Source organism: Bacillus sp. JHAA, assembly GCF_036961585.1.
In the GTDB taxonomy this organism is placed as follows: Bacteria; Bacillota; Bacilli; order Bacillales; family Bacillaceae; genus Bacillus; species Bacillus velezensis.
In genome coordinates, this window is the sequence record NZ_JBAMDE010000003.1 from 403,701 (window position 1) to 461,371 (window position 57,671).

The 57,671-nt window shown below is 48.9% G+C and carries 18 protein-coding genes (2 of these 18 cut by a window edge); 17 read left to right on the plus strand and 1 reads right to left on the minus strand.

Annotated features, from left to right (window positions below; translation table 11 throughout):
• From miaB to mutL, 5 genes are all read left to right on the plus strand, one after another.
• A protein-coding gene (gene miaB / locus V7728_RS09390; protein WP_012117585.1) for a tRNA (N6-isopentenyl adenosine(37)-C2)-methylthiotransferase MiaB crosses the window boundary here: on the plus strand, nucleotides 1-790 show its 3' portion. Its footprint begins 740 nt before the window's first position; 790 of the gene's 1,530 nt are visible here — the last part of the coding sequence; its start codon lies off the left edge, out of view; the stop codon is at nucleotides 788-790.
• Nucleotides 791-792: 2 nt separating this feature from the next.
• On the plus strand, nucleotides 793-1,224 hold the full coding sequence (locus tag V7728_RS09395) for a RicAFT regulatory complex protein RicA family protein (RefSeq protein ID WP_003154113.1): 432 nt from the start codon (nucleotides 793-795) through the stop codon (nucleotides 1,222-1,224).
• 251 nt (nucleotides 1,225-1,475) lie between these two features.
• Complete coding sequence (cotE, locus tag V7728_RS09400) at nucleotides 1,476-2,021, plus strand: outer spore coat protein CotE (protein WP_003154111.1); 546 nt, start codon at nucleotides 1,476-1,478, stop codon at nucleotides 2,019-2,021.
• A 118-nt stretch (nucleotides 2,022-2,139) separates the two neighbouring features.
• Nucleotides 2,140-4,725, plus strand: a complete 2,586-nt coding sequence (gene mutS / locus V7728_RS09405) for a DNA mismatch repair protein MutS (RefSeq protein ID WP_099567273.1) — start codon at nucleotides 2,140-2,142, stop codon at nucleotides 4,723-4,725.
• A gap of 15 nt (nucleotides 4,726-4,740) precedes the next feature.
• Nucleotides 4,741-6,615 (plus strand): DNA mismatch repair endonuclease MutL, encoded by a 1,875-nt coding sequence (mutL, locus tag V7728_RS09410; protein WP_043021105.1) that lies wholly within the window; start codon nucleotides 4,741-4,743, stop codon nucleotides 6,613-6,615.
• A gap of 402 nt (nucleotides 6,616-7,017) precedes the next feature.
• Here the strand turns inward: mutL and V7728_RS09415 are convergent, their stop codons facing one another.
• Complete coding sequence (locus tag V7728_RS09415) at nucleotides 7,018-7,227, minus strand: hypothetical protein (RefSeq protein ID WP_099566746.1); 210 nt, start codon at nucleotides 7,225-7,227, stop codon at nucleotides 7,018-7,020.
• Between the two features lie 939 nt (nucleotides 7,228-8,166).
• Here V7728_RS09415 and V7728_RS09420 point away from each other — a divergent pair.
• The 12 genes from V7728_RS09420 to V7728_RS09475 all read left to right on the plus strand — a co-directional run.
• Nucleotides 8,167-8,844: an MBL fold metallo-hydrolase gene (locus tag V7728_RS09420; RefSeq protein ID WP_099566747.1), complete on the plus strand. Its 678-nt coding sequence runs from the start codon at nucleotides 8,167-8,169 to the stop codon at nucleotides 8,842-8,844.
• 314 nt (nucleotides 8,845-9,158) lie between these two features.
• Nucleotides 9,159-10,028: an ACP S-malonyltransferase gene (gene fabD, locus V7728_RS09425; protein ID WP_069007012.1), complete on the plus strand. Its 870-nt coding sequence runs from the start codon at nucleotides 9,159-9,161 to the stop codon at nucleotides 10,026-10,028.
• Nucleotides 10,029-10,164: 136 nt separating this feature from the next.
• On the plus strand, nucleotides 10,165-11,139 hold the full coding sequence (locus tag V7728_RS09430; protein WP_060561672.1) for an acyltransferase domain-containing protein: 975 nt from the start codon (nucleotides 10,165-10,167) through the stop codon (nucleotides 11,137-11,139).
• Nucleotide 11,140: 1 nt separating this feature from the next.
• Entirely contained in the window at nucleotides 11,141-13,381 is a 2,241-nt protein-coding gene (gene fabD, locus V7728_RS09435) for an ACP S-malonyltransferase (RefSeq protein ID WP_099566748.1), read from the plus strand.
• Nucleotides 13,382-13,446: 65 nt separating this feature from the next.
• On the plus strand, nucleotides 13,447-13,695 hold the full coding sequence (locus V7728_RS09440) for an acyl carrier protein (RefSeq protein WP_012117592.1): 249 nt from the start codon (nucleotides 13,447-13,449) through the stop codon (nucleotides 13,693-13,695).
• 51 nt (nucleotides 13,696-13,746) lie between these two features.
• Nucleotides 13,747-15,009: a hydroxymethylglutaryl-CoA synthase family protein gene (locus tag V7728_RS09445; protein ID WP_099566749.1), complete on the plus strand. Its 1,263-nt coding sequence runs from the start codon at nucleotides 13,747-13,749 to the stop codon at nucleotides 15,007-15,009.
• The gene (locus tag V7728_RS09450; RefSeq protein WP_015239888.1) at nucleotides 15,006-15,779 is read left to right on the plus strand and encodes an enoyl-CoA hydratase/isomerase; all 774 of its coding nucleotides are present in this window, start codon (nucleotides 15,006-15,008) and stop codon (nucleotides 15,777-15,779) included. The genes V7728_RS09445 and V7728_RS09450 overlap by 4 nt, the downstream gene beginning before the upstream one ends.
• 9 nt (nucleotides 15,780-15,788) lie before the next feature.
• Nucleotides 15,789-16,538 carry a polyketide synthase gene (locus V7728_RS09455; protein ID WP_003154094.1) on the plus strand — a complete coding sequence of 250 codons (750 nt, stop codon included), beginning with the start codon at nucleotides 15,789-15,791 and terminating at the stop codon, nucleotides 16,536-16,538.
• Nucleotides 16,539-16,577: 39 nt separating this feature from the next.
• Nucleotides 16,578-31,529, plus strand: a complete 14,952-nt coding sequence (locus V7728_RS09460) for a non-ribosomal peptide synthetase (protein ID WP_099566750.1) — start codon at nucleotides 16,578-16,580, stop codon at nucleotides 31,527-31,529.
• Nucleotide 31,530: 1 nt separating this feature from the next.
• Nucleotides 31,531-44,958, plus strand: coding sequence for a type I polyketide synthase (locus V7728_RS09465; protein WP_099566751.1), 13,428 nt, complete (start codon nucleotides 31,531-31,533; stop codon nucleotides 44,956-44,958).
• A gap of 17 nt (nucleotides 44,959-44,975) precedes the next feature.
• A complete protein-coding gene (locus tag V7728_RS09470) occupies nucleotides 44,976-55,511 on the plus strand; it encodes an SDR family NAD(P)-dependent oxidoreductase (RefSeq protein WP_099566752.1) in 10,536 nt (3,511 codons plus the stop codon).
• On the plus strand, nucleotides 55,501-57,671 hold the beginning of the coding sequence (locus V7728_RS09475; protein ID WP_099566753.1) for a non-ribosomal peptide synthetase. Its footprint extends 14,131 nt past the window's final position; 2,171 of the gene's 16,302 nt are visible here — the first part of the coding sequence; it begins with the start codon at nucleotides 55,501-55,503; its stop codon lies off the right edge, out of view. The genes V7728_RS09470 and V7728_RS09475 overlap by 11 nt, the downstream gene beginning before the upstream one ends.

Sequence of the window (57,671 nt, forward strand, 5' to 3'; positions counted from 1 at the left end):
GGAAGTCAGAAGACTTGCAAGTGAAGGCTATAAAGAAATCACACTGCTCGGTCAAAACGTGAATGCGTACGGAAAAGATTTTGAGGATATGACGTACGGACTCGGTGATTTAATGGACGAACTGCGCAAAATTGATATTCCGAGAATCCGATTCACGACGAGTCATCCGCGTGACTTTGATGATCATCTGATCGAAGTGCTCGCCAAAGGCGGCAACCTTCTTGACCATATCCATCTTCCGGTTCAATCAGGAAGCTCAGCGATGTTAAAAATGATGGCGCGCAAATATGACAGAGAACGCTATCTGGAGCTTGTCGGAAAAATTAAAGCGGCGATGCCGAACGCTTCACTGACGACCGATATTATTGTCGGTTTTCCGAATGAAACCGATGAACAATTTGAAGAAACGCTTTCGTTATATCGCGAAGTGGAATTTGACAGCGCATATACGTTTATTTACTCTCCTCGTGAAGGCACGCCGGCAGCGAAGATGAAAGACAATGTTCCGATGAGGGTCAAGAAAGAACGTCTTCAGCGCCTCAATGATTTGGTGAAAGAAATTTCAGCCAAAAAAATGAAGGAATATGAAGGCAGGACTGTCGAAGTATTAGTTGAGGGAGAAAGCAAAAATAACCCTGACATTCTTGCCGGCTATACGGAAAAAAGCAAGCTCGTCAACTTCAAAGGGCCGAAAGACGCCATCGGCAAGATTGTACGCGTCAAAATCGAACAGGCGAAAACATGGTCGCTTGACGGTGTGATGGCAGGAGAAGCAATCGAGGTGAAATAATAATGACGCTTTACTCAAAGAAAGACATTGTACAGCAGGCTAGGAACCTTGCGAAAATGATTTCTGAAACAGAAGAAGTTGATTTTTTCAAACGCGCCGAGGCGCAGATTAACGAAAATGAAAAAGTCTCTGCAATTATTAATCAGATTAAAACCCTGCAAAAGCAAGCCGTTAACCTGAAGCACTACGAAAAGCTTGAAGCGCTGAAACAAGTGGAAAGTAAAATTGACGCCCTGCAGGAAGAGCTTGAAGGGATTCCGATCATTCAGGAATTCAGAGATTCCCAGATTGAGGTCAATGACCTTCTTCAGCTTGTCGCACATACGATCTCAAATCAGGTGACAAACGAAATCATTACATCTACCGGAGGCAACCTGCTGACGGGAGAAACCGGTTCAAAAGTAAAACATTCGAATAACAGCTGTTCTATTTAAACACGGGGCCTTCATCGGCCCGTGTTTTTTTGCTTTTGAGAACTAATTGTAATATGTACTAAATTTTCATTAACTCACCGTTTTGTCCCATTTTACTGGAAAGTTTTATCATACTTAAAAGTAAAGTTTCTGGGCAGGGCTGCATACAATGAAACAGAAACTTTGTATTTTTATATTTTTATTATAAAAATGCACATGAGACAAATGCCCAGCATAAGATAACACGAAGAAGAACAAGGAGGCCTGCCGGAATGTCTGAATACAGGGAAATTATTACGAAAGCGGTAGTTGCGAAAGGAAGAAAATTCACCCAATGCACCAACACGATCTCACCTGGAGAAAAACCGTCAAGTATATTGGGCGGCTGGATTATCAACCACAAGTACGATGCCGAAAAGATCGGGAAGACTGTAGAAATTGAAGGGTATTATGATATAAACGTCTGGTACTCTTACGCCGATAATACAAAAACGGAAGTTGTAACCGAGAGAGTAAAGTATGTCGATGTGATTAAACTCAGATACAGAGACACAAATTACTTAGATGACGAACACGAAGTCATTGCCAAAGTGCTGCAGCAGCCGAATTGTCTTGAAGTCACCATTTCTCCTAACGGAAATAAAATCGTGGTTCAGGCAGAGAGAGAATTTTTAGCAGAAGTGGTCGGTGAAACGAAAGTCGTCGTCGAAGTCAATCCTGACTGGGAAGAAGACGATGATGATGATTGGGAAGACGATCTTGATGAAGAATTAGAGGACATTAACCCTGAATTTTTAGTCGGAGATCCTGAAGAATAAGTTGAGGCTAGGGGAGTTTAACACCCCAAGTCTCTTTTTTATATATAAAGATATCACTCTTTTGTTTATGTTATAATGGGATTCGGATAAGAGAAGATACATAGTGAGGGATTAAATGATGGCTAGTTACACGCCTATGATACAGCAATACTTGAAGATAAAGGCAGAGCACCAAGATGCCTTTTTATTTTTTCGGCTTGGTGACTTTTATGAAATGTTTTTTGAAGATGCAAAAAAAGCGTCACAAGAGCTTGAAATTACACTGACAAGCAGAGACGGAGGTTCGGCTGATAAAATTCCGATGTGCGGCGTGCCGTATCATTCCGCGGCGGCTTATATTGAACAGCTGATTAAAAAGGGCTATAAAGTGGCGATCTGTGAGCAGACGGAAGATCCGAAGGCGGCTAAAGGCGTTGTAAAAAGAGAAGTCGTCCAGCTGATCACACCGGGAACCGTGATGGATGGAAAAGGCATTCATGAATCGGAAAACAACTTTATCGCTTCCGTTTCCGAATTCCGTGACGGATACGGTCTCGCTTTATCGGACTTAACGACCGGAGAAAACCTGGCCGTATTTATTGAGCGGATTGAAGATGTCATGTCAGAAATTTACTCAGTCGGCGCAAAGGAAATTGTCGTATCAAGCAAGTTTAACGAACATACAGCTGCTCAGCTGAAAGAACGGTGCGGCGCCACGATTTCCATCGAAGACGGGGAAATAACAGAACGCATTGAAATCGCAAATCACTTGCCGGGCGAAGAGCTGACAGAGACGTTTATGCGTTTATATACGTATTTGCAGAAAACGCAAAAACGGAGCCTGGATCATCTGCAGCCGGTTCAAGTATATGAATTGGAAGAAGCGATGAAAATTGACCTGTATTCAAAACGGAATCTTGAGCTGACGGAAACGATCCGTTCGAAAAGCAAAAAAGGGTCATTGCTTTGGCTTTTAGACGAGACGAAAACAGCGATGGGCGGCCGGCTTCTCAAACAATGGATTGACCGCCCGCTGATCAGGGCATCCCAAATCGAGGAACGCCAGGAAATGGTCGAGACGCTGATCAATCATCTGTTTGAGCGTGAAGATCTGCGAGAGCGCCTGAAGGAAGTATACGATTTAGAACGTCTGGCGGGCCGGGTCGCATTCGGAAACGTCAACGCAAGGGATTTAATCCAGCTGAAAGAATCTTTAAAACAAGTGCCGAGCATCAAAGAGCTTGTAGGGTCTCTTAACCATAAAAAAGCAAAAGAACGCGCCGGCTTGATTGATCCGTGCGGAGATTTGCTTGACCTGTTAGAAGAAGCCCTTCATGAAAACCCGCCGTTATCGTTAAAAGAAGGCAATTTAATTAAAGACGGCTATCATCAGAAGCTCGATGAGTACCGTGACGCCAGCAAAAACGGTAAAGACTGGATTGCCAGACTGGAGCAGCAGGAACGCGCTTATACGGGCATCCGTTCATTAAAGGTCGGTTTCAATAAAGTGTTCGGCTATTATATTGAAGTCACAAAAGCAAACCTTCATCTGCTTGAAGACGGACGGTATGAGCGGAAGCAGACCCTCACAAACGCCGAACGGTACATTACGCCGGAATTGAAGGAAAAAGAAGCGCTTATTTTAGAAGCGGAAAACAACATCTGCGAGCTGGAATATGAGCTTTTTGCCGGACTGCGTGAAAAGGTGAAACAATTTATTCCGCGCTTGCAGCGTCTTGCCAAACAAATGAGTGAGCTGGACGCACTGCAATGCTTTGCTACGATCAGTGAAAACAGGCATTACACAAAGCCCGTCTTTTCTGATAATGAAGTAAAAGTCATTGAAGGGAGACACCCCGTCGTTGAAAAGGTGATGGACAGTCAAGAATACGTCCCGAACAACTGCCTGATGGGCGATTCGCGGGAAATGCTCCTGATTACAGGTCCGAATATGTCAGGTAAAAGCACGTACATGAGACAGATCGCACTTCTATCGATCATGGCCCAGATCGGCTGCTTTGTGCCCGCAAAAGAAGCGGTTCTGCCGATTTTTGATCAAATCTTCACGAGAATCGGGGCAGCGGATGATTTGATTTCCGGACAAAGCACCTTTATGGTGGAAATGCTTGAAGCGAAAAACGCGATTGTGAACGCCACAAAAGACAGCCTGATCCTGTTTGATGAAATCGGCCGCGGGACATCAACGTACGACGGAATGGCGCTGGCACAGGCGATTATTGAGTATGTCCATGATCATATCGGCGCTAAAACACTGTTCAGCACGCATTATCATGAGCTGACGGTGCTTGAAGATAAGCTTCCTCAGCTGAAAAACGTTCATGTGCGCGCAGAGGAATATAACGGAACGGTCGTGTTTCTCCATCAAATCAAAGAAGGAGCCGCAGATAAAAGTTACGGCATTCATGTCGCCCAGCTTGCCGAGCTCCCGGACGATCTGATCAGCCGCGCGCAGGAGATTTTGAAACAGCTTGAGCAGACGGGAGATAAGCCGGAGCTTCCGGCGGTATCTGAGAAAAAGTCCGCCGTCAGAGAAGAACCGGCACAGCTGTCCTTTTTTGCTGACGGTGAAAAAGAACAGAAGGCACCGGCTGTTTCTAATAAAGAAAAACAAGTGCTTGAAGCCTTTAAGTCAATCAATATTCTCGATATGACGCCGCTTGAAGCGTTGAACGAAATGTACAAGCTGCAAAAAAAATTAAAATAGAAAGAGGTGACGGACTTGGCAAAAGTCATCCAGCTGTCAGATGAACTTTCAAATAAAATAGCGGCCGGCGAGGTGGTCGAACGGCCTGCCTCAGTCGTTAAAGAATTGGTGGAAAACGCCATCGACGCAAACAGCACAGTCATTGAAATCGACATAGAGGAAGCGGGGCTTTCGTCGATTCGGGTGCTCGATAACGGCGAAGGGATGGAAACCGATGATTGCAAGCGGGCTTTCCGCCGCCACGCGACCAGTAAAATCAAAGATGAAAACGACCTGTTCCGGGTGAGAACACTCGGTTTCCGCGGAGAAGCTTTGCCAAGTATCGCGTCTGTTTCTCATCTGGAAATCAAAACGAGCATCGGCGAGGGAGCGGGAACCCATCTCATTCTTCAGGGCGGGAATATCATTTCTGAGCAGAAATCCTCCAGCAGAAAAGGAACGGAGATTATCGTTACCAACCTGTTTTTCAATACACCCGCCAGATTGAAATATATGAAAACCGTGCATACGGAGCTCGGCAATATTACGGATGTTGTCAACCGGATCGCTCTTGCGCATCCGGAAGTATCGATCCGTCTCCGCCATCAGGGGAAAAATCTGCTGCAGACAAACGGTAACGGGGATGTGCGCCATGTGCTGGCCGCAATTTACGGGACGGCGGTTGCGAAAAAAATGATACCGCTCCATGTCAGCTCGCTTGATTTTGAAGTCAAGGGCTACATTGCGCTTCCGGAAATCACGCGTGCATCCAGAAACTACATGTCATCTGTCATTAACGGAAGATACATTAAGAATTTCCCGCTTGTAAAAGCGGTGCATGAGGGCTATCACACACTTCTGCCGATCGGCCGCCATCCGATTACGTTTATCGAAATTACGATGGACCCGATTTTGGTTGATGTCAATGTCCATCCGTCGAAGCTTGAAGTCCGCCTCAGCAAAGAGACGGAGCTGCATGAGCTGATCCGTGACGGGATAAAGGAAGTGTTTCAAAAGCAGCGGCTTATTCCGAGCGCCCAGCTCCCGAAAAAATCAGCGCCGGCGCCGGCCAAAAACGAACAGCAATTTATGACATTCGAGGAAAGCGCGCCTGAGCGGAAACTTCCTGAAAAAACGCCGGAGCCGTCTTACTCACCAATGAAGCTGAGTTCGGTCGTAAAAGAGCCTGAGCCGGTAATAATAGAAGAAGAGATCCTCCCGAATGAAGCGGATCACGATGTGCCGCCGAAGATCGGTATGCCCGAAACGGCAGCGCCTGTTTCCGATACTCCGGAACCGGAAGCTGTCTCTGAAGAAATACGGGAAGAAAGAGTTCCGGTGATGTATCCGATCGGCCAAATGCACGGGACATATATTTTAGCCCAAAACGAAAACGGCTTGTATATCATTGACCAGCATGCGGCCCAAGAACGGATTAAATACGAATATTTCCGGGAGAAAGTCGGGCAGGTCGAGCCTGAAGTGCAGGATATGATCGTGCCGCTCACCTTTCATTACGCGGCAAATGAAGCGCTGATTATTGACCAGCATCAGCATGAGCTTGAAAGCGTCGGAGTATTTTTAGAAGCATTCGGCACGAACAGCTACATCGTCCGCTGCCATCCGGCCTGGTTTCCAAAAGGGGAAGAAGCTGAACTGATTGAAGAAATCATTCAGCAGGTGCTTGACGCCAAACAGATCGATATTAAAAAACTGCGGGAGGAAGCGGCCATTATGATGAGCTGCAAAGGCTCAATCAAAGCGAACCGCCATTTGCGAAACGACGAAATCAAAGCGCTCTTGGACGACCTGCGCCGAACGACAGACCCGTTCACATGCCCGCACGGCCGGCCGATCATTATCCACCACAGTACGTATGAGATGGAGAAGATGTTTAAGCGTGTGATGTAATAACAACGTTTATGTGAGACTAAACCGTTATTTGCCTACAAGCAGCCTTACTAGTTTGAATGACCCAGCCTTTCAGAGATAACTTTTGAGTTTTTTAATTTCTGGCATAATTGGTGCATCGGTATGCCGTCAATCATGAAAATGATTTGTTTAACATCCAGCTGCTTTTCCGTCATATAAAAATTGTTTTTGGAGAGTATTTGGGATTGGCGATGTAGTATCCTGTGTTTGGTGTAACCGTCTATATCGTCCATTGACTGCATTAATAGTGAAATAATTGGAGAAAACGGTTCCTGAAAAATCTCATGTTATTTGTGAAGAATTTAAATAAAATTGGAATTTGGCGGGTTATACTATCCGCAAGTCAGTCAAGGGGGACTAGTAATTAGCCCCCCCTTACATTTAGTTCTTCCTGCGGTATTTTCTATTTTTGATCAAACTGAAAACCACTAAGAGAACCACACCGATAGCAACAATATAAAATGAAAGTTCTGCTGCTGCGGTATTAATATTCTTAAGAACAAGGATAAGCCCTATTAAAACTATAGGAATAATGTAAGTTAGAATTTTTATAGCTTTTGGGCTCGGTTCAGCATTACTTTTATGTTCCATAGTTACCTCCGATCTTAGCACTTTAGAAAATAATCACTTTAAAGCTTAACACAGGATAAATTTGTTAAACACCAACAATAGCCCCGTTTAAATGAAAAGCCTAAGAGTTTTAGTAATCCGCCAAGCGGCTGTTGGGTTGCCAGTTCTTTTAGAGCACCCGCATAGCACGCATCTTCCACTGCACCAGTAAAATTGTCGATCGTATTAAGAATTATTTCAAAACGCCGATTCTACCCATAGGCAGCTTTAGCAGGTATTGCATCCCAGGGCAATTTACCTTGAGCAGTAAACTCCGACCCATATAACATAGTCTATTTGTCTAATGTTTAATATTTTATATTTACTTTTTACACTTAATGATTTTATGTTAGTTTTGTTTTTGCACAGTAAAAAGCTGCGCGACGCTTTCGTGAATTGTTGCAGCTAGGGCTGATTTGAAAAGAGTGTAAATTACGCCGTACTTTTCTAAGTTCAATTATGTTAATGTCAACATAACGTTGAATTCGGTGTAAGAACTAAGGTATTCTGATATATTTCGAGAGCCCGTATGGTTTAGTTTATCTTGAAGAAAAGGATTGAAATAATAGTCTTGATTGCGGGTCATTTCTAAAAACTGATTATCCCCTTCGGCCGCTTCGGCAATTGCTTTTCAAAACAAAAGCTCAATTTGTTTTCTTTTTATCCGAAACTCATATTCATCCTTCATTTTCTGAATAAAATTCCCTAAAGAATTCATCTAAATTAATATTCTGATTTACTTATATATCAGCATAGCAATTTGTAAAAAAGGTCCAGACTGGTGCTTTTGGCGGGAGCAGAAAGTTTTTTTAACTTTACCGGAAAATCCATGGAAAAACGTGGTGTCATCTGGTAAAGTGGTTACAGTCGGCTGGGCGGCGGCAGCAGTCTGCCCGGATCTTTTAAATGGGAATGGTGACAATGGATCATACATATGAAGTGCATCAAATCAAAACTTATCACCAGATGTGGTCCAACTATTGTTATATTATCGCAGACCGCTCAAAAAAATCTGCGATAGCGGTGGACCCGTCCTGGGAAATCGATAAAATAACCGATAAACTGCATGAATTGGATGTTGATTTATCAGCTATTTTATTAACACATTCGCATTATGACCATGTAAACTTGGCGAAGCCGCTTCAGCAAATCTATCATTCTGATATATACATGTCGTCGGCGGAAATCGATTTCTATCAATTCCGGTGCAGAAACTTAATAGCGCTTGAAGACGGCCAAACCTTTGCGGCCGGAGGGTTTATCATCAGAAGTATACTGACCCCGGGACATACGGCCGGGGGAATGTGCTATTTGCTATCTGATCATCTTTTTACCGGTGACACCGTGTTTACAGAAGGGTGCGGTATATGTGGGGACAGGGGCAGCTCAGCTGAAGATATGTTTCACAGTATACAGAGGATCAAAGCCTCCATTCCGCCGCATGTGCGTGTGTATCCGGGGCACTCCTTCGGGGAGAAGCCGGGTCAAAAAATGGAGAGTCTTTTGAAAAACAATATTTACTTTCAGATTGAAAAAAAAGAACATTTTGTGAATTTCCGCAACAGAAAAAATCAAAAAGGGCTGTTTCATTTTAAGTAATGTGTAATTTAGTTCTATCTAACTAGCTTTTCTTTTGAGGCAAGGAACTTCTGAAATGGAATGGAAGTTATTACTAGATTTCTGGTGATGAATGGCTGAGTAACGGGAGTTTGCGGAAGAGAACGCCGGGCAGGCCGGATGGGACATTCTGCTTACGCCTGTTCCGAAAGCCCTGAGTCCGCCTTTCGACAGGGAAAAATAGGCATTATTCAGGAGTTCGCATAGGATAAATTAACTTGACATGGTATTTTTGTGAAGTTACTATCAACTTGAACATGCTTCTTATCTGAATCCGAGAAAGGATGGCTGAGAAAATGATCACATACTTATTCCCCGGACAAGGTTCTCAAAAGCAGGGAATGGGGAGCTCATTGTTTGATGAATTTAAAGACTTAACGGAGCAGGCTGATGAAACACTCGGATATTCTATGAAACGGCTTTGTCTTGAGAATCCGTATTCCAACCTTCACAAGACGCAGTTCACCCAGCCTGCTTTATATGTTGTAAACGCGTTAAGCTATTTGAAAAAAATCCAAGACAATGACATAAAGCCGGATTATGTGGCCGGCCACAGTTTGGGAGAATATAATGCGCTGTTTGCAGCAGGTGCTTTTGATTTTATTACCGGTCTGCAGCTTGTCCGTAAAAGAGGCGAATTAATGAGTATGGCCACTGACGGAAAAATGGCCGCTGTTATGGGGTTAACTGCAGCTCAAGTGTCAGACGCCCTTCAAACGCACGGATTACATACGATTGATATTGCCAATATGAATTCTCCTTACCAAGTTGTCATATCCGGACGCAAAGAAGACATTGAAAGAGCCAAAAGCGTATTCGAAGGATTAAAAGACGTTACGATGTTTCATCCGTTAAACGTAAGCGGCGCTTTTCACTCGAGATATATGAGTGAAGCAAAACAAGAGTTCGAAAAATTTTTACAGTCATTTCATTTTTCTGCTATATCAATTCCTGTCATTTCTAATGTTCATGCCAGACCTTATGAGCAAGACGGAATCCACTCCGTTCTGGCCGATCAGATCGACCATTCAGTGCGATGGAACGACAGCATCCGCTATCTGCTGGACAAAGGGCGGATGGAATTTGAAGAAGTCGGCCCAGGCCATGTGCTGACAGGACTTATTCACCGCATCAAAAAAGAAACTGAAGCTTCACCCGCCATGTAGCGGAATGCAAGTCAAAATTCTTATCTCACACAATAGTGCCAGCCATACAACATCACGACCACTTCACCTGCACACGACATCACGAAAAACTCACAAATCAATATTTTGAAAAAATAAAGAGCAAAAAGGAGAACAAATGAACCAGCCAATTGTTTTCATGTTTTCTGGACAGGGTTCCCAATACTATCAAATGGGGAAAGAGCTGTTTGCACATAACGCCGCTTTTCGGCAGAAAATGCTTGACTTGGACGATTTTGCAGTCAGCCGTTTCGGTTACTCTGTCCTTAAAGAGATGTATCATACAGGCAATCGTCTGTCTGATCCATTTGACCGCCTTCTTTTCAGCCATCCTGCCATTTTTATGGCTGAGTACGCACTTGCATATGCTTTGGAGCAAAGAGGCATACGTCCCGATTATGTGATCGGAGCAAGCCTCGGAGAGTATGCAGCGGCCGCTGTGTCGGGGGTGCTGAGCGCCGAGGATGCTTTAGATTGCGTGCTGGAACAGGCCCGAATCGTTACGGAAACTTGCCGTAACGGCAGCATGCTTGCGATACTGGGTGATCCGGCTTTATATCAAGATGATCCGCTGCTCGGCGAACATAGTGAATTGGCATCTGTAAACTATCATTCTCACTTTGTCATCTCGGGAGAGCGGGAACATATCAAAAAGATCATGGACGATCTGAGAGAAAAGCAGATTCCTCATCAGCTATTGCCGGTATCTTACGGGTTTCACTCAGCGCTGGTTGATCAGGCGGAACAGCCGTACAAGCGCTTTTTAGCTCAGAAATCAATCCGGACTCCGTTTATACCGTACATCTCCAGTGCGACCGGAGGGGCTGAGACCGATATACAAGCGGACTTTTTCTGGGATATCGTAAGAAAGCCGATTCGATTCCGCGAAGCGCTTCAATTCGCAGACAGCCGCCAAAAAGGATTGTATATTGATGCCGGGCCTTCCGGAACATTGGCCGCATTTGCCAAACAGATTCTTCCTGCAGGATCGGCTGAACGCATCCGTGCCATTATGACGCCGTTTCATAAAGAACAAACACATTTGCAGCAAATAGAAGACAGCATTTTATCACCGCCCGGAAGGAGACTGTAAGATGATCAGCTTTGTTTTTCCAGGCCAAGGCTCGCAAAGAATAGGGATGGGGGAGGACCTGTTCGGCCGCTATCCTGAATTAACCGCAAAGGCCGATCACATTCTCGGATATTCCATTCAGGAGCTGTGCCGGGACGGAGAACGTCTCAATCAGACTCAATTCACTCAGCCGGCGCTCTATGTCGTCAATGCCCTCAGTTATTTGAAAAAAACAGAAGAAACCGGCTTGAAACCGGATTTTACCGCTGGACACAGTTTGGGCGAATATAACGCGTTATACGCTTCGGGCGCCTTTGATTTTGAAGAAGGCTTACAGTTGGTCAAAAAAAGGGGCGAACTGATGAGCCGCGCCAAAGGAGGCGGCATGGCAGCGGTGATCGGCCTGACTCATGAGCAGGTGACGGATGTTTTAAGAGAAAATCACTTGGATATGATTGATATCGCCAACATGAACACACCGCAGCAAATTGTCATTTCCGGATATAAAGAAGATATTGAAAAAGCAGCATCCGTTTTTGAAGCCGTAAACGGCGTAAAAATGGTTCACCGCTTAAATGTCAGCGGCGCCTTTCACTCCAGATACATGCTGGAAGCGAAGGAAGAGTTTTCACGGTTTATTGAATCTTTCCATTTTAAGCCGCTGTCCATCCCGGTCATTTCAAATGTGACGGCAAGACCCTATGAGCAGAGAGAGCTGAAAGAGACACTCGCCGGACAAATAACGGGATCGGTGAACTGGACAGACAGCATCCGTTACTTAATGGGAAGAAAGAACATGAGCTTTGAGGAAATCGGTCCCGGAAAAGTGCTGACGGGGCTGATACAAAGAATTACGGCTGAAGCGGAGCCGATAACAGATGAAATCAAAGTCCCGGCTGAGGCTGGAAAAAGCTCAATTACGGCAGCGTCTTTAGGAAATGAAGAGTTTAAGCGCGATTATCAATTGAAATACGCCTACTTGGCCGGCGGCATGTACCGCGGAATTTCTTCGAAGGAAATGGTTGTCAAACTGGCTGAAAAAGGAATGATGGGCTTTTTCGGAACGGGCGGTTTGAACATCGCGCACGTTGAGGACGCCATTTTGTCAATTCAGCATGAGCTTCGTGACGGCGGTTCCTTCGGCATAAATGTTGTACATAATATGAAGCATACAGATTCAGAAGAAAAAATGATTGATCTTTTACTGAAGCATGGGATTCAGAACTTGGAAGCATCAGCGTTTTTAACGGTTACTCCCGCTTTAGTAAGGTTTCGCGCTAAGGGGTTAAAACGCGGTGCCGGCGGACAAATAATAGCGCGTCAGCGGATTATCGCCAAGCTGTCCCGTCCGGAAGTAGCGGAAGCGTTTCTCAGCCCGGCGCCTGATCACATTCTGCAGAAACTTGCAGCCGAAAACAAAATTACCGCTGAAGAAGCAAGTCTGATGAGAGAAATACCCGTTGCGCATGACATCTGCGTAGAGGCTGATTCAGGCGGCCACACTGACGGCGGAGTTGCTTACAGTCTCATGCCGGCGATCATCCGTTTACGAGATGACATGATGAAAAAATACCGATACGGCAAAACCGTCCGCATCGGAGCCGCAGGGGGAATCGGAACGCCCGAGGCTGCCATGGCTGCATTTATGCTCGGCGCTGATTTTATTGTGACCGGATCTATTAACCAATGCACCGTTGAGGCAGCGACGAGCGGCCTCGTAAAGGACCTCCTGCAGCAGATGAATGTGCAGGACACGGCCTACGCGCCGGCCGGCGATATGTTTGAATCAGGCAGCAAGGTGCAGGTATTAAAGAAAGGGCTGTTCTTTCCGACCCGCGCCTCTAAGCTGCATGAACTGTATCAGCGTCACCGCTCAATTGAAGAAATTGATGAAAAGACACTCAGACAAATAGAAGAGAAGTATTTTAAGGCAAGTGTAAGCAGTATTTATGACAAAGTGAAGGCTCATTATTCGAATGAAGACATTTCAAAAGCCGAACGGAATCCGAAACAGAAAATGGCGCTCATATTCAAATGGTATTTCAGGCAAAGTTCTGCTTCGGCGATTAAAGGAGACCCGGATGCCAAGGTAGACTTCCAGATTCATTGCGGCCCGGCATTAGGCGCCTTTAATCAATGGGTGAAAGGTACGGAGCTGGAGTCCTGGAAAAACCGCCATGCCGATGGTATCGGCATGCGGCTTATGGAAGAGACGGCCACGCTTTTGAATCAGAAGTTAGGTTCATTTTTGCAAACGTGTTGACAAGACGAAATGATAGATTGAAAACATGGAATATTCATAAAAGATGAAACAGGGAGGAACTGACAATGAGTAAAGAAAGAATCTTTGAATTGCTGCAGAACACAATCTACGAGGTTTTACCTGATTTAGAAGGCGAACAGCTTTCACAGGAAGACCGGTTAGTTGATCTGGGGGCGGATTCAGTGGACCGCGCCGAAATTATCACGATGATGCTTGAAGAATTATCACTGCAGATCCCGCGTGTTGAGCTGACGGGAGTGTCAAACATCGGCGAATTGGCGGAAAAGCTTTATGAAAAGGTACAGGCTGTCTGATAAAACGGTGGAAAAATCGGAAACTCAAAATTCATATTGGAGGCGAAGTTCATGGCGGCTGCCGGAATAGAAGCGATAAATGTGTTTGGCGGGACAGCATACCTTGATGTCATGCAGCTGGCGGAGTACAGAAACTTAGACCCTGCCAGATTTGAGAATTTACTGATGAAAGAAAAAGCGGTGGCGCTTCCGTACGAAGACCCTGTTACATTCGGCGTTAACGCGGCAAAGCCGATTATCGACCGATTGACAGAGGCTGAAAAAGACAGAATCGAGCTGCTGATTACCTGCTCGGAGTCCGGCATTGACTTCGGAAAATCACTCAGTACATATATTCATGATTACTTAGGCCTCAACCGGAACTGCCGTTTATTTGAACTGAAACAAGCCTGTTATTCAGGAACGGCGGGTTTGCAGATGGCGCTTAACTTTATTTTGTCGCAGACATCCCCCGGAGCGAAGGCGCTTGTCGTCGCGACGGATATTTCCCGGTTTTTAATTGCCGAAGGCGGCGATGCGTTAAGCGAGGATTGGTCTTACGCAGAACCGAGCGCCGGAGCGGGTGCCGTCGCCTTATTGATCGGTGAAAATCCAATTGTATTTCAGGCGGATGCGGGCGCTAACGGCTACTACGGCTATGAGGTGATGGATACATGCCGTCCGATCCCGGACAGTGAAGCCGGTGACGCCGATTTGTCATTGATGTCTTACCTCGATTGCTGTGAACAGACATTTCGCGAGTACAAAAACCGTGTGCCGGGCGCTGACTACAAAGAGACGTTTCACTATCTTGCCTTCCATACACCGTTTGGCGGCATGGTCAAAGGGGCCCACCGGACGATGATGCGCAAGCTTGCAAAAGCGAAAAACGCTGAAATCGAACAGGATTTTCAAACCAGAGTAGAGCCGGGGCTCCGCTATTGCCAAAGAGTCGGAAATATTATGGGAGCAGCCTCTTTACTGGCTCTTGCAAGCACGATTGACCAAGGGGGATTCGACACTTCTAAGCGGATCGGCTGTTTTTCCTACGGCTCCGGATGCTGTTCAGAATTTTACAGCGGCGTTGTGACGCCTGAAGGGCAAGCGCGGCAGCATTCTTTCAATATAGAAGAGCATCTGAACAACAGATACAGGCTGTCCATGGAAGAGTATGAAGAACTGTTTAAAGGCAGCGGTCTGGTGAAGTTCGGAACCCGGAATGTCAAATTGGATATTAATATGATTCCGAACATTTTAGACCATCATGCCGGGAGCCCTCGTTTATATTTGGAAGAAATCACGGAATTTCATCGGAAATACAGGTGGATATCGTGACCTATGAAACGATAAACGTCCGTTTTCAGCAAAATGTCTGCTTCATCACCTTTGATCGGCCTGAAGCCAACAATACGATTAATGAGCGTTTAGTGGAGGAATGCCTGCATATTCTTTCTGAATGTGAAGACTCCGTGACCTCCGTAGTGCTTGAAGGGCAGCCGGAGGTATTTTGTTTCGGGGCGGATTTTGATGAGATGTACCGGAAAATGAGGCAGGGAATGCAGCATGCGGAATCGCAGGAGCCGCTTTACCGTTTGTGGCTGGCATTAAAATCCGGGCCGTACATCACAATCGCCCGCGTCCGCGGACAAGTAAATGCGGGAGGTGTCGGTTTTGCCGCCGCGTGCGATATCGTCATTGCAGAGGAGAATGCTTCGTTCAGTTTATCTGAACTGTTATTCGGACTTTATCCGGCCTGCGTTCTGCCGTTTTTAATTCAAAGAATCGGATTTCAAAAGGCGCATTATATGACGATTATGACAAAGCCCGTGCCGGCACGCCAGGCGCTTGAATGGGGACTTTGTGACGTATGCGTCCCGGACTCAGCAACAGAGCTGAGAAAGCATTTGCTGCGTCTTCGCCCTCTGTCGAAAAAAGCAGTCATCCGCTATAAACAATACATGGATTCCTTAAACGACCTTGTTCATCGTTCGAAATCCATTGCTCTAGCCGAAAATCAAGCGATGTTTTCAGATCCGGATAACCAATCAGCCATCTTCCGTTATGCAGAAACGGGGCGGCTTCCTTGGGAAACGGAGAACAGTTAGGAGGATATCATGCCGAACGCCGCAGTTGAACTGCTCGAAATTGAACCGGATATTATCCAAGTGACAATGCAGGATAAAGCCCATAAAAACGCCTTCTCCAAAGAACTGACGGATGGATTGATGGAAGCATTCACCCGTATAAAAAAATCGTCAGTCTATAAAGCTGTGATTTTAACAGGATACGGCCATTACTTTGCTTCCGGAGGCACACAGGAAGGCCTGCTCAGGATTCAGCAGGGCATCACGAAGTTTACGGAAGACCGCATGTACTCTTTGGCGCTGGAATGTGATATTCCCGTCATTTCCGCCATGCAGGGCCACGGAATCGGAGGCGGGTTTGTCATGGGGCTTTTCAGTGATTTTGTCATTTTAAGCAAAGAAAGCGTGTATACCGCAAACTTTATGAAATACGGTTTCACCCCCGGAATGGGCGCTACCTTTATCGTTCCGGAGAAGCTTGGGGCAAGCCTCGGCCATGAAATGCTGTTAAACGGCGGCCACTACCGCGGCGGTGACCTGGAGAAAAGAGGGGTGCCTTTTCCGGTGCTTCCTCGGCAGGAAGTACTAGACTATGCGCAGGAATTGGCCCGTGAGCTTGCGGAAAAACCGAGAAACTCTTTAATTACATTGAAAAGGCACTTGGTGACGCCGTTTCGCGAGCAGCTTCCGGCCGTCATTGAGAAGGAGTTAATCATGCACGATGAGACGTTTCATGATGATGAAGTGAAAAAACGAATCACGACGATGTACGGAGTATAAGACATACATCTTACATACAGATGAAATGGAGGCAGCTCTATGAAAAGTGATATGAAGGCAAGCGGGTTACTCAAGCCATCTGTCAGCTATGGAAAATCATTGCGGCTTTCAGCGGATCAGCCGATGACGATTCCTGAAGTCCTGCACAAAACCGCCGCGGCAGCGGGAGATCAAAAGGGCATCACATATATACAGCCTGACGGCACCAAAGTGTACCAGACTTACAGCGGCCTGAAAAAGATCGCTCTTTCGATTGTGAAAGGGCTCCGCCAATCAGGAGTGAAGGCTCAGGATGAAGTCATATTACAGCTCAGTGACAATTCCCAGCTGATTCCTGCTTTTTGGGGCTGTGTTTTTTTAGGAGCGATCCCGGTTCCGCTTGCGGCCGCTCCGGCTTATACAGAAATGAACAGCGGGACGCAAAAACTGAAAGACGCCTGGACGCTTTTGAATCGGCCGTATGTCATCACAAGCCGTGACGTGCTGCCGGAGATGACTGAATGGGCGGAGGAGCAGGAGCTTTCCGGGTTTTGCGCTTTGGCGGCAGAAGATCTCAGTGCGCACGAAATGGATACGGACTGTCATCATCCCCGTCCCGAAGATTTGGCGATGCTGCTTTTGACCTCGGGAAGCACGGGCACGCCGAAAGCCGTGATGCTCAGCCATGAAAACATCGTCTGCATGGTCAAAGGAAATATTCAGATGCAGGGCTATACAAGTGAGGATGTCACGTTTAACTGGATGCCTTTTGACCATGTCGGCGGCATCGGAATGCTTCATCTGCGTGATGTTTATCTCGGATGTGAGGAAATCAACATACCGAGCGAATCCATTTTGATGGACCCTTTAAAATGGCTCGATCTGATTGATCATTACCGCGCTTCGGTCACGTGGGCCCCCAATTTTGCCTTTGGGCTGCTTGCCGATTTTGCAGAAGAGATTCAAACGCGGAAATGGGACTTATCTTCCATGCGTTACATGCTGAACGGCGGGGAGGCCGCGGTTGCGAAAGTCGGACGCAGAATTATGGAGCTTTTAGAGCCGCACGGTCTGCCGGCTAATGCCATCCGACCCGCATGGGGAATGTCCGAAACGTCTTCAGGCGTTATTTTCTCAGATGAGTTTACACTGGAAAACACGAATGACGACGATCGTTTCGTCGAGATCGGTCTGCCGATCCCGGGATTTAATATGAGAATTACGGATGACCGCAATCAAGTGGTGGAAGAAGGAGAAATCGGCCGCTTCCAAGTGTCGGGTCTGACTGTAACGAGCGGATATTATGAGCGCCCGGACTTAAATGAGAGTGTCTTTACAGAAGACGGCTGGTTTGAAACGGGAGATCTCGGATTTCTGCGTGAAGGCCGCCTGACGATAACGGGGCGCACAAAAGATGCCATCATTATCAACGGTGTGAATTATTACAGCCATGCCATTGAATCAGCCGTTGAGGAATTGCCGGAAATTGAAACGTCATATACAGCGGCATGCGCCGTCCGGCCGAATCAAAGCACGACAGATGAGCTGGCGATTTTCTTTGTGACATCTGTTCCGTTGGATGAGAACCGCATGACGAAGCTTCTTCATCACATTCACCAGCACGTGACACAGAGAATCGGCGTTACCCCTGATTATCTGCTTCCGGTCGCAAAAGAAGACATTCCTAAGACGGCGATCGGGAAAATCCAGCGCACTCAGCTGAAACATTCATTTGAACAAGGGCAATTTGATTCATTACATAATAACAGACAAGAAGGCGGCAATTCAGACACGGCTTCTGCAGAGAAAGAAATTGAACGGGATTTTATCCGTTTTCTGAAAGAGGAACTTTCCATCGCGGATGAGCTCGTTGATCCAAATACACCGTTTCAAAGTCTTGGCGTCAATTCCATCAAGATGATGAAACTCGCCAGATCAATTGAAAAAACGTATCACATCCGGCTGACGGCAAGAGAGCTGCACAAAAACCCGACGATTGGCGCTTTAGCGGCTTATACTGCTGAAAAAGCGGCAAACATGTCAGCGGACCATCATCCCCAAAAAGCCGAACCGCCGGCAGAACGGGAGAGACGGCAAACGGCACCAGCGCTTTCAGAAGTCCAAAAAGGGCTGTGGACATTGCAGAAAATGTCGCCTGAAACGACTGCATACCATGTCCCGCTCTGTTTCCGATTCACATCCGGAATCGACAAAGAGAAACTGAAACAGGCGTTTCAGCTCGTATTAAAGCAGCATCCGATGCTCAAAAGCGCCGTGAATGAAACAGAAGGCGGGTTTTATTTCATAGAAGCGGCAGATCCTTTTGTATTCTCGGAAGAAGATATTTCTGACGTCAATGAATCACAAATATCCGCTCTGATACGGAAAAAAGTGAAAGAGCCGTTTGTCAAAGAAGGCGGACCTTTACTGCGCGTGCAGCTGCTTTCAAAATCCGCCGAGGAACATTATCTTTTGACGGTCATTCACCACATCGTGTTTGACGGCATTTCATCCATTACATTTATTCACAGTCTGCTGGAACATTATCAGGCGCTGCTGGAGGGAAAAGAAGAGTTTACGGCTGCCGCTCCCGGTATTCATCCCGATTTCGCGGCTTGGGAAAAGCGGTATTTAGCGGGTGACGAAAGCAAAGCTGCCCGCGCTTACTGGATGAAACAGCTCGAGGGCGATCTGCCTGATCTTCAGCTTCCGCCGATGCGCACGGACAGCAGTGTTCCGGAGTTTACAGAAGATACGCTGACACGCCGTCTTCCCGAACGGCTGCTGAATAATATAACGGCGTTTGCCGCATCCCGTTCGATTCATTTGTCTACCGTCATGCTGAGCTGCTATATGGTGCTTTTAAGCAAATATACGGATAAGGAAGATATTGTGACAGGCATGCCTGCAATGGTCAGACCCGAAGAACGCTTTGACGGAGTGGTCGGCCATTTCCTCAACATGCTTCCCATACGGAGCAGAGCCGGACGAAAAGAAACATTTGCTGACTTTGTTCAAAAGGTGCAGGATGCCGTTCTGGACGGACTGGATCACTCCTTTTATCCGTTTCCGAAAATGGTGCGTGATGTGCATGCGAAACCCCTGCAGAACGGTTCGCCTGTTTTCAGCAATGCCTTTTTCTATCAGAACTTTCTGCAGCATTCAAGCTATCAATCGATGCTTGATGAATACAAGGAATTCTCCTGTGAGTTTGTAAAAGACATTCATCAGGAGGGGGAATATGATCTTGTATTTGAAATGTGGGAAGAAGCATCAGGCATGGATCTTACGATTAAATACAGCACCGAATTATTCGACGAAGCAGGGGCGGCCAGACTTTTCAGCCAATTTGTACAAGCTGCTGAAGCTTTGACGGCGAATCCGGATATGCCGCTTGAGAACGTTTCTCTCATGACAAAAAGAGAGGAGCACATGATTCTTAAGACTTGGAATGAAACAAGCCGTGAATATCCGAATGCCTGCTTCCATGAATTATTCGAACGTCAGGCGGCAGAAACGCCGGACGCTTGTGCGGTCGTGTATGAACAGCAACAGCTGACGTACCGTGAGCTTGATGAAAAAAGCACGAAGCTGGCGCTCTATTTGCAGGCGCACGGTGCAGGCCCTGATGATCTCATCGGCATTTATACAGACCGTTCATTGCATATGGCTGTCGGACTTCTCGGCATTTTAAAAGCCGGAGGAGCGTATGTGCCGCTTGATCCTTCTTATCCCGCTGACAGATTGGAATATATGATCGCCGACAGCAGGATTTCAATGTGCCTGACGACAGCTGATTTAGAGCACTCTTTGAACTGGGGAGGCGTGCAGACAACTGCCATTGACCGCGAGTGGTCTCATATTGAAAGTACAGCCGCGGAAAGAACGTCGCTGAAGCGGTTAGTGACACCTGACGATCTGGCGTATGTCATTTACACGTCGGGCAGCACGGGCAAACCGAAAGGCGTCATGATTCCGCACCGGGCGCTGACCAATTTCTTAATCTCGATGGCGAATGAACCGGGGCTTTCGTCCGAAGACAAACTGCTTGCCGTCACGACATATTGCTTTGACATCGCGGCACTGGAGCTTTACCTTCCTTTAATCAAAGGAGCGGAGTGCAACATCTGTAAGACAGAAGTCACAAAAGACGCACGGAAGCTGAAAGAGCTGATTCAAGAGTACAAACCGACGATCATGCAGGCGACGCCGTTTACGTGGAAAATGCTCTTTCATTCCGGATGGTCAAATGAAGAAAATGTGAAAATCCTTTGCGGCGGTGAGGCCCTTAGCGAACAATTGAAGCAGCAGTTTCTCGATACGAAAAGTGAGGCTTGGAATATGTTCGGGCCGACAGAGACGACAATCTGGTCCGCGGTGCAGCGGATAACGAAAAATGAGAGCGCGCTTACGATCGGGCGCCCGATCGCCAATACCCGCGTGTATATTATGGATTCCGGTCTCAACCCTGTTTTAGAAGGGGTGCCGGGAGAACTTTGTATTGCGGGAGACGGATTGGCAAGAGGGTATTTCAACAAGCCTGAGCTGACAGATAAAGCTTTCGTCAGCCATCGGCTCGAACTGGGATCAAAGCTTTATAAAACAGGCGATATGGCGCGTTTTCTTCCCGGCGGCCGCATTGAATACATGGGACGGATGGATACCCAAGTCAAAATCCGCGGCTACCGGATTGAACCCGGAGATATTGAGAGCAGGCTGAATGCCCATCCGGCCGTACAGGAAAGTGTAGTTGTTGTGAACAATCACTCCGGAAATGAGAAGCTTTGCGCGTTTTATATCCGGAAAAACGGAGAGCCGCTTCCGTCTGCAAAGGAATTGCGCAATCATATGAAACAAGCGCTGCCGGCCTATATGGCGCCAGCTTCGTTTGTCCGTCTTGAAGAGCTGCCGCTTACGCCGAACGGAAAAGTGGACCGCAAGCTTCTTGCTGCCCGCGATCTGACGGAAAAGCAGCCGGACACACAAACATTTTCATCATCTCATATCCAGCAGGCCGTACTGGCGATTTGGCAGGATGTATTGAAAAGCAAAGATATAGAGCTTGATGACCGCTTTTTTGATGCGGGGGGAGATTCGCTTCTTGCCGTGACTGTCACTGACCGGATGACGCAGGAACTGGATTGTGAATTCAGTGTAACGGAGCTGTTTGAATACGCGACGGTAAAAGACATCAGCCGGTATATCGCTGAGCAAAAACCGAAAGAAGCCGTTTTGGCTCCTGTACCGCAAAAGAAAGTGAATGCAGAAGACCGGGAACATCCGGCGGAAGAATTTCCCGATTATTACGAGGACAGCCTTGCGGTTATCGGTATATCCTGTGAGTTTCCGGGAGCGAAAGATCATTATGAATTTTGGAATAACATCAAAGAAGGCAAAGAAAGCATCACCTTCTTTTCAAAAGAGGAGCTCCGCCGATTCGGTATTTCTGAAGAACTGGCTGATCATCCCGGCTTCGTTCCGGCTAAATCAGTTTTAGAGGGGAAAGAAATGTTTGATCCCGGTTTCTTCGGCTTTTCACCGAAAGATGCGGAATATATGGATCCTCAGCTGAGAATGCTTTTGCTCCATTCATGGAAGGCAATCGAGGATGCGGGATATATCTCCAAAGAAATTCCGGAAACAAGCGTGTATATGTCTGCCAGCACGAACTCTTACCGCAGCCTGCTGCCGGAGGAGACGACAGCACAGCTGGAAACGCCGGATGGCTACGTGTCATGGGTGCTTGCCCAAAGCGGTACGATTCCGACGATGATTTCTCATAAACTCGGGTTGAAAGGGCCGAGCTATTTTGTCCATGCCAACTGTTCATCTTCGTTAATCGGCCTGCATTCGGCTTTTCAAAGCCTGCAGTCCGGCGAAGCCAAGTACGCCCTTGTCGGCGGTGCGACCCTTCATACGGAATCAAGCGCCGGATATGTTCATCAGCCGGGGCTGAATTTTTCGAGCGACGGGCATATTAAAGCGTTTGACGCGGATGCTGACGGAATGATCGGCGGTGAAGGAGCCGGCGCCGTGCTCTTGAAAAAAGCGTCTGATGCCGTTAAGGACGGCGACCATATTTATGCGCTGCTGCGCGGAATCGGCGTCAATAACGACGGAGCGGATAAGGTCGGATTTTATGCGCCGAGCGTCAAAGGACAGGCTGAGGTCATTCAGAAGGTCATTGATCAGACGGGCATACATCCCGAAACGATCGCGTACGTCGAAGCTCACGGCACAGGAACAAAACTCGGCGATCCGATCGAACTGTCCGCACTTCAATCGGTGTACGGCCGATATACAGATAAAAAACAATACTGCGGCATCGGTTCAGTCAAAACAAATCTTGGGCATTTGGATACAGCGGCAGGAATGGCGGGCTGCATCAAGGTTGTCATGAGCTTATATCATCAGGAAATCGCGCCGAGCATCAATTACAAAGAGCCGAACCCGAATCTTCATTTAGAAGACTCTCCGTTTTACGTAGCGGAAGAAAAGAAAGAGTTAACCCGTGAGAACAGAGCGCACCGCATGGCTTTAAGCTCTTTCGGTCTTGGCGGAACAAACACACACGCGATTTTTGAACAATATCCGGATGCATCTAAAGCAGCAGACGCTGCCGGTCCGTTCATCATTCCGTTGTCTGCCAGAAAAAAAGATCGTCTGAAGGAGTACGCAAAACAGCTGCTGGCTTTTCTGGAAAGAAAAACGGACACAGACCTCGCTGATCTTGCCTACACGTTCCAAGTCGGAAGGGAAGCGATGGAAGAGCGCGCGGCCTTTATCACAAGCGGCACTGCGGAGCTGAAGCGGCAGCTTGCCGATTTTATCAATGATAAGCCGGCTGTAACAGGCTGCTTCAGAGGAGAAAAACAGCAGGCGAAAGATATTGCCTGGCTTTCTGATGATGATGACAGCGCTGAACTCATTGAGAAATGGCTTGCGAAAGGAAAAGGACCGAAGCTCTGTGAAATGTGGAGTAAAGGCGTCGCCATTAATTGGCACAAGCTTTACAAAGACAAGCATCCGAAACGAATCAGCGTGCCGGTCTACCCGTTTGCAAAGGAGCCGTACTGGCCGAAAAAAGCAGAAAAGAACACATCTGCCGCACACACCGGAGTCTCAGTTTTACACCCGCTCGTGCAGCAAAACACGTCGGATTTGGCCGTTCAGCGGTTCAGCTCACGGTTTACAGGCTCAGAATTTTTCCTGAAGGATCATGTGGTCAGGGAAAAAGCGGTGCTGCCGGGAGCGGCATATTTGGAAATGTCTTATGAAGCGGTAAAACGGGCGCTTGGCGGCTTATTAAAAGACCAAGACAGAATAACGCTCCATCATACGGTCTGGATGAAACCGATCGTCGTTCACGAACAAGAGCGCCAAGTCCATATTGCGCTGTTCCCTGAAGAGGACGGCATCATCTCATATGACATTTACAGCGTCAACGCTGACGGCGAAGAAGTGCTGCACAGCCAAGGGCGTGCCGAGATCATAAAGGCTGAACGAGAGCCTGAGGCCGACCTTTCTGCCATACAAAACAGGTGCAAAGCGGACATTCTTGATCCGGCGGCCTTTTATCGGGAAGGCCGGAGCAGGGGGATGTTCCACGGAAAAGCCTTCCAAGGCATTAAGTCCGCCTTTATCGGCGAGAAAGAAGTGTTTTCGGACATACAGCTTCCGGATTCTGTTTCTCATACGAACGGACAATTTACGCTTCATCCGAGCATCATTGATTCGGCTATTCAGACGGCGACGATCTGTATTATGCAGGAGTTTTCCGGACAAAAGCTGATTCTGCCGTTTGCGTTGGAATATCTTGAAGTCATCAAAGCATGCACGCCGACTATGCGGGCGCATGCACGCTTCAGCGATGGATATCAAACCGGTGATTCCGTGCAGAAAGCCGACATTGACCTGTTCGACGAAACAGGAGCGCTTTGCGTGAAGGTGAGAGGATTCTCTACGAGAGTGCTTGAAGGCGATGCAGAATCGGCTCAGCCGCCATCAGGATCGGAAAAGGTCTTGTTTGCACCGGTCTGGAAAGAAGCCGCCGCATCCGAGAAAGCTTCTGTCCGTGCTGATGAGCATTTGATCATACTTTGTGAAGATGCCTGCCGTATAAAAGATGAAACGGCATTCGGCCTGAAAGACGCCGAACTGCTGATTGCAGAAGGTGAGGGTGAAACAGCCGCTGAACGCTTCCAAAGCTATGCGCAGACAATCGCCGAACACATCCGGCGGATCATCAGCGAAAAAAGGCAGGGCCGCATTCTGATTCAGACCGTTATTTCAGCAGACGGCAGCCAGCAATTGTTTGCGGGGTTAACAGGTTTGTTAAAAACAGCCGAGCTGGAATACGGAAAACTTGACTGTCAGCTCATCGAAATGGAATCAATCGGCGAAATGCCGGCTGTCGCTCAAAAACTGAAAAACGACAGTCATCGGCCGCATGATAAACATATCCGTTATAAAGGAGAAAAACGGTATGTGAAGGCTTGGGAAGAAATGCATCCTGCAGGAGGCGGCACCGTCTGGAAGGACGAAGGTGTATATCTGATTACCGGAGGGGCAGGAAGCCTGGGCTTGATGTTCGCAAAAGAAATCGCAGGTCGCGTAAAACACCCGAAAATCATTCTGACGGGCCGCTCAAATCTGGCAGAAGCCAAACAGCGTGAGCTTGCTATGCTTCAGCACTCAGGCGCAAATGTCGTCTACAAAAAGCTGAATGCGGCAGATCGGCGGGAAAATGAAGCGCTGATCAAAGAGATTACGGAGAAATTCGGAAAGCTTAACGGAATTATTCACGCTGCGGGAGTGATACAAGACCGCTTCCTGCTGCAAAAAACGAAGGAAGAGTTCAGGGAAGTGCTTGATCCGAAAGTGATCGGAACCGCTTATTTAGATGAAGCCAGCAAAGACTGCAATCTTGACTTTTTCGTATTGTTCTCCAGTGTTTCCGGCGTTCTCGGCAATGTCGGGCAGGCTGATTATGCCGCCGGCAACGCGTTTATGGATGCATACGCCGCTTACAGGCAATCCCTTACGGAGAATGGCCTGCGGCACGGAAAAACGGTCGCCTTTAACTGGACGCTGTGGAAAGATGGCGGTATGCAGGCGGGAGACGAGACGGAGAGAATGATGAAAAAAGTTTTCGGCATGGTTCCGCTTCAAAAGGCGTCAGGCCTGGCTGCATTTTATGAAGGAATGGCTCAGGAAAAGCCGCAGCTTTTAGCAGCCGAAGGACACGCAGCGAAATTAAAACAGTCGTTCCTGTCCGTTTCTGAAACTGAAAAGCCGCAGGTGCAGAAAATAGAGCCTGTATCCGCCGTTTCGGGAGACAAATGGCACGGTGCGCTTATCAGATTGGTCAGTTCAATTTTAAAAGTCGGCCAAGACGAGATTGATATTGATACGGAACTGAGTGAATACGGTTTTGATTCTGTATCGTTTACCGTCTTTACGAATCAATTAAATGAAGCGTATCAGCTGGAACTGGCGCCGACGATCTTCTTCGAACACGGGACGATCCGCAGTTTAGCGGAGTATTTGACGGATGAGGCAGAAGCCGGGCTTCCTTCTCAGCCGGAAGAAAAACACGATGCAGAAGAATCTCTTCAAACGCTTCACACCGCTTTGACAGCCATGGTAAGCGGCATTTTAAAAGTTGACCGTGAAGACATAGATACAGATACGGAATTGAGTGAATACGGTTTTGATTCCGTATCGTTTACCGTCTTTACGAATCAATTAAATGAAGCGTATCAGCTGGAGCTGGCGCCGACGATTTTCTTTGAGCACGGAACGATCAGCGGTCTCGCCGGATATTTGGCAAAAGAGCATCCGGGCCGTTTCGGCGAAAAGAAGAAAGAGTCTCCGAAAAAAGCGCAGCCAAAAGCCCAAAAACCGAAAATGCAGCGGAAAAAGCGCTTCGCAACGGTAATGAACGCTGCGGCAGCGACACAAGAGCCGCGCCGCTTTGACCCGGTTGCCATTGTCGGAATCAGCGGCCGATTCCCGGGCGCGAAGGATATAGAGGAATTTTGGCGCAATTTGAAAGAAGGAAAGGATTCGATCACAACCATTCCGAAAGAACGCTGGGATTGGCAAGCGTTTGATGGCGACCCGAATCTTGAAGGGAACAAAACGAATATCAAGTGGGGCGGCTTTATCGACGGAATAGCTGAATTTGATCCGCTGTTCTTTGGGATTTCACCGCGGGAAGCCCAATATTTAGATCCGCAGCAGCGGCTGTTATTGACTTATGCATGGCGGGCGATAGAAGATGCGGGCTGTAAGCCGGAAAGCCTTTCCGGTACAAATACGGGCGTCTTTATCGGCACCGGAAATACCGGTTATAAAGATTTGTTCACAAGGGCAGGTCTTGCGCCGGAAGGACATGCGGCGACAGGCAGCATGATTCCTTCCATTGGTCCGAACCGTTTGAGCTATTTGTTAAATCTTCACGGGCCGAGCGAGCCGATTGAAACGGCATGTTCAAGCTCGCTTGTGGCGATTCACCGGGCGGTATCCGCTATAGAAAACGGAGAATGCGACATGGCGATTGCCGGGGGAATCAACACGATTCTGACGGAAGAAGCGCATATCAGCTACAGCAAAGCAGGCATGCTCAGCAAAGACGGAAAATGCAAAACCTTCTCCAAAGATGCCAACGGGTATGTCAGAGGAGAAGGCGCGGGAATTCTGATGCTGAAGAAACTGACAGATGCAGAACGTGACGGCAATCCGATTTACGGTGTGATCCGAGGTACGGCTGAAAACCACGGCGGCCGGGCGAATACGTTAACCTCGCCGAATCCGAAACTGCAGGCTGATTTATTGGTGAAAGCATACCGGAAAGCGGGAGTGGACCCGAGCACCGTCACGTATATTGAAGCGCACGGTACAGGAACCGAATTGGGCGACCCGATTGAAATAAACGGTTTGAAAGCGGCGTTTCACGAGCTGGCGAAAACACATCAAGAGCCTGAAGTCTCCGGTCACCGCTGCGGCATCGGTTCGGTCAAAAGCAATATCGGCCATTTAGAGCTTGCCGCGGGAGTATCAGGCGTCATGAAAGTGCTTTTGCAAATGAAGCACAAAACGCTGGTGAAAAGCCTGCATTGCGAAACGATCAATCCGTACATTCAGCTCGATGACAGTCCTTTCTACATCGTGCGGGAAAATCAGGAATGGACGGCAGCAAAAGATAGAAACGGAAATGCCATTCCGCGCCGGGCCGGGGTCAGCTCATTTGGCATCGGCGGGGTCAACGCCCATATCGTTATTGAAGAGTATGTCCCGAAAGCAGCCGCTCAGCCTGAGCACAGCCCGGAAAATCCGGCAATCATCCTTTTGTCCGCCAAATCAAAAGAAAAACTGTTTGAACAGGCGCAGCAGCTGCAAAAAGCGATCCGTCAAACGCCGTATACAGATCAAGACTTGGCGGGCGTCGCTTATACGCTGCAAACCGGAAGGGACGAAATGGAAGAGCGCTTGGCCATTCTTGCAGCGACGATGGCGGAATTGGAAACAAAGCTGGAAGCATTTACGAAAAATGAGAAAAACATTGCCGGGCTGTATACCGGCCAGTCTCACCGCAATAAAGATACGTTTGCCTTGTTCACGGCAGATGAAGATATGGACATCGTCATTGACGCCTGGATTAAAAAAGGAAAATTCGCCAAGCTGGCAGAGGTATGGGTGAAAGGCGGCGTATTGAATTGGAACCGGCTGTATGAAAAGGGTACGCCGCGTTTACTCAGTCTTCCGTCTTATCCGTTCGCAAAAGACACGTATTGGGTGCCTGAGAATCCTGACAAAAAGAAGGTCCATACAGAGGAACGGATGAAACGTATTCTGACGAAACAATGGGAACTGAGCCCGCTCGAACTGGGTGAACCGTGCGCACGTTCCGTTGCGATTTTGACAGGCGGGGACACGATCAATCTCGCAGAAGAGATCGCAGCGCACATGCCGAATCACCGTATCATCACCGCATCAGACCTTACCGGTGAATATGACTGGCAGGCGTTTGACGGAGTCATCGACCTCTTCGGCGCAGCGAAAGAAGATTCTCAAGACATGGCCGGAATCAAATGGCTTCAGCAATTGATTGAGCATGGGCATAAAGAAGGGATGACACTGCTTTGTGTCACGAAAGACCTTGAGTCATTAAATAAAGAGGCCAATCAAACAACAGGAGCAAAACGGGCTGGTCTGTACAGAATGCTGGCATACGAGTACGGTCACCTGTCTTCAAGGCATCTCGACCTTGAAGGAGCGCTTTCGGATGACAAACTGGCGAAGCAGATTGCCGATGAGTTTCATGCCCGCACTGATGACGCGGAAGTTTGCCGGAGGGATGGCTTGCGCTACCGCGCCGTATTGAGCGGATCAGAAAATATGAATATGAAAGGCGAGAGAATTGATTTTCCGGCCAACCATGTGCTTCTGATCACCGGAGGGACGAGGGGGATCGGTCTTTTATGCGCACGCCATTTTGCCGAACATTACGGAGTGAAAAAACTGGTGCTTACAGGCCGCGAGACCCTTCCGCCGCGAAGTGAGTGGACGGGCGGACTGAATGGGGTGACGGCTTCTGTAAAAGCGAAAATTGAAGCTGTTCTCGACTTGGAATCCAAAGGTGTACAAGTGAAGGTTTTGTCAGTCCCGTTAGCTGATGAAGCTGGGCTGAGACAGGAACTGAGTCAGATAAAACAGACGCTCGGACCTATCGGCGGCGTGATTCACTGCGCGGGTGTGACCGATAAAGAGACGCTCGCATTCATCAGAAAAACCGATGAAGACATACAGCGCGTGCTCGAGCCGAAAGTAGACGGGCTTCAGGCGTTATACAGTGTGCTCAGCGAAGAGCCGCTGAAGTTTTTCGTCTTGTTCTCTTCCGTGTCAGCTGCGATACCGGCACTTTCGGCAGGACAGGCCGACTATGCCATGGCCAATGCGTATATGGACTATTTTGCAAACTCATACAAAGAGCAGCTGCCGATCGTAAGCATTCAGTGGCCGAACTGGAAAGAAACCGGAATGGGCGAGGTAACGAACAAAGCTTATAAAGAGAGCGGGCTATACAGCATCACGAATGCAGAAGGATTACAGCTCCTTGACAGCATACTTCTTGAATCAGCAAGGGGCCCGGTGCTGCCGGCCGTTCTGAATCCTAAACTGTGGAAGCCGGAGCGACTCCTGCGGCGGAGCAGGCAGGATCAGCCAATGAGTCCGGCTATGGTAAAACCGGCGGAAAAAACCGCTTATACTGCCGCAGACAACGCTCAATTAACAAAGAAAACAGAAGAATGGCTGAAAGAATTATTTTCTGAAGAGCTGCGGATTGACCAGGACCAGCTTGAGACAGACGTATTATTCCAAGATTACGGAGTGGATTCCATTATTCTTGCTCAGCTTCTGCAGCGGATCAATCGGAATCTCTCGGCATCGCTTGACCCGTCCATTCTGTATGAATATCCGACGATTCAATCTTTCGCAAATTGGCTTCTCGAAGGATATACAGAAGTTTTGTCGGAACGGTTTGATTTGGCGGCGGCGGAGCCTGTTAAGAAAAAGCCGGCTGAGCCGGTAATTGAAACACAAGCCGTTAAGGTGCAAGAAGAGCCGGCCGGAAAACAGATTCACCGGGAAGATATCGCGGTTGTCGGCATGTCCTGTCGGTTTCCGGGAGCGGCTTCCTTAGAGGCGTACTGGTCGCTTTTGGCTGAAGGCCGTTCGGCCATCCGTCCTGTTCCGGCTGAACGATGGGGTTTGAAGACGCCTTATTACGCGGGGATGCTCGATGGAATCAATCAATTTGATCCGGACTTCTTTTTACTGGCTGAAGAAGATGTAAAGGCAATGGACCCTCAAGCTTTGGCCGCTCTGGAAGAATGCCTTAACCTGTGGTATCACGCTGGCTATACGCCGGATGAGATAAAGGGAGAAGCAATAGGTGTGTATCTCGGCGGACGCAGCCGTCACAGACCGGGTGAAGAGAAACTGCTGGATGCGAAAAACCCGATCGTCGCGCTGGGTCAGAATTATTTGGCCGCAAATCTCTCTCAATATTTTGATATGCGCGGCCCGAGCGTTGTCCTCGATACGGCTTGTTCTTCTGCTTTAGTCGGAATGAATATGGCCGTGCAGGCTCTTGTAACAGGAGAAATAAAAGCGGCCGTCGTCGGCGGGGTGAGCCTGTTTGAATCAGAAGAAACCCATAAATTATTTGAACAGCGCGGCATATTAAGTAAAGCGCAGTCGTTCCATGTATTTGACGAACGCGCCGATGGAGTCGTGCTGGGCGAGGGTGTCGGAATGGTTCTTTTAAAAACCGTGTCTCAGGCGATTGAAGACGGAGATTCTATTTATGCCGTAGTGAAGGCGGCATCCGTCAATAATGACGGAAGAACGGCAGGCCCGGCTACGCCGAGTCTGGAAGCGCAAAAATCCGTCATGAAGACGGCTCTTGAAAAAAGCGGAAAACAGCCGGAAGACATTACTCATATTGAGGCGAACGGTTCAGGCACGGTCGTGACGGATCTGTTAGAACTGAAGGCCATTCAATCCGTCTACCGTTCAAAAGACGCCGGCCCGCTCGGAATCGGATCTGTGAAACCGAACATCGGGCACCCGCTTTGCGCGGAAGGAATTGCAAGTTTCATAAAAGTTGTTCTCATGCTGAAAGAAAAGAGCTTTATCCCGTTTTTATCAGGCGAGCATGAAAATACACATTTTGATAGAGAAAAGGCCAATATTCAGTTCAGCCGCACTCTGGCAGACTGGCCGTCACCAATACCGGCGGCAGGAATTAACTGCTTTGCCGACGGCGGAACAAACGCCCACGTCATTGTGGAAGCGTGGCAGGAAGACGAAGGGCGCCGAATCAAGCGCCATCCTTTAACACCGCCTGCATTAAATAAGCGGCTGATTTCGCCGGACAGCAAAGAAGAAACGAACGAAAAAGCTGCGGCAAACATCTGGGATACCTATGAAGTGGAGGTTTAACGTGAAGAACTTCAATAAGCAAATCACTTTATCGCTGAAAAATCCGTTTATTTTACATCATGACGTTTACGGACAAAAAGTCCTTCCGGGATTGGCTTATATTGATATGTTTTATCAGATTTTCAAAGAGCGCGGCTATTCATACGACGGGCTTCAGCTGCGCCATTTATCCATATATCAGCCGCTTATTGCGAAAGAAGACAGCGCCGTCAAGCTTACGGTTGAATGTACAAAGGTAAAAGAAGGGCGCTGGAAACTTACCGCAAAAGGGGCTGAGGTCAGCGGCGGACGAGTACAGCCGGAAGAACGTATTTACGTCAAAGCGGAAATGCACGAGACGGCACCCGCAATTTTCAGTGACACGCTTGATCTTGACTCTGTCAAACGCGGGGCGGAACGCACCATCGATTTAAATGAGCTTTATGCACAATGCAGAAGCCAGGAATTGGTTCACAGCGGATATATGAAAGCAGAAGGAGAAGTGTTTTCCGAGCGAGACGGCGTCACCTTTGATGTATCGCTCGGAAAAGACGCGATGGGACAGGCCGGAGGGTTTTTGTTCCATCCGACTCTTCTTGACGGAAGCGGCGTCGGCGCAAACCTATTGATCTCATCGCTGTTAAACGGGGAAAAGAGGCTGTTTCTGCCTCTTTTCTACGAATCTTTTACAGCTTCCGAACCTTTGCAGGCCGGCTGCATCACGAGAATCAAACGTTCGTCGCTTCGGCAGGAAAAGGAGCTCATTTACATTACACTGGAGTTTTTTAACGCATCCGGCCGGAAAGTAGCCGAGCTGAAAGATTTCACAAGCAAGCTCGTGCGGGATGCCGAGCTGATCAATACAGAACGAAAGACTGCTGAGAAGTCTCCTGAAAAAGCCGGTTTACCGGAAGTTGCGGCATCGCTTGAAGGCGGACACCCGCATGAGGAAGCAGAGAGGTATGTCATGAATTTGATGGCGGAAAAAATCGGCAAGCCGCTTGAACAGATTGATTCTCAAGTCGGCTACTATGAAATGGGGCTGACATCGTCCGGACTGCTTGACGTCGTCGAAACGATCAGCGAAAAAATCGGCGAAACCCTTTCTCCGACTTTGCTGTTTGAATATACGACGGCAGCAGAGCTGGCGGCTTTCCTGACTGAGCAGTACGGGAGCCATTTCAGCGCGCCTCCGGCAAAAATGGCGAAGCCGGTTGAGCCGCAAACAGAAAACAGGCGGAAAAGCAGTGTTCCGCAAGATGAAGATATCGCGATTATCGGCATGGCCGGCCGCTATCCGCAGGCCGAAAATATTCATGAATTCTGGGAAAACCTGAAAGAAGGAAAAAACTGTGTCACCGAAATTCCGGAGTCTCGCTGGGACTGGCGCCGGTTTGAAAATGTAAAGTCGCCTTCCGGAAAGAGCATTTCAAAATGGGGCGGATTTATTGATGATACGGATTGCTTTGATCCCCAATTTTTCCGGATTACGCCGCGGGAAGCTGAAACAATGGACCCTCAGGAACGGCTGTTTTTACAAACATGCTGGGAAACGATTGAGGATGCCGGATATACGCCGAAGTCGCTCGCAGAGGCGCGCGGACGGAATAAGAGACAGCGCGTCGGCGTCTTCGCAGGGGTGATGCATAAGGATTATACGTTGGTCGGGGCTGAAGCTTCTTCTGAAGATCATGTATTCCCGCTTTCTCTTAATTATGCGCAAATCGCAAACAGAGTTTCATATTTTTGCAATTTTCACGGGCCGAGCATGGCGGTCGATACGGTCTGTTCATCTTCGCTGACTGCGGTTCACCTTGCTGCGGAAAGCATTCGGCGCGGGGAATGTGAATCGGCGGTTGCCGGAGGCGTCAACTTGTCGCTGCATCCGAATAAATATCTGACATACGGTTTATGGGACATGTTTTCAACAGACGGGGTTTGTCATACATTCGGGAAAGACGGAGACGGCTATGTACCGGCTGAAGGAATCGGTGCCGTGTTATTAAAACCGCTGCGAGAGGCGGTAAAAGACGGCGACCGGATTTATGCGGTGATAAAGGGCAGTGCCGTCAATCACGTGGGGACAGTGAGCGGAATTTCCGTGCCGAGTCCTGTCGCGCAGGCTGATTTGATTGAAGAATGCCTGGACAAAGCGGGCATCGATCCGCGCACGGTCAGTTATATTGAGGCGCACGGGACGGGAACTTCTCTCGGCGATCCGATTGAGGTTCAAGGCCTTGTCAAGGCGTTCCGCCAGTACACACAGGACAAACAGTTCTGTTCGATCGGATCAGTGAAGTCCAATATCGGCCATGCGGAATCGGCTGCGGGCATCAGCGGCTTAAGCAAGGTTGCCCTGCAGCTTCACCATAAAACTTTGGTGCCGTCTCTTCATTCGGAGGAGCTGAATCCGTATTTAGATTTTGAACAATCACCGTTTTACGTCCAGCATCATACCGAAGCATGGCAGCAGCCATCAGTGACCGAAAACGGAAATGAGACCGTATATCCCCGGCGTGCGGGCATCAGCTCTTTCGGGGCGACAGGTTCAAACGTGCATCTCATTCTGGAGGAATTTATCCCTGAAGAATCACACGGAACAAATGCTGAACCGGCAGAAGAACAGACATTCATTTTTCCGGTTTCAGCCCGGAATGAAGAACGGCTAAAAGAGTATGTTGCGAAGCTGTCTGCATTTATTCATCCCGGCCTGCCGCTTGAGGATGCGGCGTATACACTTCAGATCGGCCGTGAACAGATGGAGGAGCGGGTTGCGTTCACCGCTCAGAATATGACACAGCTCAAAGAGCGGCTGGAAGGCTTTCTGGCGGGTAAAACGGTCAGCGGGTGCTGGCGGAACCGAGCTGATAAAAGCAAACAGGCAGAGCTTGCTCCGGACTTGATACATAAATGGCTTTCTTCCGGGAGTCTGGAGATGATTGCCGAAAAGTGGGCCGGCGGAGGAACGATGGATTGGAATCTCTTATACGGAGAAAACAACCCGAATCGGATCAGCCTGCCGACGTATCCGTTTGAAAAAATCCGGTATTGGGTGCCGAAGGCGGAGAAAAGAGAATCGCTGCCGCAAAAAAATGCAGGCATGCTGCATCCGCTCCTGCATGAAAATGTATCAAACATGTCAGGCGTCCGTTTTCGGTCCTCGTTTAGCGGCGGAGAGTTTTTCCTGAAAGATCACGTCGTCAAAAACGAGCGGACGTTACCGGGCGCGGCTTATCTGGAAATGGTCCGGGCGGCCGTTGAACATGCGGCAGAAACGAAGGAAGAAGGAACAGTCCGTCTGAAACATGTCGTATGGATACGTCCGTTTACAGCGGCGGATGAGTCCGCAGAACTGTATCTCCGCCTTTATGACGAAGAAAATGGAGAGATGGGATTTACGGTTTACAGTGAATCGGCTTCCTCGGAAGAAGAACCCGTACTCTATGCGCAAGGAAGCGCAGCGTTTGTCCGAGCGGGCGAACCGGTCAAAATCGAGATTGACAAATTAAGAGAGTCACGCCGTCTGATCACACCTGACGCTTGCTATCAGGCATACAAACAGATGGGGATTGAATACGGGGATGCTCACAAAGCGGTCACGGAAATCTATGCAAAAGACAGCGAAGTGCTCGCGAAGCTCTCACTCCCGTCATCTATTTCTCATACAAAAGATCAGTTTGTCCTCCATCCGAGCCTTTTGGATGCGGCCTTCCACGCGACAATCGGGTTAATGCTTGACAGAGACGGGACTGACATACGGCCGATGCTGCCGTTTGCTCTCGAACAGATTGATGTGTTGAAAAGCTGTAAAAGCGATATGTGGGTTTCCATTGCGTACAGCGGCGAAAGTAAGCCTGAAGATGCCGTGCAGAAGCTGGATATTGATGTATGTGACGAACAAGGCAATGTATGTGTGAAAATGACTGGTTATTCCGCACGGGAAATTGAAACGGATAAAACAGATACACTATTTTTTGAACACGTATGGGAAGAGAAGGCCGCTGTACATGAAGAAGCGCCGATCCATTTCAAAGCCCGTCACGTGATGATATCTGACCGGTTTACGGATCAAATGAACAGCATACAGACAGACTTCAGCTGTCATGTGCTCCGTGATCAGCATAAGAGTGAAGACGAACGGTTTGAAGCTTGTGCGCTTCAGGCGTTCGAAGAAGTGAAGAAAATCCTCGCTTCAAATTCCGGCGGGCGCGAGCTCATTCAGATTGTCGTGCCTCAAGAAGCGGATACGCAGCTCCTTTGCGGCTTAACGGGGCTTTTGAAAACAGCGGCGCTTGAAAACCCGAACTTGACCGGCCAGCTGATTGAATTGGAGCCGGACGTCAAGGCAGACACGCTGTCCCGATATGTAAAAGAATGCAGCGCTCAACCTGATGACAAGCATATTCGCTATGAAAACGGCAAGCGCTATACGGCACAATGGCAGGAAACAGGGCTTGAACAGTTCGGCGCCGAAAAGCCGTGGAAGGATAAAGGTGTTTATCTGATCACAGGCGGTGCGGGCGGACTCGGATTTTTATTCGCCAAAGAAATCGCCCGGCATGCAAAAGACGCCGTTCTTATTTTAACGGGGCGTTCTCTGTTGGATAACCGTAAAAAAGCCCAGCTTCAAGAACTGTCCGATCTCGGCGCGCAAGCCGTGTACAAACAAACGGACATAACGGAAAAACAAGAAGTTCAATCGCTCACAGCGGACATCTGTCGGCAGTACGGCGGATTAAACGGTATCATACACAGCGCCGGAACGATAAAAGACAACTATATTCTGAAAAAACACAAAGATGAAGTCCGTGATGTACTGGCGCCGAAAGTCTCCGGACTGGTTCATCTTGATGAAGCGGCAAAGGACATTGAGCTTGATTTTCTGATTCTTTTCTCTTCCGGAGCCGGAAGCGCCGGAAGCGCGGGCCAGGCTGATTATGCGATGGCCAATGCGTTTATGAACGCCTTCAGTGAAAAAAGAAACCGTAAAAAAGCCCGAAATGAACGCTATGGACATACCCTTTCAATCTGCTGGCCGCTTTGGAAAGACGGCGGCATGACGGTTGATGCTGAAACGGAAGCCATGCTGACAAAAGAAAGCGGCATGGTCCCTATGCAAACAGAAAACGGCATTCAGGCTTTATACCGCGGGTGGGCGGCAAACACATCCCAAGTCATGGTGACGGAAGGCTACGCCGCAAAAATCCGGGCGTTTCTGAAAAAATCAGCGGATGATCAGCCGGATAAGGGCAGCGAAACGGAAGAAACGGCAGGTCTTACAGCAGGCGGAGAGAACATGCTTGCAGAAAAAACGGAGCATTTCTTGAAACAAGTGCTTTCGGAAGTGACCAAACTTCCTGTCGGCAAAATTGATGCCAAGGCGCCTATGGAAGATTACGGAATTGATTCGATTATGATTATGCATTTGACGGGCCGGCTGGAAAAGAGCTTCGGCTCATTATCAAAAACATTGTTTTTCGAGTACCAGAATATCGAATCGCTGGCGCAGTATTTTATGAAAGCACACCGGGACACGCTGCTGGAAGTGACCGGGGTGAAAACAGAAGAAACCCCAGCAGCCAAACCAGCGCTGTCTGAGAAAGCGAAAGTAAAGCCCGTTTTCAAACGGAATGAAGGCAAAAAAGGCTTTGCGCAAGTCCGTCCGGACACGCGGAAAAATCAGCAGCTGACAGAGCGTGAAGATATCGCGATTATCGGTATATCAGGACGATATCCGCAGGCCGAAAATCTTCAGGAATTTTGGAAGAATTTGAGTGAAGGCACTGACTGCATAACCGAAATTCCAAACGATCGTTGGGATCACAGTCTTTATTACGACGCTGATAAAGATAAAGAAGGCAAGACGTACGGAAAATGGGGAGGATTTTTGAAAGACGTGGACAAATTTGATCCGCAATTCTTCTCTATTTCGCCCCGGGATGCAAAATTGATGGACCCGCAGGAGCGGTTATTCCTGCAATGTGTCTACGAAACGATGGAAGATGCCGGTTACACGCGCAAAAAGCTCACGGAAAAATCGGGTGATTTGCTTGGCGCCAATGTCGGTGTTTACGTCGGCGTCATGTACGAGGAATATCAGCTTTACGGAGCCGAAGAACAGGCGCGCGGTAAATCGCTTGCGCTGACCGGAAATCCGTCATCAATTGCGAACAGGGCTTCCTATGTATTCGGTTTTAACGGCCCGAGCATGGCTCTGGATACGATGTGCTCTTCTTCTTTAACAGCCATTCATCTGGCATGCCAAAGCTTGCGGATCGGGGAATGCGAAGCAGCATTTGCCGGGGGCGTCAATGTATCCGTTCATCCGAATAAATATTTGATGCTCGGCCAGAACAGATTTTTATCAAGCAAAGGCAGATGTGAAAGTTTCGGAGAAGGCGGGGACGGTTATGTGCCCGGTGAAGGAGTGGGCGCCGTACTCCTTAAGCCGCTTTCTAAAGCAAAAGCGGATGGTGATCATATTTACGGCCTGATCAAAGGAACGGCCGTGAACCATGATGGAAAAACAAACGGGTATTCCGTACCGAATCCGAACGCCCAAGCCGCGGTGATCAAACAGGCGTTAAAAGACGCGGGAACCGATCCGAGGGCGGTCAGCTACATCGAAGCCCACGGCACCGGGACTTCACTCGGCGATCCGATTGAAATCACGGGTCTGACAAAAGCCTTTTCAGAACAAACACAAGATAAACAGTTTTGTGCCATCGGCTCAGCGAAATCCAATATCGGCCACTGTGAAAGCGCCGCGGGCATCGCCGGGCTGACGAAGGTGCTCCTGCAAATGAAGCATAAGCAGCTCGCACCGTCATTGCATTCCCGGACGCTTAACCCGAATATTGATTTTCTCGCTACGCCGTTTAAAGTGCAGCAGACGCTTGAAGAGTGGAAAAGACCGGTCATAAATGAAAACGGAGTAAATAAAGAATTGCCGAGAACCGCGGGGCTTTCCTCATTCGGAGCCGGCGGCGTCAACGCTCATATCGTCATCGAAGAATATTCCGCTGATGAGGATAAGGAGACGGCTTTTGCCGCGCCTCATCCGTCGATGATCGTCCTTTCCGCGAAAAATGAGCAACGGCTTCAAAAACGGGCGAAACGTCTTCTTGATGCACTGCGGAGCGGGCGTTACCGGGAAGCGGATCTGAGCCGGATCGCATATACGCTTCAAATCGGCCGTGAACCGATGGAAGAGCGTCTCGGAATGATTGTCAGCAATTTGCGCGAGCTTGAAGAGAAGCTTGACGAATTTACGGGCGGCAAGGAGTCAATTGACCAGCTCTACCGCGGACAAGTCAAACAGAATAAAGACACGATGGCGCTGTTTACGGCTGATGAGGACATGGAAAAAACCATTGAGGCGTGGCTTGAAAAAGGCAAAGCCGCAAAGGTATTAGAGCTTTGGGTGAAGGGCCTTCCGCTGAATTGGGATAAGCTGTATCAAATGGGCAGACCGCAAAAAATCAGTCTTCCGGCCTACCCGTTTGCAAAAGACCGATATTGGATCGACATATCAGCAGATGCAGCTGTCAAAAGACCGGCCGAAACACAGTCTGCGCCGATCGCACCGGCGGCCGCCCCGGAACCGGTCATTGAAGTAACAACTCTTCACGACGAGACTGCCAAAGAAAAACCGTCAAACATTACACTGCAGACTTTGAGCGGCGCGAAACCGAAAAGAACCGTACAGTCTGTTTCCCGTCCGGCGGTTTCCGCTGAAAAAGTAAGTGCCGTATTGACCGAAAGTTTGGCAGACGTTTTATATATGGATGCCGACGATATCGACGCAGACGACACATTTATTGATATCGGCATGGATTCAATTACCGGTCTTGAATGGATAAAGTCTGTTAATAAAGCATACGGCACGTCCCTTACGGTGACGAAAGTATATGATTATCCGACAATCCGCCAGTTTGCGGCTTTCTTGCAAAAAGAGCTCGGGACAGAACCGATCCTTGAGGAAGCAACCGAACCGCAGAAAACAGAGGCCGTGAAAAAACCGTCAAACATCATGCTGCAGCCTTTAAACGCTCATAAGCAGCATGTGACACAAGCAGAAGCGGATATTCTGGAGGCGATGTCTGAAACGGCAGCTTCCGCCGAACCGGAAGAACCGATTGAAGCGGTGCATGACGAGTTATCAAAAGCACTGGCTGATGTATTGTACATGGAGCGGCATGAAGTAGATATTGATGAGGCCTTTATTGACTTGGGTATGGATTCGATTACCGGTCTTGAATGGATAAAGGCCGTCAATAAACGGTACGGCACGGACTGTAACGTAACGAAAGTGTATGATTATCCGACAATCCGTCAATTTGCCGATTTTCTGAGTACGCAGCCGTCTGTCCGCGGAAGAAAAAAACAGGCGGTTCCCGTACGTCCAAAGCCGCTTACGCAGCAACATGCCCCGCAGGAGAAAACACCTGCCGAGCCGGAGAGATTAACGGTTCAAAAGGAACCTGAACCGGTGCAGGCCAAACGGGAGCCTAAAGACGAGATAGCGGACGCGATAGCCATCGTCGGCATGTCGGGCAAGTACCCGGATGCGCCGGACCTAAAGACATATTGGGACAACTTAGCCCGTGCGAAAAACGCCATTCGCGACATCCCGCTTTCCCGCTGGGATGTAAACAAATACTATGATCCGGCCTTAAACAAGAAGGGCAAAGTATACTGCAGATCAATCGGTATGCTTGACGGCATTGAAGAGTTTGATCCGCTGTTCTTTAATATATCTCCGTCTGAAGCGGAACTTATGGACCCGCAGCACCGGATATTTTTACAGGAAGGTTTTAAAGCCTTTGAAGATGCGGGTTACAGCTCAAAAGAATTAAACGGGAAAAATTGCGGCGTTTATTTGGGGATTATGAACAATGAATACGGCATGATGTTAAACAAACATCAGACAGGAGGAAGCGCGACGGGCAACAGTTTCAGCATCGCGGCGGCCCGCCTGCCTTATTATCTCAATTTGAAAGGGCCGGCCATTCCGATCGATACGGCATGCTCTTCATCTCTCGTCGGGACTCATTTGGCGCGTCAGGCGCTGTTGAATCATGAAATTGACATGGCGCTTGTCGGCGGTGTGACCTTGTATTTAACGCCTGAATCATACATCAGCATGTGTGAAGCAGGAATGCTGTCTCCTGACGGCCAATGTAAAGCATTTGATAACAGTGCGAACGGATTTGTGCCTGGCGAAGGCGCGGGGGCGCTCGTTTTGAAGAGGCTGAAAGATGCGGAAGCCGAGCAAGACCATATTTACGGAGTCATTATCGGATCTGGAATTAACCAGGACGGAAAAACCAACGGCATTACCGCACCAAGCGCGAAAAGCCAAATGGATTTAGAGCGCCAAGTGTATGAAGCGCACAACATCCACCCTGAGAGCATCACCTATGCGGAAATGCACGGCACCGGCACAAAGCAGGGGGATCCGATTGAATTAGAAGCCCTGTCTTCTGTATTTAAGGAAAAAACGGATCGCAAACAATTTTGCGCCATCGGTTCGGTTAAATCGAATATTGGGCATACGTCGGCGGCGGCAGGTGTAGCAAGCGTCCAGAAGGTTCTGCTGTCGATGAAGCATCAGCAGCTTGTGCCGACCCTTCATTTCAGCACGCCGAATGAACATTTTGATTTCGATGACTCGCCTTTATTTGTCAATACCGAACTCAAACCTTGGGAAACAGGCGGAGCACCGCGGCGGGCCTGTGTCAGCTCATTCGGCTACAGCGGCACAAACGCTCATCTCGTTATCGAAGAGTATCAGCCGAAAGACCGGGGAAGCCGTAAGCCTGATGAGACAAACATTTTTGTGCTGTCGGCGAAAAAAGCGCCCCAGGTAAAAACCTATGCCGAGTCTGTGATCGAATTTGCAAAAGCCAATCAGAATATCAATCTTTCAGATATGGCGTACACGCTTCAAACCGGGCGTGATGCGATGGATTACCGTCTTGCGGTTACAGCCGGTTCGAGAGAAGAACTGATCAGCCGTTTAACCGATTTTGTAAACGGAAATACGGGTGAAGGGATATATGAAGCCCATATCAAAACGGCTAAAAAAGAACTCAAAGCATTTGAAACGGACGATGACCTGAAGCAGCTTGTGAGGTCATGGTTCGATAAGAAAAAATACGCCAAAATAGCGGAATTGTGGGCCAAAGGGCTTCAGATGGACTGGGACAGACTCTATCAAGGCGAAAAACCCCACAGAATCAGTCTGCCGGCTTACCCATTTGCGAAGGAGCCGTACTGGCTGCCTGAGCCGAAAGCCGTACCGCAGGAAACAGAAGACCGGCGCGAGGCTGTGCTTTTAGAAAAGCAATGGGTTCCGTGTGAGATCGATTCGGCCGGTGAGAAAAGCGGCAGGACGGTCATGATTCTGGCTGATGTAAGAACAGCGGAGCTAGCCGAAGAGACTGCAAAGCATTTCACTGACTCATTCATTCTCCCGGTCGATTCGGCTGACACTGCAGCTAGCGATTGGAATCACATAGATGGCGCAATCGATCTGACGGGATGCGGAGACGAAGACCCTTCACTGGAAGGGATCAGCCGGCTCCAGACTCTGATTGATACAAGCCGCCGGCAGGCGCGGCCGCTGACGCTGCTATATGTAACAAAAGGCTTGGAGCCATTTCAGCAGAAAACGATTCATCTTGCAGGAGCGGCAAAAAGCGGCCTGTACAGAATGCTTCAAAATGAGTATCAAAACGTGACGTCCAGACACATGGATGCCGATACAGATACGGATCAGCAGACGCTTGCCAAACAGATTGCAGATGAATTTGCGGCGGACAGCACAGAACCGGAAATCTGCCGCCGAAACGGACAGAGATACCGTGCTTTATTCAGGGAGATTCCAAGCGGGAAGCGAGCAGAACATAAGCCCGCACCGTTTCCTGAAGACCATGTGCTTTTCATTACCGGAGGCACGAGGGGACTGGGTCTCTTATGCGCCCGCCATTTCACAGAAAAACACGGCGTGAAAAAAGTAGTGCTGACAGGCAGGGAGCCGATTCCTCCCCGTCATAAACGGTCAGCCGTTAATACGAGGCTGAAAGAGAAGATACGGGCGATTGAAGAGCTTGAAGCAAAAGGAGTGCAAGTGGCGGTGATCAGTCTGAAATTGTCTGATCATGATGCGGCGGCAGCGGAAATTGAAACGATCCGGCGCACGATGGGACCGATCGGCGGCGTCATTCATTGTGCGGGATCTGTTAATTCAGTAAATCCGGCGTTTATCAGAAAGACTGCTGACGATATACAAGAAGTGCTGGAACCGAAAGTCGCAGGGCTTCAAACATTAAGCAGCCTTTTCACAAATGATCCTTTGCAATTTTTTGTCTTATTTTCTTCAGTATCTGCAGTCGTTCCGGCGCTCGCGGCGGGACAGTCGGATTATGCGATGGCAAATGCGTACATGGATTATTTCGCGGCGGCTCATCAGCATCAATATCCGCTGGTCAGTATTCAATGGCCGAACTGGAAGGAAACCGGATTGGGTGAAGTCCGCACAGAAAGCCTGAAGCAGACCGGGCTGCTGGGACTGTCCAACGCGGAAGGACTTGACTTGCTGGACCGTATTTTATCTGAAAACATCCGCCCGTCCGTTCTGCCGGCTATCATTGATCGGAGCGAATGGCATCCTGACAGGCTGCTCTGTCAAGAGAAAAAACAAAAAGAGACTGAAGCCGTAATAACCGGCAAAGCCGCTGAAAAACATTCAGACAGAGAACTGCTTCTTGATACGAAGGCGTGGCTTGTGAAACTGTTTTCCGATGAGCTGAAAATCGCTCCGGAAGAGCTGGAAACAGACGAACCGTTTCAGGATTACGGGGTTGATTCGATCATTTTAGCGCAGCTTTTACAGCAAATGAATCAAGCGCTCAAAGAGGACTTAGATCCGTCTGTTTTATATGAACATCCGACGATTGACGCGTTTGCCGAATGGCTTGTATCCAATGGACAGCCGCTGCTTGCAGAAAGGGAGGAACCGGATACAGAAATCTTGGTTCCGGCTGCCGTACAAACGGTTCATACTGAACAAAAGCGTGATGCCGTAACTGAAGACATTGCCGTCGTCGGAATGAGCTGCCGTTTTCCGGGAGCGGAATCGTTAGAACAATATTGGGACTTGCTGAGAAGCGGCAGGTCCGCAATCGGCTCCGTCCCGGCGGAACGTTTCGGATATGCAAATCAATACGTTGCGGGATTGATTGACAATATGGATCACTTTGATTCCGAATTCTTTTTCATTCCGGAAAACGACGCGAAAGCGATGGACCCTCAGGCATTGGCGGTGTTGGAAGAGAGCTTGAAACTTTGGTGCCATGCCGGCTATTCCCGTGAAGAAATCAAGGGTATAGAGGCCGGTGTGTATATCGGAGGCCGAAGCCAGCATCAGCCTGATCCTGAAATTCTTGCGAATACCCGCAACCCGATCGTTGCGGGCGGGCAGAATTATTTAGCGGCAAACGTTTCGCAATTTTTTGATCTGCGCGGGCCGAGCATCGTGCTTGATACGGCTTGTTCATCGGCTTTGACAGGAATGAACATGGCCGTTCAGGCACTGAGAAGCGGCGATATCAAAGCGGCGGTAGTTGGCGGCGTCAGCCTGCTGAACACGGATGCGGCGCACCGGATGTTCCAAGAGCGCGGGCTGTTAAACGAAAAGCCGGCATTTCACGTATTTGACAAGCGTTCAGGCGGAGTTGTCCTCGGTGAAGGCGTCGGCATGGTGCTGTTAAAAACAGTAAGCCAGGCGCAAAAAGACGGCGACACGATACACGCGGTCATTAAGGCTGCCGCCATGAACAATGACGGCAGAACGGCAGGCCCGTCAGCTCCTAATATGCAGGCGCAAAAAGACGTCATGCAAAGCGCGCTTTTCAAAAGCGGCAAAAAGCCGGAAGACATCAGTTATATCGAAGCAAACGGATCGGGTTCCGCTGTAACTGATTTGCTTGAGCTGAAGGCGATTCAATCCGTATACCGCTCTGGCCAGCATGTTCCGCTCGGCATCGGGTCAATTAAGCCGAACATCGGGCATCCGCTTTGCGCAGAAGGCATCGCAAGCTTCATTAAAGTCGTATTAATGCTGAAGCATAAACAAACGGTTCCGTTCCTCTCAGGAGATGAACCGATGCCGCATTTTGATATAACAAAGACAGATTTTCATTTTCATAAAACAGCCGGCGAATGGGATGCATCCAGACCGTCAGCAGCCATCAACTGCTTTGCCGACGGCGGAACGAACGCCCACGTCATTCTGGAAGCTTGGGAAGAAAAAGACACCCGAATGAAAAGAAAGCCGCTGCCGGTACCGTCATTAAGACGTAAGGCTCTGGTAAAAGAGCCTGACGCACCGGCGGAGAAACAAGAGCTTCCTGCGAAAAAAATGTTTTGGAAAGCATTTAAATGAGAGAGGAGTGGGAAGGAATGATATCGGAAAAAATCAATATCTCACTGGATCATCCCATCATGAAGGGCCATATGGTCTTTGGTGAAGCGGTATTGCCCGGTCTTGCTTATATCGATTTGATTTATCAGGTTTTTCAGGAACACGGTTATGTATACAATGAGCTCGAATTGAAGCACGTTACGATTTATCAGCCTTTAACCGTCAGTGAAACGGCTGCAATCATTCTGACCATTCAATGTTCTGATAGCGGAGATGGAAAGTGGCTCATCTCCCTTTCAGGGCAGAAACAGCAAGGTGACGAGCTGTCAGACAATATACAATATGCGACAGCTGAAATGGTGAAAAGAGACGCTGTGACATTTGACGAAACCATTGATTTCGGCGATGTGAAGCAGTCAGGCAGATCTCTGAATCTTGATGACATGTATAACCGCTGCCTGGATCATGACTTGGTTCATTCCGGCATGATGAAATCGAACGGACGATTGTACGAAACAGAAGGCGGCATGCTGGCTGAGCTTTCTTGCGAAGAAGGAAAAGATTTCTTTTTATTCCATCCGGCCCTTTTGGATGCGAGCGGAATCGGGGCGAGCGGTTTGCTTTCTGAAACAAACCGGCTTCATCTGCCTTTATATTATGAATCGTTCACGGCCGCCGACAGGCTGCAATCTGAGTGCACGGCGCGTATCGCCGCTTCCGGCGTCCGTCAGGAAAAAGAACTCACAACGATGACGATCGAGTACTTCAGCCGATCCGGACAAAAGGTGGCGGAGCTTAAAAACATTACGGGAAAAGCGGTTCGGTTCGAAGAAGACGAGAATACAGCCGAACAGAATCAACAGGCTGCAACTGAGCCGGAAAGCACAGATGAAAAAGACATCATTCTGTTTTTAAAGAAGCTTTTGGCTGATAAGCTTGGGCAGCCTTGGGAGACGCTGGACGTTCTTGCAGGCTACTATGAGCTTGGGCTGGATTCATCTTCTTTGCTTGAGATTGTACAGGATATCAGTAAAAAGACGGGTGCGGACCTCGCGCCCACTCTTCTCTTTGAATATACAAATATAAAAGAACTCGCAGCCTATCTGAAAAAGACCGTTTCATTTGAATGTGCGGAACGTGCAGCCGAACCATCACGGTCTGAAGCTGAAGCGCCGGACGCGCCAGAACATCATAAAAACACCGGAGACATCGCGATTATCGGAATGGCCGGCCGCTATCCGAAAGCGAAAAGTGTGGCGGAGTTTTGGGAAAACCTGAAGGCAGGCACGGATTGCATCACTGAAGTTCCGAAGTCCCGATGGGATTGGAAAACATATCAAAACGTAACGTCCCCGTCTGGAAAAACAGTATCAAAATGGGGCGGTTTCATTGACGATGCCGACTGCTTCGATCCCCAGTTTTTCAGAATCTCACCGCGTGAGGCGGAAACGATGGACCCGCAGGAGCGCCTGTTTTTAGAAACATGCTGGGAAACGATTGAAGATGCAGGGTATACGCCTGAAACGCTGGGAAATAAAGGGGAGAAACAGCATCCGATCGGCGTATTTGCAGGGGTGATGCATAAAGATTATTCCTTAATCGGCGCAGAACAATTATCTGAAACTGATCCTTTTCCGGTTTCACTGAATTATGCGCAGATCGCCAACAGAGTGTCCTATTATTGTGACTTCCACGGGCCGAGCATCGCGGTGGATACCGTTTGTTCCTCATCATTGACCGCCGTCCATCTGGCCATCGAAAGCATCCGCCGCGGCGAATGTGAGGCCGCGCTTGCGGGAGGGGTGAACTTGTCGCTGCACCCGGCGAAATATCTCAGCTACGGAAGCGTGGGCATGCACTCAAGTGACGGCCGCTGCCGTACATTCGGCGAGGGCGGGGACGGCTACGTTTCCGGAGAAGGAGTCGGTGCGGTATTGCTGAAGCCGCTGGAAAAAGCCGAACAAGACGGCGACCGCATTTACGCGGTCATTAAAGGAAGCGCCGTTAACCACGTCGGGAAAGTAAGCGGAATTACCGTCCCGAATCCTGCTGCACAGGCAGAAGTCATTAAGGCCTGTCTGAAAAAAGCAGGTATCAGCCCGCGGACCGTCAGTTATGTGGAAGCCCATGGCACAGGTACTTCGTTAGGAGACCCGATTGAAATTGAAGGTCTGTCAAAAGCGTTCAGCCAAGGGACGCAGGATCAGCAATTTTGTTCCATCGGTTCGGTCAAATCAAATATCGGCCACGCAGAATCAGCGGCGGGGATCAGCGGGTTAACAAAAGCGGCGCTACAGCTTCATCACAAAACGCTTGTCAAATCACTGCATTCTGCGGAATTAAATCCTCACCTGAAATTTGAGGAATCTCCTTTTTACGTACAGCAGCAGACTGCTCCGTGGAAGCAGCCGTCAGCTGAAGAAAACGGTAAAGTCACACATTATCCGCGCAGGGCCGGGCTCAGTTCCTTCGGTGCATCAGGTTCGAATGCCCATATCATTTTAGAAGAATACATTCAGCCTGAACAAAAAGCGCTTGCACCTGAAAACGAGGCAGCAAAACTCATCCCGCTGTCAGCAAGAAATAAAGACAGGCTTCTGGCCTATGCGGAAAAACTAGCCCGATCGCTTTCAGAAAAGACGGTGCTGTCTGAACTGGCTTATACTCTTCAGACAGGACGTGAAGCAATGGAGGAGAGAGCTGTCTTCCTTGTAAATGACATCCGCGACTTGAAAGAAAAGCTGAATGATTTCGTAAAAGGAAACGAAAACATCCCCGGTTTATGGCGCGGACAAGCTGAGCTGCCGGAGATGAGCGAAGCCGCTCCCGAGACGGACGATCCGAAACGGCTTGCCGCGTTATGGGCAGAAGGGAAAATAATAGATTGGAATAAGCTGTACGCTTCGGGTAAACCGCGTAAAACAAGCGTTCCGACTTATCCGTTTGCAAAAGAACGCTATTGGATTCCGCAGCAGAAAAAACAGGAGAAAAGCCTGTCAGGCACAGTACTGCATCCGCTTTTACAAGAAAATACGTCAGATTTTTCGCAGCAGCGCTTCACGTCTCTTTTTACGGGAGATGAATTTTTCCTATCTGACCATGTCGTCAACGGACAAAAAATATTGCCGGGCGTCGCCTATTTGGAAATGGCCGCAGAGGCGGTCAAAAAGGCTGCTGCCGTGACGGAAAAAGACCATAGCGTCACACTCAGACAGGTTGTTTGGGTCCGGCCGGTCATGATTGAAGACAAACCGAAGGAAATACATATTGCCCTTTACCCAGAAGATAATGGTGAGATTACCTATGAAATATACAGTGAGGCAGAAAACGGCGAAGATCCGGTTATTCACAGCCAGGGTGAAGCGGTCATTACCGAACCGGGCAGCGCCCAGATAGATATCGAGTCTGTCAAAGCTTCCTGCAATTTAGGAATCGTGACTGCGGAAGAATGTTACGGTGCTTTTGAGAAGATCGGTCTGGATTACGGAGAGGCATACAGGGGGGTACAGCAATTGCTGCTCGGAGAAGACCGATTATTGGCCCGTATTTCACTCCCTGCTGCCGTACATGACAAAAAAGAACAGTATACGCTTCACCCGAGTATGATGGACGCCGCTTTTCACGCATCCGTCGGTCTGCTTGTCCGATCGATACATGATGATGCAGACAGCCACGAGCTTTCTTTGCCGTTTGCGATGCAGGAAGTGGAAGTGTTCGGACCGTGCCCTGAACATATCTGGTCATATATCCGGTACACAGAAGGCAGCAAAGCAGATGACAACGTAAGAAAATTTGACATTGATATGTGCGATGATGCCGGTACGGTTTATGTCCGGATGAAAGGCGCGTCCGTCCGGGCGCTTGACACAAGCCAAACAGCGGGCGGAGAAACCTCGGAGGCGCCTGTCGGCCATACGATGCTGATTCCGGCTTGGGAGCCTGTTGCGCTTGAAAAAGCCGGGGAAGCAGCGGCGGATAAGCAGACGGCAGTATTCGGCGGAACGGATTCGAGACATACGCGCATAAAAGAACATCTGCCGAATGCTTCCTATTATCCGATCAGAGGTACGGATGATATCACATCTCTTACGCACATGCTTGAAGGACAAAAAGAACTGGAGCAAATCATTTGGCTTGCTCCGCAGGCTGAGAGTGCGGACAGCCTCAAGGAACAGGAAAGAAACGTTCTTCATGTGTTCAAGCTGATGAAAGCATTACTTGCCTTAGGGTACGGAGAAAAACGTTTGGACTGGTGCATCGTCACAGCAAATGCCCAGCCGTTTTCGGATCAAGACAGCGCCGACCCGTCACAAGCGGCAGTCAGCGGACTTGCCGGAACAATGGCGAAAGAATATCCGCATTGGCATATCCGCATGATTGACACAGAAACGGACGGCAGCTGGCCGATCGAAGAGGCGCTCAGTCTTTCTGCCGGGAAAAACGGTCAAATTTGGGCGTACCGCAATCAGCAGCTGTTTGAGCGGCAACTGATACCGCTTGACAATATGCCGAAAAACGGCACGCTGTACCAAACAGGCGGGGTTTATGCCGTGATCGGAGGCGCGGGGTATCTTGGCGAGGCATGGAGTGAATACATGATCCGCCGCTACAAAGCACGCATCATTTGGATCGGAAGAAGCACACTGAATGATTCCATACAGGCGAAACTCGACCGGCTCAGCGCATTCGGCCCGGCGCCTGAATATGTTTCCGCCGATGCCGCCGACAGTGCTTCCTTAGAGCGGGCTTATCAGTTCATAAAAGAGCGCCACACAAAAATGAACGGAATCATCCACTCGGCAATGGATCTGTCTGAGCAAAGCTTAAATAATATGAAGACAGAAGAGTTCAAATCGGTGCTGCGGGCAAAAGCCGATGTAAGTGTGTCCATGGCGGAGGTATTTGGACGGGAGCCGCTTGACTTTGCGCTCTTTTTCTCCTCGCTTGTGGCATTTATTCATAACGTGAAACAAAGCCATTATGCCGCGGGATGCGCTTTCAGTGACGCATTTGCGAAAGAACTTGATCAGACATGGAATTGTCCGGTCAAAGTGATGAATTGGGGCTATTGGGGCAACAGCGAAGCGGCTGAAGACGGTGATTTTATTCAGCTGATGGATCAGATCGGATTGGGATTGATCGAACCGGACGCTGCAATGGAGGCGCTTGAAACCCTTATGACGCTGCCGGTTGATCAGGCGGCTTTCATTCATACGACAAAACCGGTCGCAGTCGAAGGGATGAGTGAAAGAGAAAAAATTTCCGTTTATCCGCCTCAGCCGCTTGTCTTTTCACAACAGCCGAAGGTCGCTCCGCCCGGCGCACGTCTTGTTAGAGAGGCTGAACATCAGGAGCTCGATGATTATCTGTATCAGCTGTTGATCGCCCAGCTTAAAGAAGCAGACTTGCTGACGCCGCAAAGCCTTAAAGCGTATGAGCCCGAACATGAATACTTTAAAAAATGGCTCAATCAAACGATCGCTTTCCTTCTGGAACATGGCTATCTGGAAGGGAATGCGGATTCATATAAACTGTCGGCGCGAGCCGAAAACACAACCGCCTCGCTATGGCAAAAATGGGAGCAGGAAAAAGAGGAATGGCTCAACAACGCCGATACAAAAGCGATGACTGTTTTAGCCGAGACGATGCTTAAAGCACTGCCGGACATTCTGCGCGAAGACGTGCCGGCGACAGACATCATGTTCCCGCACTCTTCAATGGAACTTGTTGAAGGAATTTATAAGCGCAATCAAGTCGCGGATTACTTTAACAGCGCCCTGTCAGATACATTAACGGCTTATGTGAAAGAAAACATCAGCAAACATTCAAAAGCCGAGATCCGTATCCTGGAAATCGGAGCGGGCACAGGCGGCACAAGCGCAGGCATATTTGAAAAGCTTAGGCCGTATCAAAACCATATAAAAGAATACTGTTACACCGATGTATCAAAAGCTTTTCTCGTGCATGCGGAGACGGAATACGGCAAACGGAATCCTTATCTGACGTATAAGCTTTTTAACGCAGAAGCGCCGCTTGCCGGCCAGGACATAGAGCCGGGCGCATTCGATATCGTCGTTGCGGCCAATGTGCTCCACGCGACGAAAGACATCCGCCAGACGCTGAGAAACGCCAAAGCCGTTTTAAAAGACAACGGTTTGCTGCTCTTAAATGAAATGGCGGGAAACAGCCTGTTCCCGCATATTACTTTCGGACTGCTTGAAGGCTGGTGGCTGCATGAAGATTCTGCCCTTCGTATTCCGGGGTGCCCGGGCTTGTATCCGGAAAGCTGGAAGCGCGTGTTAGAAAGTGAAGGCTGGCATTCTGTCTTTTTCCCGGCAGAAGCGGCACATGAATTAAGCCATCAGATTATAGCGGCAAAAAGCAACGGCATTGTTCGCCAAAAAACGCTTAAAGCAGGGGCCGGAAAACGGACCTCTCCGCCAAAAGCAGCACATGCGCCGGAACTTCAGGCGCAAACAACGGTGCAAAAAGGCGACACGTCTTTAACAGAAAAAAGCACCGAGTACTTGAAAACGTTAATCGGAGAAACATTAAAAATTCCGCCGGCTCAAATTGATCCGAAAGCGCCGCTTGAAAAATACGGAATTGATTCTATCGTCGTCGTACAGCTGACAAACGCGTTACGAAATGTATTGGACCAAGTCAGCAGCACTTTATTTTTTGAATATCAGACGATTGAGGCGCTCGTCGCTCACTTAATCAAAACGAAAAAAGACGCGATGATCAAACTGACGGGACAAACGCCTGTTCAGGAAGAACGGAAGGCATCACCAAAACCTCAGGCTGTACAGCCTGCTAAGCCGCTTCACACTGACTGGCGGCGGAGGGAAAAACGGGCAGCCAAAGAGACCGTCCGGCAAAGTTCGGTTCGCGACGTGGCCATCATCGGTGTTTCAGGACGCTACCCGCAGGCAAAAACAGCGGCTGAGCTTTGGGCTAATATTAAAAAAGGAAAAAACTGCATAGAAGAAATCCCGCGGGAACGCTGGAACTGGCAGGATTACTACGATGAAGAGAAAGGTAAAGAAGGCTCTATTTATACGAAATGGGGCGGCTTCATTGAGGATATGGACAAGTTTGATCCGCTGTTCTTTCAGATTTCTCCTTTGGAAGCGGAGCGAATGGACCCGCAGGAGCGATTATTTTTAGAAACGGCGTATGCGAGTATCGAGGATGCCGGCTATACGCCTGACAACCTGTGCCAGAGCAGAAAAATCGGTGTTTTTGCCGGCGCGATGAACAAAAACTACCCGACAGGCTACGGCTATTGGTCCATTGCCAACAGGGTATCTTACCTTTTTGATTTCCAAGGGCCGAGCATTGCCGTTGATACAGCCTGCTCCTCTTCTTTGACGGCCATTCATCTGGCGCTTGAGAGCATATACAGCGGTTCAAGCGAATGTGCGATTGCCGGGGGCGTAAACATAGTGACCGACCCGATCCATTATATGAATCTGTCAGTCATGAACATGCTTTCCGCAGGCGACACGTGCAAATCGTTCGGAGACCGCGCGGATGGTTTTGTCGACGGAGAAGGGGTAGGAGCGGTCGTATTAAAGCCGTTGGACCGAGCGATTGCCGACAACGATCACATTTACGGTGTGATTAAAGGAAGCACCATTAACAGCGGAGGCAAAACGAACGGATACACCGTTCCGAATCCGAATGCGCAGGCCGCCTTAATAAAAGAAGCTTTCGAAAGGGCAAACGTCCCGGCGCGCACCGTCAGTTATATTGAAGCCCACGGTACGGGGACCGCATTAGGAGATCCGATTGAAATCGCCGGATTAACGAAAGCATTTGAAGAGGATACAACAGACAAACAGTTTTGCGCCATCGGCTCCGCAAAATCAAATATCGGCCATTGTGAAAGCGCCGCGGGCATTGCGGGTCTGACAAAAATACTATTCCAGCTCAAAGACCGCCAAATTGCGCCGTCCCTGCACGCGGAACAGCTGAATCCGAATATTGATTTCGCGTATACGCCGTTTGCCGTTCAGCAGGAGCTCGGTGAGTGGAAACGTCCCGTCATCGGCGGCCAAGAGCTTCCGAGAAGGGCGGGGTTAAGCAGCTTCGGCGCGGGAGGAGCAAACGCCCACCTCGTCATAGAAGAATATACGGCAGACAAAGAACCTGATGAGACGCCGGCAGATCAGCCCGCCATCATCGTCCTGTCCGCGAAAAACAGCGAACGGCTCACTGAAAAAGCAAAACAGCTCAGAGACGCCATCCGTGAAAAAAGATACAGCGGCAGCGACCTTATGAGCATAGCCTTTACTCTTCAGACGGGCCGGGTGCCGATGGAAGAGCGTCTTGGTTTTATCGTCCATTCACTTCATGAACTTGAGGAAAAACTGAATGGGTTTACCGCCGGACAAAACAGCGCCGGACTGCACCGTGACGGCACGGAAGAAAACAAACGGATGCTTGCCGTATTTTCGGCGGATGATGATCTGGAAACAATCATAGACGCTTGGATCAGCAAACGGAAATATTCTAAGCTGCTTGAGCTTTGGGTAAAAGGATTGGACATCGATTGGGCGAAATTATACGGAGACCGTCCTCCGGCCCGCATCAGCCTGCCTGCTTATCCGTTTGCGAAAGAACGCTTCTGGCATCAGCAGCCTGTACAAAGCAAGGCCGCGCCCGTTAAGGCGCCGGCTGATGAAAGTGATCCGGCGGAACAGTTTGAAGTGATGGCTTTTAGAGAAGTTCTTAAAGAACAGGCTCTGCCGGCTGCCGGAGAAAAGCAAGTCAAAACGGTGATTTCTTTCTTATCTGATCAGAAGAAGCAGCAGGAAGCCGTCTCTGTGATCAAATCGTATGACAGTGGCATTGGCGTTATTTTTATCGCTCAGGGAGACCGGTATGAGGCTCTGTCCGCCGGCCGCTGCCAAGTGGTGCGGGAAGATCCGCAATCATATGTGAACGCTTTTGCGGATATTCAAAAAGAGTACGGTGAAGCTTCTGCCATTTTGTATTTATGGGCGCTTGAAGATAAAAGCTGCATCGAAGATTATTCATGTATCGTCCATATTCTCAAAGCAATGGCTGAGACCGGTCTGCAGCCGGAAAGGCTGTTATTGGCGGGGGAATATGCATCCGGTCTGGAAAAGTGCTACTTGGAATCATGGATCGGCTTTGAGCGTTCGCTCGGCATTGTTCTCCCGAAAACAAGTGTTACCGGCCACTTCAGAAAAGCCGGTGCGGCCATAACGGACTGGATGAGGACCATTTGGGACGAGCTGAAAGCTGAAACAGACCAAACCGTTTTCTTGGAAGAGGGAAAACGATATGTCTATCACACCGAACCAACCGGACTAACGAAAGAAAACAGCAGGATCAGAACCGGCGGAACATATCTCATTACAGGCGGATTAGGAGGGCTCGGCTACTTATTTGCCCGCCATCTCGCCCGGAACTACCAGGCAAATGTCATTCTCACGGGGCGGTCGCCGATCAATGAGGAAAAGAAAGAAAAAATGAAAGACCTGGAAAATCTCGGCGCGGGTGTTCTTTACGCCGAAGCCGATGTTTGTGATCCGATCGGAATGGGCGACTGCATCAAGCGCGCGAAAGAACGATTCGGAGCCATTCACGGCGTCATTCATGCGGCGGGCATCGAAAGCAGAACATCCGTCTTTGAAAATGAAATCGGGAATTTCCGCAGTACGCTTGAACCGAAAATAAACGGAAGCCTGCTTCTTGACGAGTGGCTGAAAAACGAAACGCCTGATTTCATCTGCTACTTTTCATCCACATCGGCTGTTTTAGGAGATTTCGGCTGCTGTGATTATGCGGTCGCGAACAGGTTCCAAATGGCGTATGCCAACTATAAAAACGAACAATCAGAAAGCGGAAACGCTTTTGTCATCAACTGGCCGGTCTGGAAAAACGGCGGAATGGCCGTCGGCGGTGAAGAGACGACGGGCATGTACCTGAAATCAAGCGGCCAGCGCCTGTTAGAAACAGATGAAGGCATTGAGCTTTTTGAGCGCATCATTTCTCAAGATAACACCCAGTGCCTTGTCATTGCCGGCGAAAGAAGCCGTGCCGAACGATTTTTAGGCATACGGCGGGACGATTCATCAAAACCGGATGCGCTTTTGGAAACCGTGAGCCGCCGCATCCCGGAAGAAAGCACGGAAAAACGGCTCGAAGCGGATTTGAAAGAGCTGATACACAGTCTGCTGAAAATATCCAAAGATAAACTCGTCCTGCATAAAAACTGGGCGGAATTCGGATTTGATTCCATCTATTTAGCCAAATTTGCCGCTCTTTTGACGAGTCATTACGGCATTGAAGTCACTCCGGCGTTATTTTACAGCTATGCCACGCTCGGAGACGTCATCAGCTATTACTTGACAGAACATAAAGAAACGATCGAAACGTTTTACCGAACGGAAGAAACCGAAACAGAAGCCGCCGCTCCGGAAAGCAAGGAGTATACGGATCAGGAGATCATCGCCATGATGAAACAGGTCTCTGAGGGGACATTAGATTTTAAAAGAGTGCAAGACATCATAGAAGGGAGTAAGACCTATGAATCATAAAGAACTTCTCGATGCCTACAGATCAGGAACGCTCACCATCGCTGAAGTAGAACAAAAGCTTCAGGCTTTCAAGCGGACAACTGCAAAACGTCCGCTTTCTGAAGGCCAGAAAGGTTTGTGGATGCTTCAGAAAATGTTTCCGGAGATGAGCGCATATAACATTCCGTTATGCTTTCGTTTTCAAAAGCTGGATATCGAGACATTCAAAAACGCCCTTTTGTCCGTGCAGCGCCAGCACCCTATTTTGACCAGTGTGATAAAAGAGGAAAACGGCCTTCCGTATCAGATAGAAGATACGGATCGGCATTTTCCGATTGAAGAAATGGATCTTTCTGAATTAAGCGGGCGTGATGCGCTTACGTTTATTAAAGAAAAAGCAAAAGAACCGTTCTCGCTTGAAACCGGGCCGCTCCTGCGTGTTCAAGTATTCCGGCGGGCGAAGCGGGAGCCGATTGTGTTAATCACCATTCACCATATCATTTTTGACGGCGTCTCTCTTATGACGTTTATGTCGGCGCTGCTGGACGCTTATGTAAAAGCAAGCGAAGGCAAAGAACCTGTCATGCTTCAGCAGGCCGCAGATTATCATGACTTTGTGAAATGGGAAAAAGAGCTGCTGGAAAGCGCAGCGGGAAAAACGCATCTCTCTTATTGGAAAAAGCAGCTGGAAGGACCGCTGCCGGTGCTTGAGCTTCCGTCGGATTACCCGAGATCATCGGTCCAAACGTGCAGGGGGCAGGCGTATCAGCGCTTGCTTCCTGATGAACTGAACCGGCAGATTAAAGTTTGCGCCCAAAAACATAATGTCAATGAATCCGTTGTGTATCTCGCTATTTTCAAAGGACTGCTCTATCAATATACGAATCAGGAAGATGTCATCGTCGGCATGCCGACGATGGGGCGTTCTGAGGCTCAATTTGAGTCTGTCATCGGATACTTCATTAATATGATCGCGGTCAGAAGCAGGGAGACGGGCGCCAAATCTTTTACGTCGTTTTTGAAGGAGCTGCAGCTGACACTGGCAGAAGGGCTGGACCATGCCGCGTATCCGTTTCCCGCGCTTGTAAAAGAATTGAAGACGGAACGCTCGCCTGCGGTGTCGCCTGTTTTTCAAACCGCGTTTTTCTATCAAAACTTCTTCCGGACAGAAGGAGCGGAAAAGCTGGCGGAACTATATCAATCACTCGGCATTGAAATGATAGAAGACATTCATCAGGAAGGCGAATTTGAGCTTGCGCTTGAAGTCTATAAAAAAGAAACGGGAACCGTCCTGCAATTTCTGTACAACCCGGATGTCTACAGCCCTTCTTTCATCGAACGAATGGCGGAGCATTATATGAAACTGGCAGAAAAGGTGCTTTCTGATCCGGAGATCGCTTTTGAAGCCTGTTCCGGCCTGCTCAATCAAAAACGGGATGAAAGCCGTTCATCCCATCAGCCGAATGAGCGCTGCATTCATGAAGTGTTTGCGGAAAAAGCCGGACGCCACCCTGACAGAGAAGCCGTCACATTCGGTGAAAACAGTCTTACATATCGCGAATTAGATGAACGAAGCACGGCGCTCGCTGTGTACCTGCAAGAAAAGGGCGTCACACCGGAATGCCCGGTCGGCATTTGTACGGAGCGTTCTTTTGAGATGGTCATCGGCATCCTCGCCATTTTAAAAGCGGGAGGCGCGTATGTACCGCTGGACCCGGCTTTTCCAAACGAACGGATGGCCCACGTGTTGACTGACAGCGGCGTGTCAATCGTATTAACGCAGGAAAAGACGCGCGGCATGATTGAACAGTTGGCCATCGGCGGTGTGAGCACGGTGGAAATTGAAAACAGCGGACGTTCTGTCAGCGGGGCTAAACTGACGCCGCGTTCAAAACCGCATCATCTCGCTTATATTCTATATACGTCCGGAAGCACGGGAAAACCGAAAGGCGTCATGGTTGAGCACAGAGCCATCATGAATACGCTGCAGTTTTTGGAAGCTGAGTATCCGGTCGCACAAGAGGATGCCTATCTGTTAAAAACGAATTACGTATTTGACGTTTCGATTTCTGAATTATTCGGCTGGTTTATCGGAAACGGACGGCTTGTCATTTTGCCGCCTGGTGCAGAAAAAAATCCGCAGCTTTGCATGGAATATATCCAAACCCACCAGGTCACGCA

Bases quoted from the DNA above. Each gene is read 5' to 3' on its own strand.
- V7728_RS09395 (WP_003154113.1), top strand. From the start codon at position 793: ATGACGCTTTACTCAAAGAAAGACATTGTACAGCAGGCTAGGAACCTT.
- cotE (WP_003154111.1), top strand. From the start codon at position 1,476: ATGTCTGAATACAGGGAAATTATTACGAAAGCGGTAGTTGCGAAAGGA.
- mutS (WP_099567273.1), top strand. From the start codon at position 2,140: ATGGCTAGTTACACGCCTATGATACAGCAATACTTGAAGATAAAGGCA.
- V7728_RS09415 (WP_099566746.1), bottom strand. From the start codon at position 7,227: ATGGAACATAAAAGTAATGCTGAACCGAGCCCAAAAGCTATAAAAATT.
- V7728_RS09420 (WP_099566747.1), top strand. From the start codon at position 8,167: ATGGATCATACATATGAAGTGCATCAAATCAAAACTTATCACCAGATG.
- fabD (WP_069007012.1), top strand. From the start codon at position 9,159: ATGATCACATACTTATTCCCCGGACAAGGTTCTCAAAAGCAGGGAATG.
- V7728_RS09430 (WP_060561672.1), top strand. From the start codon at position 10,165: ATGAACCAGCCAATTGTTTTCATGTTTTCTGGACAGGGTTCCCAATAC.
- fabD (WP_099566748.1), top strand. From the start codon at position 11,141: ATGATCAGCTTTGTTTTTCCAGGCCAAGGCTCGCAAAGAATAGGGATG.
- V7728_RS09440 (WP_012117592.1), top strand. From the start codon at position 13,447: ATGAGTAAAGAAAGAATCTTTGAATTGCTGCAGAACACAATCTACGAG.
- V7728_RS09445 (WP_099566749.1), top strand. From the start codon at position 13,747: ATGGCGGCTGCCGGAATAGAAGCGATAAATGTGTTTGGCGGGACAGCA.
- V7728_RS09455 (WP_003154094.1), top strand. From the start codon at position 15,789: ATGCCGAACGCCGCAGTTGAACTGCTCGAAATTGAACCGGATATTATC.
- V7728_RS09460 (WP_099566750.1), top strand. From the start codon at position 16,578: ATGAAAAGTGATATGAAGGCAAGCGGGTTACTCAAGCCATCTGTCAGC.
- V7728_RS09470 (WP_099566752.1), top strand. From the start codon at position 44,976: ATGATATCGGAAAAAATCAATATCTCACTGGATCATCCCATCATGAAG.